A 57671-nucleotide genomic window follows, 5' to 3' on the forward strand; every position below is an offset into this window, starting at 1 on the left:
CAAATATCTGGTGACGTTGGCTAGAGGGTCACACCTGTTCCCATACCGAACACAGAAGTTAAGCCTCTAAACGCCGATGGTACTTGGGTGGTGACGCCCTGGGAGAGTAGGAAGTTGCCAGATCATATATTCCTAGGTAGCTCAACGGTGGAGCACCCGGCTGTTAACCGGTAGGTTGTGGGTTCGAATCCCACCCTGGGAGCCATAATACTGCCGGGGTGGCGGAACAGGCAGACGCACAGGACTTAAAATCCTGCGATCCTTAAAAGATCGTACCGGTTCGATTCCGGTTCCCGGCACCAACAGTATTGTAAAATACTATCGCGGGATGGAGCAGTATGGTAGCTCGTCGGGCTCATAACCCGGAGGTCGCTGGTTCAAATCCGGCTCCCGCAACCATAAATTAATACATGGCGGCGTAGCTCAGTTGGCTAGAGCATGCGGTTCATACCCGCAGTGTCAGCGGTTCAAATCCGTTCGCCGCTACCATGATTTCATTAAATAGTACAAGGCCCTATGGTCAAGCGGTTAAGACATCGCCCTTTCACGGCGGTATCCCGGGTTCGAATCCCGGTAGGGTCACCAATTTAACTATTAAATGTAGTTAGGATTAGGGCGCATAGCTCAGCTGGGAGAGCACCTGCCTTACAAGCAGGGGGTCATAGGTTCGAGCCCTATTGCGCCCACCAAATTCAACACTACGTGTTGAAAATTGCCGTAAGGCTTATGTGGCCTGGTAGTTCAGCTGGTTAGAATGCTAGCCTGTCACGCTAGAGGTCGAGGGTTCGAGTCCCTTCCAGGTCGCCAAATATGCTACCTACGGTAGCGAATTATAAATTACAAATTGTGAATTGTAAATTAAAAGATTAAAAACATGAAATTTTGCTATTAAATAATTCACAATTTGACATTTACAATTTAAAATTGCGCGTAAGCGCTTATGCTGGTGTAGCTCAATTGGCAGAGCAACTGACTTGTAATCAGTAGGTTGGGGGTTCAAGTCCTCTCACCAGCTCCATTGATGTATTTAAAGGAAAGATATGGAGGAGTTCCCGAGTTGGCTAAAGGGGACGGACTGTAAATCCGTTGGCTACGCCTTCACTGGTTCGAATCCAGTCTCCTCCACCATTTGCGGAAGTGGCTCAGTGGTAGAGCATCGCCTTGCCAAGGCGAGGGTCGCGGGTTCGAATCCCGTCTTCCGCTCCATTTTTCAATAAAAAGGGTAACTAAAGATTAAATATAAACATAATATGATAACAAATCAATAATTAGTAATTAGTATGCGGGTGTAGCTCAGTGGTAGAGCCCCAGCCTTCCAAGCTGGTTGCGAGGGTCCGATTCCCTTCACCCGCTCCAAGTCATATAAAAAAATGGCGGCATAGCCAAGTGGTAAGGCATAAGCAGAGAACCCAAATCTTTGATTTGGTGTGAATCGCTTAGTCGGGCCGTTGGCTTTAAGATAAACTTTTTTATTAAATAAGTTTAAATGGCGGCATAGCCAAGTGGTAAGGCAGAGGTCTGCAAAACCTTTATCCCCAGTTCAAATCTGGGTGCCGCCTCCATAATATAATATATTACATGTACCTATAGCTCAACTGGATAGAGTGCTTGACTACGAATCAAGAGGTTCAGGGTTCGAGTCCCTGTAGGTACACCAGAAAAACCTTGCTTATTTTGCAAGGTTTTTTTAAAATTAATACTTTTATTTGTTCATCTATTTTCCATCTATTATTACATTAGCTATAAATCATTTAATCAACCTCCATATTCATGTTAAATTATTATATAATATAATTAATTATTAATAAAGAAGAAGGAATTTACAAATATAATTAGAAGTATATATATGGGAGGTTGATATAGAAATGTTTAAATGTAAAGATTCTATAATAAAAATAGTCAAAGGAGATATAACAGTACAAAAAGTAGATGCAATAGTTAATGCTGCTAATAGTACACTTCTTGGAGGAGGAGGGGTAGATGGGGCTATACATAAAGCAGGTGGTCCTGAAATATTGGAGCAATGTAAAAGAATAGGGGGATGTCCTACAGGAGAAGCTAGAATTACTACGGCAGGTAAAATGGCTAGTAAATATGTTATACATACGGTAGGGCCAATATACAAAAACGGAAAAAATAGAGAAGGAGAACTTCTTTATAATGCCTATTATAATTCTTTAATCCTTGCCAGAGAATATAATCTAAAATCTATTGCTTTTCCATCGATTTCTACAGGTGCTTATGGGTATCCTATAAAAGAAGCAGCGGAAATAGCCATAGAAGCTGTTATTGATTTTATAGAAGATAATGATTTTGTAATAGATATAACATTTGTATTATTTAATGAATCAGATTATAATATTTACGAAAAAAAGCTATCAACTATACTTAACAAATAAACAATACGAATGTAATATTATGTAAAATGGAATTTTTTGTTGACTTTTCATCCTATTTAATATAATATTTTATTAGATTGCAAAAAAATTAAGGAAGTGTTGAAAATGCTTGGAGCTACTCATAAATTAATAGCTACTAATATTTATAAAAATGTTGAAGAAATTTATGGTATTAAATTAAATAGCGATGAACTACTTTGGGGCTCTGTAGCTCCTGATATATTGCCACAATTTAAACTTCATAGACACTATCAAAAAGAGAGTTTAAATTATGTAGTAAATGAAATAGTTAAATTGATTTTCATTAGTAGATATTGTGATTTAAGATCTAAGTGTGATCCAATTACAATGAAATATATTAGTAAAAAGATAGGGATAATATCTCATTATTTAAGCGATTTTGTGTGCCGCCCTCATTCTGAGAGATGGACGTTTACAAGAAATATGTTAAAACATATTTCATATGAGTCAAAACTTAATGAATATGCTAAGAACTATGAGTTTAAGAAGAATGTTATAATTATAGAAGATATTGATATTTTCCAAGAGAAAATTATAAATCTAAAAAGCTTAATAAAATCTTATATAGAAGAGGTTGTTGAACAATATTCAACAAATAATGGTTTTGAAAGTGATCTTGATTTTGCTAATTCATTTAGTTTAAAAATGACTTGTTTTATAATTGATACAGTAACTGCATATAGTGAAGCTAAGAGCAGGGAATTTGCATTTCAATTTTAAGTCTTCTTATAAATAAGAAGACTTTTCTATTAATTAAATATAATAATAGTATGTAGTAACTATAGGAGGCTGAATATGAATATTTTTAAAAAATACAAAAAGGTATTATTTTTAGTTCTAATTATAAGTCTAATATTAACAGCTTGTGATTTTGAAGCAGAAAATGTAGCAACTTCTAATAACAATATAAATGATGAAGATTTAATTGTACACTTTATAGATGTAGGTCAAGGGGATAGTATATTTATAAAGTTTCCTAATGGAGAAACTACTCTAATTGATGGTGGAACTAGAAAAAGCGGAGATTGTGTAGTTAAGTATTTAAAAGGGCTAGATATTGAAAAAATTGATTATCTGATAGCAACTCATCCCCATGAGGATCATATAGGAGGATTGCCAAAGGTAATAAAAAATTTTAAAATAGGTAAAGTTTATATGCCTAATAAAACTGCTAACACTTCTATATTTGAAGAATTGCTATTAGCAATTAAAGAAAGCGGATTAAATATAAATACTCCTAAGGGTGGAGATATAATATTTAATAATGATGATTTAAAATATGAAATTATAGCACCAAATGACGATGATTACTCAAAAACCAATGATTTTTCCATAGTAACAAAAATAACTTATAAAGAAAATTCATTTTTATTTACTGGAGATGCAGAGGAAAAATCTGAAACAGAAATGATTGAAAAAGGTTTTAATCTTTCTAGTGATGTACTCAAAATAGGGCATCATGGCGGAAGTACATCAACTACAGAAGAATTTTTAACCAACGTAAATCCAAAGTATGGTGTAATTAGTTTGGGTTCAGATAATACATATGGTCATCCTCATAGAGAAACTATCGATAAGCTTAAAAATCATAGGATTACTATACTAAGAACAGATGAATTAGGAAGTATTGTAATGATTTCAGATGGGAAAAACATTAAATTACTGAACAAAAATGAAGTAAATAATGATAATGAAGATGGTGAATATTTTATTGGAAATATAAATACAAAAGTATATCATAGTTCAAATTGTTCTCAATTGCCAAATGAAGAAAATCGTATTATTTTTAAAAGCAAAATGGAAGCTCAAAAAAATGGGTATAAACCACATGGTAGATGCGTTGAATAAGGAGGGAATGTTTTGAGAGGGGTTGTTGATAGAATAGAAGAAGAATATGTAGTTCTAGAAGTGGAAGGTGAAATGATTGATATAAAAATAGAACTCATGCCAGAGGGCATTAAGGAAGGAGATATAGTAAAATTAATAGATGGCAATTATATAATATTGTCAGAAGAAACAGCTAAACGAAAAAAGTCAATTGAAGATTTATTTAATGATTTAAAAGAAAACCATTGATTAAGGAATGAAAAAAGATTTTGATGTAAAAGAAGAGAATATATTTTTACTTTAAAAGAAATTTGTAGTAAAATGTAATCAAGCATCCATGAGAGGGGAATTACATTGAAAAGAAACGTATATGATTTTTATATTTTACTTGGTGTAGGAATAGGAATTATTGTAACTAGTCTTTTCTTCTTTTTAAAACCAAATGTAAAATATAAGGAGTATACTAATGAAGAAATAATTGAAAAAGCAACTGAACTAGGGATGGTAACTATTAAGGAGTCTTTAAATACTAACAGGAAGGAAAATATTGAGAAAGAAGAAACTCAAACAAAGACACAGAAGGAAATAAAATTTACTGTTAATTCAGGACAACCATTAGTAGAGATAGCAAATAATCTATTTAAAAGTGGAATAATAGAAGACAAAGAGGAGTTTATTCAATTTGTAAAAGATAATAATATGGATAAAAGATTATTACCTGGAGATTATGTGTTAAAAAGTAATTTAAGTTATACAACTATAATGAAGATTTTATCTAGTAAAAAATAGGGAAGCTTATGTAAGTTTCCCTATTTTTTATAGTCTATAAAAGGTTATTTTAGTTGTTAAATTTCTTCAGTTTGGAATCTTTTTTTTAAAAAACTTAAATTAATACAAGAAAAAATCTTTTTTTTACACAATATTTAAAAATAATGTAGTATAATGATATGTATCTATTTTTACTATGCTAGAAAATATTAAGGAGGATTAGGAAATGGCAACATCAATGGTTAGTTTATGTCATATGTATGAAGGTTTAAAATATAATTTTTTATTTCATAATGACATAGACTCTATACATATCCTCCTAAACTTGTATGATTTGGAAGAGAATATAACTAATATTTGTCCGAAATATATTTGTACTAAAGAGATTAAGAAAAGAATTAAAAGTTTATTAAGGTATAGAGATGATAGGGATTTAGTGGCTAGTAAGATTATATATTTAATACTTGAAGATATTGATCGTTTAGAACTATATTTTTATTTAGAAGGATATAAATATGGTTATTTTAATAATAAGTGGGTAAATGTATTAGAGGAAAAGACTTTGAATTATTATACAATAGAAGAAATGTATGAAAAAAAGTATTTGTTTCATTTTGATACTGAAAACAAGATTATAAGAGATTTAAAGTATAGATTTGAATTTGAACTTATTTCTAAAGAAGAGCAAAATAAATATATAGACAATGTAATTGTTTTGTTTTGTGAAAAGATTATTATGAATAAAATTAAGAATTTAAATAAATATTTAGATATACAATTAAAGATGGATTTTGATTTTAGTTTTATAAGAGAAGAACAAGCTTTTTTTGATGAAGATAGTTTAAATAAACTATATGAAATTCTTACCAAGTATTTATATAAAAACATGTTTAAAACATATAAAGATTCTAGTTGGTTAGGATTAAATGATAAAGTTTTAAAAAGATATTCTTAATGATAGAAGGAATTTTAAAAATTATATTGAATATTATAATTAATACATGAAAGGAGGCAATTTAATGTACGTAAAAAATCATATGTTACCAAAAGAAAAACTTACAGTTGTTTATGTTGAAGAAAGTATAGGGAGTGCATTAGAAAAAATTAATAAGGGTGATTTTTTATCCTTACCTGTATTTGAAGGTGAAATTTTCAAAGGGATATTGATGAAAGAAGCTATTTACAGGCATTATTTTGAAACGGGTTGTATGGATAAGAATCAATTTATGGAAGAAGTAAAGGTAAAGGATTTATATATAGATGAATTTAAGTCTATTTTAGAAAATGAGTTAATTGAAAATGCATCTTATTTATTAAATGAATTTGGAACACCGTTTTTACCAGTATTTAATACAAATAAAAAGTTTGTAGGTATATTAACGCATACTGCAATATTTAATGCATTCTCAGAAATCTTTGGATTTGGAAAAGGTACAAGGATCATGGTTAATTTATTTGACATACCTGGTCAAATATCAAAATTAACAGAAGTAATAAGAAAAGAGAACGTAAATATACTAAATTTAGCTGTAATGGATGCTAAAGTTCTTGATGTTTATAAGGTGGTAATAAGAGTAGATACAGATGATGTAGGAGATTTAGTAGATAAAATCGCTAAAGCAGGATTTAAAGTTGCTGGCATTGTAAAATAATATGTATAATTTTTAGAATTATGGCAAAAATATCCCTCTAGATAGTATTGGAGGGATATTTTATGAAAAAGTCTAACATAATTATAATTTTCATAAGTTGTTTGTTACTATTTTTAAGTAGTTTTTTCTATGGTTATTATTTTACAGGAAAGAATATGAACAAAAAGCTAAATGATAATACAGTATTAGATAATAGTTCGTCAGGAAATGATGGATTAGAAATAATAAAGGAAGAGGTTAGGATTTCACCAAATACTTGCATTGAAAAGGAAGTTTATTATAAAAAATGTAGACACACTATAAAACAGAATATTAAAGTTGATAATAATATAATAAATATGACTGAAAAGGAGTTTGAGGATTATACTAAAAAAAATCATCCTGAAATAAGGATTATCTCATTTTCAGTTGGGAAAATTGTTTTAAGAGAGAATAAGGATACACTATGTCCAAATCATTATATAATTGGTGAATCAGAAGGTAAAATAGCAGTATATAAAATAAATGATACTGGAGAAAAAATATTATTTAAAATACTTGAAGACTATCCATTGTCACTACTTAAAGAGATTGATCAAGAAAAATTAAAAGAGGGAATAGTTGTAGATACTGAAGAGGAGCTTTCAGACGTGCTAGAAAACTTTATTAGTTGAAAAAAAGGCTAAGTTACAATATATTAACTTAGCCTTTTTTATAATGTCTACCTTCGTCCAAAAGGTATCGATATTATTAATTCTTATATAGAAACCTTTGTTCTTTTGTGTTTAAATATGTTAAAATAGATGAGTAGACATATGAAAGGAGATTATTATGATTATTTTAGGGATTGATCCAGGTATTGCAATTGTAGGATATGGTATTATAGAATGTAATGGAAATAGTTTTAAAGCTTTAGAATATGGGGCAATAATTACTGAAGCTGGGACTCCTTTTCCAGATAGATTAAAAATAATCTATGAAGAGATGTCTTGCATTATTGAAGAATATAGTCCAGAAGATATGGCTATAGAAGAATTATTTTTTAATAAAAATGTTAAAACTGCAATTAAAGTTGGACAAGCAAGAGGTGTTGAGGTACTTGCAGCTGTTAACAAGGGAATAGATATATATGAATATACACCTTTACAAATTAAGCAAGGGGTTGTAGGTTATGGGAGAGCAGAAAAAGCTCAAGTGCAAGAAATGGTTAAAATGCTACTTAATTTAAAAGAAATACCAAAACCAGATGATGTTGCTGATGCTCTTGCTGTTGCTTTGTGTCATGGATATTCATTGAAATTTAAAGAAATGTTTAAAATGAAATAATAGGGGTGCTTTTGATGTATGAATATATTATAGGGAAAGTAGTAGATGTTTATGAAGATTGTTTGATTGTAGAAAACAATAATATTGGTTATAAAATTTATACTTCTAAATATTCGCTATCAAATTTAGATTTAAAAAAAGATGTAAAGATATATACATATCTTAATGTAAGGGAAGACGGTATATTTTTATTTGGATTTTCTTCAAAAGAAGAAATGGAAATGTTTGAACTATTACTATTAGTATCGAAAATTGGTCCAAAGACTGCTATAGGTGTACTTTCTACATTGAGCTACAATGATATTAAATTAGCTATTCTTAATAATGATGTAAAAGTTTTATGTAAAGCTCCTGGCATAGGTAAAAAAACAGCTAATCGTATTATACTTGAATTAAAAGATAGAATAGATGATAATATTGCTGTTGACAATAGTTTTAATTTTTTAGATGATAATTGTATAGAAGAAGCAATTAATGCTTTAATGGTATTAGGGTATACAAAGAAAGAAATTGATAGAGTTTTGTTTAAAATCGATACAGAAGACTTAGATACTGAAGAGATTATTAAGAGTGCGTTAAAAAGATTGTCTAAATAATATGGAAAGGTATGAGTATTATGAATAATACTGATAATAGAATTGTTGCAGGTTCACTTAAAGAGGAAGATATTGAAAATGATCTGACTTTAAGACCTAAATGGCTTAATGAATACATAGGCCAAGATAAAGTTAAGAAAAAACTTAATATATTTATTAAAGCAGCTAAGGAGAGGAATGAATCTCTTGATCATGTGCTATTATATGGTCCTCCAGGCCTTGGAAAGACGACTTTGGCTAATATCATAGCTAATGAAATGGGAGTTAATATTAGGGTAACTTCTGGTCCTGTTATAGAGAGGGCAGGTGATTTAGCTAGTTTGCTTACTAATTTAGAAGAAGGAGACGTATTATTTATAGATGAAATTCATAGGCTTAATAGAAGTGTAGAAGAAATTTTGTATCCAGCTATGGAGGATTACGTTTTAGATATTATAATTGGAAAAGGGCCTAGTGCTAGATCAGTTCGCCTTGATTTATCTAAATTCACTTTGATAGGTGCTACGACAAGGGCTGGACTTCTTACATCACCACTTAGAGATAGATTTGGTGTTATACTTAATCTTGATTTATATGATGAAAACAGTCTTACAAAGATAGTAGAAAGATCGGCGAATATATTAGATGTTGAGATTGATAGTTTAGGAGCTTTAGAGATAGCTAAAAGATCTAGGGGAACACCAAGGATTGCAAATAGACTATTAAAAAGAGTTAGAGATTATGCACAAGTTGTAGAAAATGGCATAATTACTTTTGAAGTTGCACAAAAAGCTCTTACAATGTTAGAAGTGGATGAATTAGGCTTAGACAATGTAGATAAAAAGATTGTTTTGACTATGATTGAAAACTTTGAGGGAGGTCCTGTAGGGCTTGATACTATATCTGCAACTACAGGTGAAGAAAAAACTACTATAGAAGATGTTTATGAACCATATTTACTTCAGATGGGTTTTATAAATAGAACGCCAAGGGGTAGAATAGCTACTAAAAGGGCTTATGAGCATTTTAATATTCCATATGATGAAGAATAGAGGGGATAGAATATGAATCAATTTGGTAAATTTTTCGTTTACATAGGAATAACATTGCTGATTTTTGGTGCACTATTGATAATTGGTGAAAAGTTTGGTTTAGGTAAACTTCCAGGAGATATTTTTATCCAGAAGGGTAATTTCACTTTCTTTTTTCCAATTGTTTCTTCTATAATAATTAGTTTGATATTGACTATTATATTGAATATTTTTAAAAGATAGAGGGGATAATAAATCATGAAAAAAAATATGATATTTTTAATAATGATAGTAGTAATTATAAATTTAACATATACATATTCATTTGCAGAAAATATGTATCTTGAAAATTTTATAAAGGTAAAATTACAAAAGCCAATTAAGTCTACTAATACAATAAATTTGCAAAGTGAATATGGTTTTACTATATATTCTTATGATACCTATTTTACAGAATTGGACAAACTTCAAGAACAAGAAATAATCATTACTTTAGGTGAAAATGATTTGTTAGATATAAAGGATAAAAACAATAATACCTTGTATTCTTTTGGTAATAGTGATAATATATATATTTCTTCTACAGATTACAATAATTCTGTATTAAAAATAGAAGAAGATAAATATAGAGATTTTTTTATGTTTAATAGAGTGGCTAATGGAATAGAAGTGATTAATTGTGTTTCTCTTAATCATTATCTATATGGGGTTGTTCCAATGGAGATGCCTTCTTCTTTTCCTATGGAGGCATTGAAAGCTCAAGCTATAGCTGCTAGAAATTTTGCTTTATCAAATATGAATAAGCATATCTTAAGTGGATATAATTTATGCGATTCTACTGATTGTCAAGTTTATGGAGGATATGATAGAGAAACTGACAATACTAACAGAGCTGTAGATGAGACTATAGGAATTGTTATTAAATATAATGGTGAAATTATTAATGCTACATATCATTCGAATAGTGGTGGATATACAGAGAATAGTGAAAATGTTTGGGGAGGTTCTGTTCCTTATTTAAAAGCTGTTAATGATGAATTTTCAAATGAAGCACCAAATACTGATTGGCAAATAGTATTGTCAAATGGTGATATAAAAACAAAACTAATGAAAATAGGTGTTAATATTGGAGAGATTTCATCTATTGTACCAGTAAATAAGACGGAGAGTGGCAGAGTGGATTCTCTTAAAATAATAGGTACTAATGGTGAACATATATTGGAGAAAAATAAAATTAGACAGGTTCTAGGATATAGTGATATAAAAAGTAATCTTTTTAATATAGAAGCTATTAATGGTAATAATAGTTTTGATGGTGTTGAAGATGTTTATGTAATTGATGGAAAGCTAGGTAAACCTATAAAGGTTAATATAAAAGATTTACATGTGATTAATGATGAGGAAAAGAGAATACAAAGTAGTAGGGGTAGCAATAGTAGAGTTTTAACTAATAACGGCATTGAAGAAATAAAACATGAAGTAAATATTACTGACAAGCAGTTCGTTATAAAAGGAAAGGGATTTGGTCATGGAGTAGGAATGAGCCAGTGGGGGGCACGAAAAATGGCTGAATTAGGATATAGTTACGAAGAAATTTTAAAACACTATTATAATGGTGTAGAACTTACAACAGAATATAGATAAGGGATGATGATATGAAAAAAGAAGACTTTAATTATTACTTACCTGAGGAGCTTATTGCACAACATCCAGTTGAAAATAGAGAAGAGTCTAGGTTAATGGTTATTGATAAAGATACAGGAGATATTGAAGATAAATATTTTAAAGATATAATATCTTATTTAGAACCTGGTGATTGTCTTGTATTAAATGATACTAGGGTAATTCCTGCTAGACTTTTTGGACATAGAGAAGGTAAGGATGAGAGTATAGAAATATTACTTCTTAGAAGAATAGATAAGACAAAATGGGAAACATTAGTAAGACCTGGGAAAAAGGTTAGACCAGGTGGCAAAAATATTATTTTTGGAGATGGAGAACTAAGTGCAAAAGTATTAGATATAAGTGAGGATGGAACAAGGATTATAGAATTTGAGTATGATGGTATTTTTGAAGAGATTTTAGATAAATTGGGAGAAATGCCATTACCACCATATATTAAAGAAAAACTTGAGGATAGGGAAAGGTACCAAACTGTTTATTCAAAGAATAATGGCTCTGCAGCAGCGCCTACTGCAGGATTACATTTTACTGAAGAGCTATTAAAACAGATTGAGATGAAAGGCGTTAATATAGCTTATATAACTTTGCATGTTGGCCTTGGTACATTTAGACCAGTTAAGGAAGAAGATATAGAAGATCATCATATGCACTCAGAGTATTTTGAAGTATCAGAAGAAGCTGCTATGGTTATAAACGATTCAAAGAAAAATGGTGGTAGAATAATATCTGTTGGTACTACTTCTACAAGAACATTAGAATCTATAGGAACTAGCGAAGGGTATATTGTACCTAAAAGTGGTTGGACTAATATTTTTATATATCCTGGTTATGAGTTTAAAGTAGTTGATTGTCTTATAACTAATTTTCATTTACCAGAATCAACTTTGATAATGTTAGTAAGTGCATTAGTAGGAAGAGAAAAAATACTTGAAGCTTACAATTTAGCTGTTAAGAAAAGATATAGGTTTTTTAGTTTTGGAGATGCAATGTTTATAAAGGGAGGAGGTAAGGAATGGCTATAAGTTTTGAATTAATCAAAGAATCAAGTGAGTGCAATGCAAGATTGGGAAAGTTACATACACCTCATGGAATAATAGAGACTCCAATATTTATGCCTGTAGGCACGAGAGCTACAGTTAAAGCTATGACGCCAGAAGAAGTAAAAGATTTGGGAGCTCAAATAATACTTGGTAACACCTATCATTTATATTTAAAGCCAGGTCATAAAATTGTTGAAGAAGCTGGAGGATTGCATAAGTTTATGAACTGGGATCTACCTATTCTTACAGACAGTGGTGGTTTTCAAGTATTTAGTTTAGGAAAGCTTAGAAAAATAGAAGAAGAAGGAGTAGAGTTTAGATCTCATATAGATGGATCAAAACATTTTATATCTCCTGAAAAATCAATAGAAATACAGAATTCACTGGGTTCAGATATTATGATGGCTTTTGATGAATGTACACCTTATCCTAGTAGCTATGAATACTCAAAAAAATCTATGGAAAGAACCACAAGATGGGCAAAAAGATGTAAGGATTATCATCAAAACTGGGATTCGCAAGGACTTTTTGGTATAGTACAAGGTGGTATGTATAAAGACTTAAGAGAACAAAGCGCAAAAGATATTACAGATTTAAATTTGCCAGGATATGCAATAGGTGGATTAAGTGTTGGGGAACCAAAGGAACTTATGGTAGATATACTTAATTTTACAACACCATTATTGCCTAAAAATAAACCTAGATATTTAATGGGGGTAGGATCTCCTGATTATCTATTTGAAGCTGTAATAAGTGGTGTAGATATGGCAGATTGTGTATTACCTACTAGGATTGCTAGAAATGGCACAGTACTAACAAGTCATGGAAAGCTAGTGATAAAAAATGCACAATACAAAAGAGATTTTGGCAAATTAGATCCTGAATGTGATTGCTATACTTGCACTAATTATTCTAGAGCTTACATTAGACATCTTTTTAATGTAAATGAAATTTTAGGAGCAAGACTTGCTACAATTCATAATTTACATTTTTTAATAAAACTTATGGAAAACATAAGAACAGCTATAAAAGAAGATAGATTATTACAATATAAAGAAGAGTTTTATAAAAAATATGGATATATTAATTAATAGTAGAAGGATTTTTGATTTTTATGTTGAATAATAATAATCAAAGGAGGGATAATTTTGCAAGGATTTCAAAGTATAATTATGTTAGTTGTCTTCTTTTTAATATTGTATTTCTTGACTATTAGGCCACAACAAAAGAGAGAAAAGCAAATTAGAGAGATGAGAGATTCACTAAATGTTGGTGATGAGATTATAACTATTGGCGGTATCTTTGGTAAGGTAATTAAGGTAAAAGAAGATATGGTTTCAATAGAAGTAGGATCTGATAAGACTAGATTCGACATTACAAAGTGGGCAGTTGGTAGTGTTATTAATAAAAAAGAATTAAATAAAGAAGATAACAAAAAAGATTCAAATCAAGATAAAAATGAAGAAAAATAATTTTAAAAAAACTTCCTGTTTAATGGAAGTTTTTTTGTTGTCAATTTAAGTGTAATATATTTGAATCTTCGAAAATAAACATTCTTTAGGGGGTGAAATAAATGAATAAAAAGAATTCGATGTATGCATTATTTACATTGAAAGGAATAGCTTTAGCTTACATTGTTACTTTTATTATGATGTTGATATTTTCATTATTATTAACATTTACCTCACTAAAGGAAAGTATGATTCCTATTTTAAATTCTATTGTCATGATAGGGAGTATTGTTATAGCCTCTATTTATTTAACTCTTAAAATAGGAGAAAAAGGTTGGCTTAATGGAATGATAATTGGAATTTTGTACTTTGTGATACTATTATTACTGAATAAATTTTTTATGAAAGATTCCAATTTTAGTATTTTTTCATTTACTAAACTGTTGGTATCAATTGTAACTGGTATCATAGGAGGGATGATTGGAATAAATTTAAAATAAAACTTTAATTGTAAATAATTTTATGATATAATCAGAAAAGTACCAACGCTAGTAAAGGAGGTTTATAGGATATGAAACACATAAGAACTTTAGGTGGAAGAAACTTAAAAGAAACTATTGCAAAAGGTGGATGCGGAGAATGCCAAACTTCCTGCCAATCAGCTTGTAAGACATCTTGTACTGTTGGTAATCAAAAGTGCGAGAACAAATAGTTTTTTTAAAAAGGTGGTGGTTAAATCCACTGCTTTTTAATTTATTTTTCTTTTTAATCAAATAGGAGGAGTCATATGCTAAAAAGCGAAAAAATTCACAAGTTTTATCTTAATGATAAATATATAGTATTAGATATAAATAGTGGTTCTGTACATTTAGTAGATGAGCTAGTATTTAGTATTATTGATTATTATGAAGACCATAGTTTAAGTGAAATTATTAACATACTAAAGGATAAATATAAGGAAGAAGATATTTTAGAAGCATATAATGAAATAAAAAAATTATGTGATGAAGGTATGCTTTTTTCTGAAGGAGTACAATTAAAAGAATTTGATTACAATCCACAAAATATTGTTAAAGCATTGTGTCTTCATGTAGCTCATGATTGTAACTTACGTTGTAAATATTGTTTTGCATCTCAAGGAGATTTTAAGGGAGAAAGACTTTTAATGCCATTAGAAGTTGGTAAAAAGGCTTTGGATTTTATTGCTAAATCATCAGGTAATAGAAGAAATTTAGAGGTTGATTTTTTTGGCGGAGAACCACTTATGAATTTTGAAGTGGTAAAGCAGTTAGTAGCTTATGGTAGAGAATTAGAACCTATTTATAATAAGAGATTTAGGTTTACCATTACTACTAATGGTGTTTTGCTTGATGAAGATAAAATGGATTTTATTAATGAAAACATGGATAATATAGTACTAAGTCTTGATGGAAGGAAAGAAATAAATGACAGAATGAGAGGAACCATTTCTGGAGAAGGTAGTTATGATATAATTGTTCCTAAGTTTGTTGAAATGGTAAAACGAAGAGGAGATAAGGATTACTTTGTTAGAGGGACTTTTACAAAGCATAATTTAGATTTTGCTGATGATATTTTAGAATATTATAGATTAGGATTTAAGAAAGTTTCTATGGAACCTGTAGTTACTGATCCAAAGGAAGAGTATGCTTTAAGGGAAGAAGATTTAGACACTATTATAAAGGAATACGAAAAGTTATCTAAAGAATACATTAGAATCAAAAAAATGGACAAGGACTTTACATTCTTTCATTTTATGATAGATTTAAAGCAAGGTCCTTGTATGATAAAGAGAGCATCAGGTTGTGGAGCTGGATCTGAGTATATGGCTGTAACTCCTGAAGGTGATTTATATCCATGTCATCAATTTGTAGGAGAAGAAAAGTTTAAATTAGGAAATGTCTTTGATGGTGTTTTAAATACTGCAATCAGAGATGAGTTTAAGAAAACTAATGTTTTCACAAAAGATGATTGTAGTAATTGTTGGGCTAGATATTATTGCAGTGGTGGTTGCCATGCAAATGCTTATTATTCAAACAATGATATAACAAAGCCATATAAGCTTGGTTGTGAAATGGAAAAGAAGAGAATAGAATGTGCAATTTCTATATTAGCTAACTTATAATTTGAGAATTATGGCAAATAATGCATTAATCCATTATTAAGATTGACTATATTATGGGATATATATATAATTATATAGTATTACTAAATAGAGGGAGGAAGAGGAATGAAGCTTAAGAGTACTATTATTTTTTTAATAATTGTTTCTTTAGTAGTATTTGGCTCCTATACAGCTATAAATGGAGTTAATATTGGTAAAACTCACATTCCTAATGCAAGAGAAGCAATAGATTTAGGATTGGATTTAGCTGGTGGGGTTTATGTTATACTTGAAGCACAAACTGATTTAAAGGGTGCAGAATTACAAAGGGTTATGGAACAGACAAAAGCGGTAATTAGCGAAAGAGTAGATGGACTTGGTGTTGCAGAACCTAATATAGTCATTGAGGGAAATGATAGAATTAGAATTGAACTTGCTGGTGTAAAAGATGTACAAGAAGCTGTTGATATGATAGGTAAAACTGCGCAACTTAAGTTTATGGATCCAGAAGGAAAAGAAGTTATAACAGGAAAGAACATCAAGAATGCTGAAGTTCAAATTCAAAGTACTGAAAAAGGGGATAAGCCTGTAGTAGCTCTAGAGTTTGATAAAGAAGGATCTAAAAACTTCGCAGAAGCTACAAAGAGATTAGTAGATAAAACAAATTTAGAAGATAAAATCATCTATATTATATTAGATGATAGCGTTATATCATCTCCAGTTGTAGAAGCTGTAATTGATGATGGAAAAGGAGTAATAACAGGTAATTTTACAGTTGAAGAGGCAACTAGATTAGCTACTTTAATAAGGGCTGGTTCACTACCTGTAGAAATGAAAGAAATTCAATCTCAAGTTATAGGGCCAACTCTTGGTTTAGAAGCACTTGATAAAAGTATCTATGCTGCATTTATAGCTCTTATGATTATTTTCGCATATATGATTATTTACTATAGAGTACCTGGTATTGTAGCTGATATAGCATTGACAATTTATATTATGTTAGTATTATTAGGCATGAAGTCTTTAGGTGTAAAACTTACATTGCCTGGAATATGTGGACTTATATTGTCAATTGGTATGGCAGTAGATGCGAATGTACTCATATTTGAAAGAATAAAGGAAGAATTGAAGGTTGGCAAAAGTATAAAAGCTTCAATAAACTCTGGATTTAAGAGAGCATTGACATCAGTTCTAGACTCAAATATAACTACATTGATTGCTGGAGGAGTATTATATGCTTTTGGAACTGGTCCAATAAAGGGCTTTGGAGTTACATTAGTACTTGGTATTATTGCTTCAATGATTACAGCTGTGTTTATTACTAAACAGTTGCTAAAACTTACAACTAATATGATCGATTCTAAAAATACTAAGCTATATGGTGCATAGAAGAGGGGTGAGATGAGTGAAAGTTATTGAAAATAGGAAGATATTCTTTGGCATTTCTTTAGCTATTATAATATTAGGTATAATAATGACAGGTGTTAACGGTCTTCAAAAGGGAATTGATTTTGAAGGTGGCACGTTGATACAAATAAATATTGGTAAACAAATATCTGTAGATGAAGTTAGAGAAATTACTGATGATTTTGATAAAGAAGCACATATTATTCACTCTGGAGATGAAAAAGAGGAAATAATTATTAAAAGTAAAATGGATTTGAATAATGATGAGATAAATAATATCTTTGAAAAGTTTAAAGAAAAATATAATTTAAAAGATGAAGATTTAGTTCAATCTCAAAAATTTGGTCCTACTATGGGATCAGAGATTAGAAAAAAAGCACTGTTATCTGCAGGAATAGCTGTGGTTGCTATGCTAGTATATATCACTTTGAGATTTGAGTTTAAATTTGCATTGTCAGCAATTATTGCACTTATTCATGACGTGCTTATAACACTTTCTGTATATGCGATATTTAAAGTACCAATAAATAGTTCGTTTATAGCTGCTATATTGACTATACTTGGATATTCAATAAATGATACCATCGTAATATTTGATAGAATTAGAGAAAATGCTAAAAGTTCAAGAAAAGTTTCTCATGATGGTGAATATTATTCTAGTCTTATAAATGATAGTATAAGACAATCAATAGCAAGAACTATAAATACTTCATTGACTACTTTGGTAACTATTGTTTTATTATATGTATTAGGTGTTGAAGATATTAAGGTACTAGCATTTCCGTTGATAATTGGTGTAATTTCTGGAACATATTCTTCTTTATTTATTGCTAGTCCAATATGGTATTTATTAAAGAGTAGTGGCAAAGATGCAAATTATAAACCAAGAAAAGCTTAAAAACTGCCGTAAGGCAGTTTTTTTTGCTAGTTATAATATAATTTAAATAAAGGCTTTCATTTTTGATAAATAATATGTAAAATAATATATAATTATGTAACTAAGGAGGTTTTTTATATGCAATTTGGATTTATATTATCATTAGTGTTTGCTACTATTGTAGCTGTATTTGCACTTAAAAATGCAGACAAAGTATTAATTGACTTTATCTTTAACGAAGTATATATATCTCAAGCACTAGTTATATTTTTATCAGCAATATTAGGCGCTGTAATAGTAGCAATACTAGGCAGTATAAAAGTAATAAAATTAAAAAAACAGATAAAGGAACTAAATAAAACAAATGAATTTTTGAAAAATGAAAACGATAACTTCAAAATTCTCCTTGCTGAAAGAGAAAATGATATAATGGATGTTAATGTTGAAGACAAAAATGAAAATGATGAAGAATTATCTTAGAATTTTGAGGTGATTAAATGATAAAGTTCCAAAAAACATACAAACTTTATAACGAAGACTATTCCCAAATTGAAAAATTGACAAATACATTGAAAATATCTTCTCTTACTGCTAAAGTTTTAATTAATAGAGGGTTTAATACTGTTGAAAAGGCAAGAGATTTTTTGCATACAGATTTAGATAATTTACATGATCCATTTTTGCTAAAGGATATTGACAAAGCAGTAGATAGAATTATAAATGCTATTAATAAGGATGAAGTAATATGTATTTATGGAGATTATGATGCTGATGGTGTTACTAGTACATCTTTACTATCTATTATTTTTAACAAATTGAAATTAAAGTATTTTCATTATATTCCTAATAGATTAGAAGAAGGATATGGTCTAAATATAGATGCAGTAGATTATATAGCTAAACGAAAAGCAAATTTACTTATTACTGTTGATTGTGGTATTACAAGTTTTGATGAGGTAGAATATTTAAATAATAAGGGAATTGATGTTATCATAACAGATCATCATCAATGTAAAGAAAAACTCCCTAGTGCTTTAGCTGTAGTGAATCCAAATAGAGAAGATGACGAATATCCATTTAATAATTTGGCTGGTGTTGGGGTGGCTTTTAAATTAATAGAAGCTTTACTTATGAAATTAGATATACCTATTAATTACGAAGAAATATTACCTATTGTAGCATTAGGTACTGTTGCAGATGTCATGCCATTAGTAGGAGAAAATAGGATAATAGTTAAAAATGGACTTTTGTATATGGAGAGATCAAAAAACTTTGGAATTAAAGCTCTATTAGAAGTTACTAATCTTAAAGATAAGAAATTATCAGCTTATCATATGGGATTTGTATTAGGGCCAAGATTAAATGCAGCAGGGAGGCTTGGAGATCCTTCAATTGGAGTTTCGTTGTTTACATCTGATAATTATGATGAGGCTATTAAGCTTGCGGAAAAATTAGATGAAGAAAATAAAACTAGGCAAGATTTAGAAGAAGAGATTTTAAAAGATATAGATGAATTAATAGAAAAAACTGTAGACTTGGATAAGGATAAAGTTATAGTGCTGGCTTCTGATAAATGGCATTCTGGGATTATTGGAATTTGTGCTTCAAAAGTAACAGATAAGTATTTTAAACCAACTATACTTTTTTCAATAGAAGGTGATTTGGCAAGAGGTTCTGCTAGAAGTATACCCACTTTTGATATATATGATGGGTTATCTAAATGTAGCGATATGTTTGAAAAATTTGGTGGACATAGACAAGCTGCTGGTATTCTAATTAAGACAGAAAAAATAGATGAATTTAGAGAGAGTATAAATAATATTGCAGAAGAGTTTTTAGATGAGGAAGATTTTATTCAAGAGGTAGTAGTTGATTGTGAGGTTGAAGCTAAAGATGTAACAATTAAGACTATTAAAGAAATAAATGAACTTGAACCATTTGGAATCGATAATCCTTCACCGAAGTTTATATTTACTGATGGACATATTAAAAATATTCGACAAATTGGAAAAGACAATAAGCATCTAAAAGTACAATTAAATAAAGATGATAAAATAATAGATGGTATTGGTTTTAGCATGGGGGAATATGGAAATATATTAAATAGTGGAGATTTAGTTGATATTATTGTAAACTTAGATATAAATGAATACATGGGAAATGTTAATCCTCAGTTTATCATTAAAGAAATAACTAGTGCTAAGTACAGTGACCCTATTCTAGGGCGTGATTATTATTATGCATTAAAGAAGTTTTTAAATAGTACAGATATGAAATGTAGTAGCAAAAATATAGAGTGCAGTTTTTCAAATATTGAAAACAGATTAAGTTATACAGTGGATAGATTAAATAAAAGTAAAGGATTATTAGTTTTAGTTTTTAATTATTTAAATGCAAATACTTTAATTAGCAATGCAACTTTGCAAGGCAGGGAGTTTTTAAGAAAGACTTCTTTTTCATATAACTGTTGTGATAACAATAAAGAAAACAATGTAGTAATCTTACCCTTAATGTCAGAGATTGATGTATCTAGTTATGATGAAATTATTTTTTATGATTTGAGCTATGATGAAAGTTTTATGGGTATACTTATGGACAAGAAAGATAACGCTAATATTGAGTTTTTATTTAACAAAAATGATATTGAATTAAATAAAAAAGTATTGTCTAATTTATTGCCAACCAAAAATGAAATGAGATTAATATATAAGACTATTTTTTCAAATAAGTTTGAAGTTTTAAAAATAGAACCAGATATGTATTTAAACTCAATCAATAATAAATTAGATAAATATATTACAAAACCTAAGTTGGATTTAACTTTTGAAATGTTTAAGGAATTAAAACTTATAGATTATATTTATCAAGATGATTATTTTTATATTAAAATTCTAAATAGATCAAATGAAAAGATTGACATATTGAATAATTCTAAATTAAGATACTTGTATGATTTAAATAAATACTAATTTTATAATAGAAAATTATATAGTTAAAATAGATTTGGATAGTGGGTGATGATATGTTAGAAAATCTGATTTTAAGAATTGAACAATATAATTCACATGCAGATATGAAACAATTAGTTAAAGCCTATAATTTTGCTGAAACAGCTCATGACGGTCAATATAGAAACTCAGGAGAAAGGTTTTTTATACATCCATATAATGTAGCTATGATTCTTGCGGATTTGAATATGGATACTGATACGATTATAGCAGGATTGCTTCATGATGTAATTGAGGATACTGATGTAACCCATGAGAGATTAGAGGAAGAATTTGGTGAAGATGTAGCAAATTTAGTTGAAGGTGTTACTAAGCTAAAGAAATTAAAATATAAGACAAAGCAAGAAAATCAGGCAGAAAATTTAAGAAAGATGGTAGTAGCTATGGCAAAAGATATTAGAGTTATTATCATTAAACTCGCAGATAGATTGCATAATATGAGGACTTTAGAATATATGAGTGAAGAAAAGAAAAAAGAAAAGGCATTGGAGACTATTGAAATATATGCTCCATTAGCTCATAGACTAGGTATTTCTAAGATCAAATGGGAACTTGAAGACCTATCATTAAGATATTTAGATCCAGAAGGATATTATGACTTGGTTGATAAGGTATCTAAGAGAAGAAAAGATAGAGAAGCATATATTCAGATGATTATAGAAACTCTTAGCAAAAAACTAAATGAGATGGAAATATCTCATGAAATAAATGGGCGACCTAAGAATTTTTATAGTATATATAGAAAAATGGTGTATCAAAATAAAAGTTTTGAACAAATATTTGATTTAACTGCAATAAGAATAATTGTAGATAATGTAAAGGATTGCTATGGAGCATTGGGAATAGTTCATACAATGTGGAAGCCTATTCCAGGCAGGTTTAAAGACTATATAGCTATGCCTAAGCCTAATATGTATCAGTCTATTCATACTACAGTGATAGGGCCTCAGGGAGAGCCTTTTGAAGTTCAAATCAGAACTTGGGATATGCATAGAACAGCTGAATATGGGATTGCTGCCCATTGGAAATATAAAGAAGGAACTGTTAAAGCTGATAATTTTGATGAAAAACTTACTTGGTTAAGGCAACTTTTAGAATGGCAAAAAGAAATGAAAGATCCAAAGGAATTTATGGAATCATTGAAAATTGACTTTTTTACTGATGAAGTGTTTGTATTTACTCCAAAAGGAGATGTTATAAATCTTCCTAATGGGTCAACACCAATAGATTTTGCTTATAGGGTTCATACTGCTGTTGGAAACAATTGTGTAGGTGCAAAGGTTGATGGTAGAATAGTTCCTATTGATTATAAATTAAAAAATGGAAATATTGTTGACGTTATTACTTCAGCTAGTAATACTGGACCTAGTAGGGATTGGTTAAAGATTGTAAAGAGTAGTCAGGCTAAGTCAAAAATTAGACAATGGTTTAAAAAAGAAGATAGAGATTTCAATATTATCAAAGGAAAAGATATGCTGGAAAAAGAAGTAAAAAGGCAAGGGTTTAAGTTAACTGAAATGTTGAAAGATGATTGGCTAAAATCTATTGCCAATAAATTGAGTATTAATAATGTAGATGATTTATATGCTGCTATTGGTTATGGCAGTATTACATTAACTCAAGTTATGCAAAGGCTTAAGGATTATCATAAAGATTATTATGAAAATAAGGATGACAAAAAGATATTAGAAACAAAAACTCAATCTACTTCATCTAAAAGAGAAAATAGCCTTACTCAAGGTGTAAGTATCAAGGGAGTAGATAATATTAAAGTACGATTTTCAAAATGTTGTAATCCTGTTCCTGGTGATGATATAATCGGATATATAACTAGAGGTAGAGGGGTTTCTATACACAGGAAGGATTGCCCTAATATTGAAGGTTTAGGAAATCACGAAAGATATATAGATATAGAATGGGATACAGACAAAAAAGCATCTTATCAGGCAGAAATTCAGATTAAAGCAACTGATAGACCTGGACTTTTAACTGATATAACTCAAAAAATAACTGATGCTGATTTAGCTGTTATTTCTTTAAATGCTAGAACCAATAAAGAAAAATTAGTTATTATGAATATTACTCTTGAAATTAAGAATGTAGAACAACTTAGGGAATTATTAAAGAAAATAAAAAGAGTTAGAGGAGTTATTGATGCATATAGAGTGACAACTTAGAAAGGATGACTTATATGAGGGCTGTAGTGCAAAGAGTTAATCATTCAAATGTAGAAGTAGATGGAAAAATTATTGGAGAAATAGATGACGGATTACTAGTATTTTTAGGTATAGGCAATGAAGATGATGAAGTTGATTTAAATTATTTGGTAGAAAAGGTTATAGGATTAAGGATATTTGAAGACGATAAGGGTAAAATGAATCTATCATTGTTAGATGTAAAAGGTGAGCTTTTAGTAGTTTCACAATTTACACTTTATGGCGATGTTAGAAAAGGCAAAAGGCCAAATTTCACTTCTTCTGCTTCCGCTGAAATTGCAGAAAAGATGTACATGGATTTTATTAAAAAATGTAGGGAATACGATATAAAAGTAGAAGAAGGAAAATTTGGTGCTAATATGAAGGTTAATATTGAAAATGGTGGTCCAGTTACAATACTTTTAGATAGTAAAAAAACGTTCTAGGAGGGATTAATTTGATAGTTGAAAGATTACCTGTAGGTGTTTATGCTGCCAATTGTTATATTGTATATTGCAAAGATACTAAGGAAGCTTTAGTAATTGATCCAGGTGGAGAAGGAGAAGAAATATTAAAGAGAATAAACGATTTGAAAATTGATGTTAAGTATATAATTTTAACTCATGGTCATGGAGATCATATAGGCGGTGTGTTGGAAGTAAAAAATGGAACCAATGCTCCAGTATTGATCCATAGTGAAGATGAGGATTATTTAAAAGATTCAGTTAAAAACTTATCAAGTATGATGTCTATGAATAAAGTAGAAATTTCCCCAGATAAACTTCTTAAAGATGGAGATAAGCTAAAGCTAGGAGAGTATGATATAGATATTATACATACTCCTGGTCATACCCCAGGGGGGATTAGCATCAAAATAGGCAATAATTTGTTTACAGGAGATACTCTTTTTGCTGGTTCTATTGGGAGAACTGATTTTGAAGGTGGTTCGTATGAGGCAATAATCAGTTCTATTAAGGATAAACTTGTTAAATATCCTGATGAAACAGAAGTTTTTCCAGGACATGGACCTTCATCAACCATTGGTAGAGAGAAAAAGTACAATCCTTTTATAATTAATTAAGAATAGTTAGTCACCTATCTGGGAAACTTAAAGATAAGCTTTTTAGGAGGTGGACTAATGAAAGGAAGAGGTTTGTTTTCTAAAAGGAATAATGAGCCTATAGACTTACATGAGATTGATGACTTAATCGAAAGAGGTCTTGATAATGATGAAATAGCTAAAGAATTAGGTATTCCAAAAGTACATGTAGATAGAATGATACAGGATATAGATAAAGACTTTTAAGGAGAATTATTATGGTGTGGGTTTATTTAGATGGACATAGCTATAATTACGAGGTTTATGGTTTAGTAAGAGCTTTTTTTAATGAAGACGTAGAATTTATTGAAAGTGAAGAAGAACACCCTTATAAAGGTATTCTCATTAAAAATAACTTAATTGAAAATGGCTCTGATCTTTGTAGTGCGACAAGTGTACTAGTTGATGGAGATATTGTAAGTAAATATAAGGTAAATTCTATAAAAAGCATAGATTTAAAAATTAATAGTATAGAGAAGAAAATTAAAACGGGAATAAAGCAATCTTTATATGGCGCACTTTCTAAGATTGTAAAAATGAAAGCTCCTTGGGGTATATTAACAGGAGTAAGACCAGTAAAGATAGTTAATGAATTGATGGATGATGGATTTGATAACACTACTATATATGATATTCTTATAAATGAATACAAGCTATATTCAGAAAAAGCAAAATTAATTATTGATATAGCAAATACACAGAGAAGTTTTATTTATCCAATGGACAAAGATAAATTTAGTCTTTATGTAAGTGTTCCATTTTGTCCTACCAGATGCATTTATTGTTCTTTTCCATCAAACCCTATTGAGTTAGTTAGAAATCTTGTTGATGACTATACAGATAGTGTAGTATATGAATTGAACAATATTAAGAAAGTACTCCAAAACAAAAAGATACATACTGTTTACATAGGTGGTGGCACTCCAACATCTATTCCTACAAGAAATTTAGAAAAAATAATTAAAACTATATACGAATTATTTGGGAGAGAAAATATAAGCGAAATAACTGTTGAAGCAGGAAGACCAGATACTATTAATGTAGATATGTTAAAAATGCTTAAGGACAATCAAATAGATAGAATAAGTATAAATCCTCAAACAATGAACGAAAAAACATTAAAGACAATAGGCAGATTTCACACAAAGAAAGATATAATAGATTCATTTAAATTGGCTAGAAATATGGGTTTTGATTTAATTAATATGGATTTAATTGTTGGACTACCTGGAGAAGGAACTGATGAAATAAGGTATACATTAGAAGAAATCTCAAATTTAGAGCCAGAAAATTTAACTGTTCATACATTAGCTATAAAAAGAGGTTCTAAGTTTGTTGATCATGTTAGTGAATATTCTCTAGGAGACCAAGATACAATAAATAATTGCCTTAAGTTATGTAAAACATATGCTGAACATTTAAAATTAAGCCCTTATTATCTATATAGACAAAAGCAAATGCTTGGAAACTTTGAAAATGTTGGTTATGCGATTAAAGGAAAGGAATGTGTTTATAATATTCTTATTATGGAGGAGAAGGAAACAATTATAGCAGTAGGTGCTGGTGGAGTATCCAAGATATTTTACCCTTCAGAGAATAGAATTGAAAGAGTACCTAATGTAAAAGGATTACATGATTATCTCAATAGAACAGCTGAAATGGTTGAAAGAAAGAAATATTACATTGACAGTATCTAATATATAGCATATAATGATTAAAAACATATTTTATACGGGGAAGTACTAGTAGTTAAATCTCTTTCCTATAGAGAGTCGGTGTTGGTGGAAATCCGATGGAAATATTTAATGAAGACAACTTCAATTGATGAATATGATTTTAAATTCATCGATTAAAGACGTTAGAATTTTAAGTGAGGTATATACCTAATTAGGGTGGCACCGCGAGAAAAGCTTCTCGTCCCTGAATATCAGGAACGAGGGGCTTTATTTATGATAAGGAGGTTATTAAATGGGAGAAAATATGGGAAACCTTAGAAGAACTCATATGTGTGGAAATTTAAGAGAATCAAATATTGGAGAAGAAGTAGTTTTAATGGGGTGGGTCCAAAAACAAAGAAATTTGGGTTCACTTATATTTGCAGATTTAAGGGATACAACTGGAATATCTCAAATTGTTTTTGATGATACTATTTCAAAAGAATTATTTGAACTTGCAGAATTACTTAGAAGTGAATATGTTATAGCTGTTAGGGGAGTTGTAAGAAGGAGGGAATCAGTTAACAAAGATATTCCTACAGGAGAGGTAGAAATATTAGCAGAAGAGTTGAAAATTCTTGATGAAGCTGAAACGCCACCAATCTATATAAAAGATAATGATGAAGTTTCAGAGTCAATGAGATTAAAATACAGGTATCTAGATTTAAGGAAGCCTTCTATGCAAAAAAATCTTAAAACAAGACATAAGGCTGCTAAAATCATAAGAGATTTTCTTGACGAAAATAATTTTATTGAAATCGAAACACCAATGCTAACTAAACCTACTCCAGAAGGAGCTAGAGACTATTTGGTACCAAGTAGAGTAAATCCAGGACAATTTTATGCATTACCTCAATCACCACAACTTATGAAACAACTTTTGATGGTTTCAGGTATGGATAGATACTATCAGATAGTAAGATGCTTTAGAGATGAAGATTTAAGGGCAAATAGACAACCTGAATTTACTCAAGTAGACATGGAAATGTCTTTTGTAGATGTAGATGATGTAATTGAGTTAAATGAAAGATTAATATATAAACTGTTTAAAGAAATGAAAGGTATTGAAATTAAATTACCTATAAATAGAATGACATATAATGAAGCCATGAATAGATTTGGTTCAGATAAACCAGATTTGAGATTTGGATTCGAAATTGTTGATATAAGTGATATAGTAGCTAATTCTAGCTTTAAAGTTTTTAGTGGCACTATAGAAAACAAAGGTCAGGTTAGAGGGATAAATATTAATGGATATGAAGATAAGTTTTCTAGAAAGGATATTTCTAAATTAGAGGACTTTGTAAAGACTTTTGGTGCTAAGGGATTGGCGTGGATAAAAATTACTAATGAAGGAATATCATCTCCAATAGCTAAGTTTTTAAGTGAAGAAGAACTTGATGGAATCATTGAAAGAATGAGTGGAAAAGAAGGGGACTTATTATTATTTGTTGCAGATAAACCTTCTGTAGTATTTGATAGCTTAGGAAATTTAAGAGTTGAAGTTGCTAAAAGGCTTGATATAATTGATAAAAATGCTCTTAAATTAGTTTGGATAACTGAGTTCCCATTATTTGAATATGATGAAGAAGAAGGTAGATATGTAGCTAAGCACCATCCATTTACTCATCCAATGGAAGAAGATATTCATCTACTTGAGACAGAACCTGAAAAAGTTAGAGCAAAGGCTTATGATATAGTTATTAATGGAGATGAAATGGGTGGAGGAAGTATCAGGATTAATAACAAGGATCTTCAAGAAAGAATGTTTAAAGCACTTGGATTTACTATGGAAGAAGCTTGGGATAAGTTTGGATTTTTACTAAATGCTTTTAAATATGGAACACCACCTCATGGAGGATTGGCTTATGGATTTGATAGACTTATAATGCTATTAACAGGAATGGATAATATAAGAGATGTTATTGCATTTCCAAAGACTCAAAGTGCAACATGTCTGTTGACTGAAGCACCTACAAATGTTAGATCAGAACAGTTAAAAGAAGCACATATAAAATTAGATTTAGAAAAATAATATTCCAGGGCATTTGCCCTGGATAATATAAAATGTAGGTGATAATTTTGGGAAAACAATTTGATAGAACTGAATTGTTATTAGGTATTGATGCAATGGATAAATTAAAGGATTCCACTGTTTGTATTTTTGGAATAGGTGGAGTGGGTTCATTTGTAGCTGAGGGATTAGTTCGTTCCGGGATAGGGCATATTGTTTTGGTAGATTATGATATAATAGACATTACTAATATTAATAGACAAATTCATGCTAATTTTAATACAGTTGGTAGACAAAAAACAGAAGTGATGAAAGAAAGAATACTTTCAATTAATCCCAAAATCAGTGTAGATATATTTAATATTTGTTTAAATAAGAGCAATATTGATGAGTTAGTGAATAAGGAATATAGCTATGTAGTAGATGCTATTGATATGGTTACATCTAAGTTAGAACTAATACAAAAGTGTAAATCACTCAATATTCCTATCATAAGCAGCATGGGGACTGGAAATAAGTTATCTCCTACTATGCTTAAAGTAGGAGATATTTTTGATACAAAAGTTTGTCCACTTGCTAAAGTTATGAGAAGAGAATTAAGGAAAAGAGGTATAAAAAATTTAAAAGTTGTATGGTCTGAAGAAGAACCCATAAAAACAAATTTAGTAAATGAAGTTACTGGTAAGTCTATACCAGGAAGTATATCTACTGTACCGTCTGTTGCAGGTTTAATTATAGCTTCTGAGGTTATAAAAGATTTGATTATTTAGGAGGTAAGAAATGGAACAAGTTGGCTTAGTAACAAATATTTATGGTGACAAGGCTGAAATTGAAGTTAAGAGAGTATCAGCTTGTGGCCATAGTTGTGATAGTTGTTCTGGAGAATGTAATATTCCACCTATAAAAATTAAAATCCCCAATACCTTAAATGTAAAAGAGGGGGATTATGTAGAGATACAGGGAAAAACAAAAGGTTTTATTAAATCTACCATGATCTTGTATATGATTCCATTTTTAATGTTATTATTTGGAATGTTTTTAGGTATATATGTTTTTAAAACATTAGGAAATAAGAATTATGAGAATTATGGATTTTTAACTGGGCTAATTTTTTTAAGTTTTTCATATATAATACTAAAAAAAATTGATAAAAAAGTATCTAATGATGAGAATTTGAATTTTGAAATGATTAGGAAACTATAGTTTTAAGGGGGTTTTAGAATTGAAGTCAAAAAAAAATGATAAAGATTCAATTATGAATAGATTGAAAAGAATTGAAGGACAAGTAAAAGGTATACAAAAGATGGTAGACGAAGGAAAATGCTGTGGGGACATACTTATTCAGATAGCTGCAGCTAGGGCAGCTCTGAATAAAGTAGGAGGAATAATACTTCAAGATCATATGAAAGATTGTCTAAAAGAATCATTAAAAGATGATACGGATGAAACAGCATTAGATGATTTAATAGACATTATGATCAAGTATACAAAATAGATATTATTTGCTTTTGAATCTTTTAATAGAATTACTCAATGTTGAAGAAAGTATTATGCCAATGGCAATAGCTGCAGCTATAAAAATTGTTTCAGTTCCGGTTTTTATAGCATCATAAAATCTTTTTTTGATTAATGCCAACATGGTATAATACATACCTGCCCCTGGAACCAGCGTTATTATACCTGGTATTATAAATATTGTGGCAGGTTTTTTAAAACGTTTTGCTAGTATTTCGCCAAGTATTCCAACAGTTAGTGCTCCAAAGAACATTCCTGTTACTGATGAATTGGTAAAATCAGTCATAATCAAATTGACTACCCAACCCAGTCCTCCTAATATACCTGTTTTTATTAGTGAATCTCTAGGAGTCCTAAATAGTACTGAAAATCCTAGAGTTCCGCAAAAAGAAAAAATAAATGCTTTTATAAATTCCATCTAAACCAGTCCTTTAAAATATATATTTAATACAAAACCTGCACCAAAAGCTATAGCAGAAGCTATTACGAAAGCTTCCATTCCTCGTGATAATCCTGATACAAATTCACCAGACATAGTATCTCTTATTGCATTTGTTATAGATACTCCTGGAACTAATGGCATAAGTGAACCTATTATTATTTTGTCCATATTTTGACCCATACCTATCTTTATAAAAAATATAGATAATATTGAAGCAATGGCAGCACCACAAAAATTACTGATAAAAAAAGTAATATTGTATTTACCTAATATTGTTGTGCATATTATAACAATAGCACTAATTAGAAAGCTTGAAACAAAATCAAGACTAGAACCACCAAACAATATAGAGAAAAAGGCTGCAGAAAGGCTACCATAGATTACTATTTCAGCTTGGCTATAACTTTGTATCATATTTATTTTTATTAATTCAGACATTCCTTGTTTTGTAGTCATATTAGAGTTAACAAATTTTCTTGAAAAATTATTTATTAAGTCAACTTTATTCAAATCAATTTTTATTGATTTTATTCTTTGAATATTTGTGATAAGCTCTCCTTGACATTCTAAGGAAGCAAATATACCTGTTGGTGTAACAAAGGCATCAACAGCTTGGATATATTTTCTCGATTTGCATATCCTAACTATAGTATCTTCTACACGATAAGTTTCTGCTCCATTTTGAAGCATTATACTACCTGCTCTAGTTGCTAATAATAAAAGATCTTTTGCTTCTTTTTTTTTAAGTTTTTCTTCAGGGGTCAAATATATCACCTCAATTATAGGATTTTTACTGGCAAAGTTCATATTTAACTTGTATAATTTAAATATGAAAAATAATTATTCAATAAAGATACATATTACATTATAATATTAAATGCATAATTTTCAAGTACATAATAGTTTAGTTAGAGATTTCACATTAATTTTAAATAAAGTTAGTGTGAAATTTCTCTTGATAAAGAGAAATTATAGCTTTTAACTCTCATTTAGTATATGATATGATAGTTATGCTTTAGATTTATCTCTAATCTATTTACATAAACAATTTACTATAATAAAATATAATTAATAAAATATGAAAGGAAATATTATGGAATTAAAAACAATAGATAAAGGTAAGAATATAATAGAGAATGTTAAAAAGAATAGTATAGCAGAAGAACTTGGCATAGTACCAGGAGATGTACTTGTTTCTATAAATGATTGTGAAGTTAAGGATATTATAGATTACAAATTTTTAATATCAGATGATTATGTAGTAGTAAGTATAGAAAAGGAAAATGGAGATATATGGGAATTCGAGATAGAAAAAGAATATGACGAAGACTTGGGAATATTTTTTACAAATCCACTTATAGATAAGGCAAAAAGTTGTAGAAATAAATGTATGTTTTGTTTTATAGACCAACTCCCAAAGGGAATGAGAAAAACATTATACTTTAAAGATGACGATTCTAGATTGTCTTTTCTTCAGGGAAATTTTATTACCCTTACTAATTTAAATGATGAAGATATAGAAAGAATTGTAAAATATAGGATTAGTCCTATAAATATATCTGTTCATACTACAAATCCAGAACTTAGAATAAAGATGTTAAATAATAAGAATGCAGGAAAGCTCTTTGGTATTTTAAAGAAATTTAGTGAAGCTAAGATAGAAATGAATTGTCAAATAGTGTTGGTTCCAGGAGTTAATGATGGTAGTGAATTAGATAGAACTTTAGAAGATTTGTCAAGTTTATACCCAAGTATAAATAGCGTTGCTGTAGTACCAGTAGGTATTACAAAGTATAGAGAAGGTCTTCATCATATTGAACCTTTTGATAGTCAAGGTTCCTTAAAATTAATAAAACAGTTAAAAGAAAAGCAAAATCATTTTATTTCAAAATTAGGAACTAGATTTGTTTTTCCATCTGATGAATTTTTTTGCGTAGCAGGTATAGAAGTTCCTATTTATGATCAATATGAAGGATTTCCTCAAATAGAAAACGGAGTAGGACTTATGAGGCTTTTTTTCTACGAAGTTGATCAAGCATTAAAAAAGATAAAAGTTGATGTAAGTAACAATAAAAAATATATTCTAGCAACTGGAACATTAGCAGCAAATTATATGGAAAACATTTGTAAAATGGTTATGGATAAAATTAAAGGATTAAATATAGTAGTAGTTCCAATAAAGAATAATTTTTTTGGAGATACAATTACAGTATCTGGACTAGTTACTGGAGGAGATTTAATAGATCAACTTAAAGATTATAAGGAGTTTGATGGAATAATAATACCAGAATCAATGCTTAGAAGTGGGGAAGATGTTTTTTTAGATGACTATACTCTAAGTGATATTGAAAAAATATTAGATACAAGAATTATTACTTCTAAAGTTTCAGGAAGTCATTTTGTAAATATATTTAAAAAGGATGTGAAATAATATGAAGCCAGTTGTTTGTATTGTAGGTAGACCAAATGTTGGAAAATCTACATTATTTAATAGAATTGTAGGACAGAGAATTTCTATTATAGAAGATGCTCCAGGTGTGACGAGGGATAGAATATATGCAGAAGCTGAATGGTTGAATAAGTATTTTATTCTTATAGATACTGGTGGTATTGAACCTTTTAGTGAAGATACTATACTTTCACAGATTAGAAGACAGGCTGAAATGGCCATAGAAACAGCAGATGTTATAATGTTTGTTGTTGATGGGTTAGCAGGTATTACTAGTTCAGATATGGAAATAGCTAATATGCTTAGGAAGTCAGGTAAAAATGTTGTATTAGTATGCAACAAAATAGATACACCTAAAACACCTCATGATATATATGAGTTTTATGAATTAGGTCTTGGAGATCCTATAGCTGTATCAGCAGGACAGAGTCTTGGATTGGGTGATTTATTAGATAAAGTAGTTGAGAAATTTCCATCTGAAAAGGAAACAGAATACGATGAAGATGTTATAAAAGTAGCTGTAATTGGGAAGCCAAATGCTGGAAAGTCATCTCTTGTTAATAATATTTTAGGGGAAGAAAGAGTAATTGTTAGTAATATTCCTGGTACAACTAGAGATGCGATTGATACTTATTTTGAGCGTGGGGATGAAAAGTATGTATTTATAGATACAGCTGGAATTAGGAGAAAGAGAAATGTATCAGAAAATGTTGAAAGATATAGTGTCATAAGGTCTTATACAGCTATAGAGAGAGCTGATATATGTATTTTAATGATTGATGCAACTGAAGGAGTTAGTGAACAGGATGCTAGAATAGCTGGTCTTGCTCATGAACAAGGTAAAGGCTTGATTATTGCAATAAACAAATGGGATCTAGTAGAAAAGTCAAATAAGACATATTTAGAATTTGAGAAGAAAACAAGAAATATATTATCTTTTATCACCTATGCACCAATTATTTTTGTTTCTGCAAAAACAGGGAAGAGGGTTCACAAAATATTTGACTTAATAAAAGAAGTTTATAAGAACTACACATTTAGAGCTAAAACAGGGATACTTAATGATATAATAAATGAAGCAGTGATTTTAAATCCACCACCTACAGATAAAGGCAGGAGACTTAAAATATATTATGGAACTCAAGTTGGTATAAAACCACCTAAGTTTGTCATATTTATAAATGACAAGGAACTATTACATTTTTCTTATACAAGGTATTTAGAAAACCAGTTCCGTGAAAATTTTGGATTTGAAGGGACTCCAATTCGAATCGAATTTAATGAAAAGGGGGATTAACTTGAATAAGGTATTGATCATTTGTATTGTATCCTATTTAATTGGGAATTTTTCTTCTGCTTTTATATTGGGAAAAGTATTTAAGAACAAGGATGTTAGGAATTATGGTAGTGGGAATGCAGGAGCAACAAATGCGCTAAGAGTATTTGGACTTAAATTAGGACTTGCATCTTTTGTTCTAGATATTTTAAAAGGAATTATAGCAGTTAATATAGGTAATTATTTTTTAGGATATGATGGAGCTCTTATAGCAGGTATATTTGTTGTTATTGGACATAATTGGCCACTACTTCTTAAGTTTAAAGGAGGAAAGGGTATTGCTACATCTTTAGGTGTTATGTTATATTTGCATTTACCAACAGCACTTGTATGTATCGCAATTGGTTTTTTTGTAATATATAAAACTAGATATGTTTCTTTAGGTTCGATAACAGCAACAGTTTTGGTACCTTTTCTAGGATGTGTTTTAAAAAGACCTTTTGATAAAAACTTCTTAATATGTACTATTGTTTTGGCAAGTATGGCTATATTTAGGCATAGAAGTAATATAGTTAGGCTGTTAAGAGGTGAAGAATCTAAATTAGGCCAAAGAGTAAACTGAAGATTACTTAGGAGGAGATTTATGTGATGGATAAAATTGGAATGATAGGAGGAGGTAGCTGGGGAACAGCTTTAGCCATTCTTCTTTCCAAAAAAGGGTACAATGTAGATTTGTGGTTAAGAAATCAGAAGCAAATAGACGAAATAAGACTTACTAGAGAAAATGTAAAGTATTTGCCAGGAGTTATTATACCTACAAATGTAAACGTTACAAATGATTTAGAAAAAACCATATCAAATAAAGATGTAATTGTTATATCAGTACCTTCTCATGGTGTTAGGGAAGTATTGACAGAGGGGAAGAAATACATAAAACCAAATCAATTAATTGTCAATGTTGCTAAAGGAATTGAAAACGAGAGTCTTATGACAGTTTCACAAATTGTCAAGGAAGTTTTACCGGAAAATAAGTATGCGATGCTTTCTGGACCTTCCCATGCTGAAGAAGTAGCTAGAGATTTGCCTACAACTGTTGTTGTAGCTTCAAGTGATAGACAAGTTGCTGAGTATACACAAGACACATTTATGGCTCCAAAATTTAGAGTATACACAAATCCTGATGTCATAGGTGTAGAATTAGGAGGGGCACTTAAGAATGTAATAGCTTTAGGAGCAGGAATTTCTGATGGATTGGGATATGGGGACAATACAAAAGCCGCTCTCATGACTAGGGGTAGTATAGAGATGGCTAGATTAGGTGTAAAAATGGGGGGAAACTATGAAACATTTGCAGGACTTGCAGGTATTGGAGATTTAATCGTTACTTGTACAAGTATGCATAGTAGAAATAGAAGAGCAGGAATCCTTATTGGTCAAGGAGAAACCTTGGAAAATGCAATTTCTAAAGTTGGTATGGTCGTAGAAGGTATAAGAACAACTAAGTCGGCTTATGAATTATCACAAAAATATGAAGTTGTTATGCCAATTACACAAGAGATATATCAAGTACTATATTCAGCTAAGGATGTCAAAAATTCAGTAGTAAATCTTATGCTTAGGGATAGAAAACATGAAATGGAAGATATTTCCCAAAATTTAGATATTAATTGGTAAAAAGACATACATTTTCGTATGTCTTTTTATTAAATAAAAAGCAAACAACAGATAGGTTGTTTGCTTTTTTAGTCATAATATCACTACTTAAACATATATATATAATGTTAAATGAGTAATTAATATATGAATATATTAGAGAAGGAGGGAAGAAAGTGGAAAAATTTGACATATACAAAGATGTGGCAGAGAGGACTGATGGGGATATTTATGTAGGAGTTGTAGGACCAGTAAGAACAGGAAAGTCTACCTTTATTAAGCGGTTTATGGAGCTTCTAGTATTACCTAATATTGAAAACAAGTATAAAAAGGAAAGAGCCAAAGATGAGTTACCGCTAAGTGGATCAGGAAAAACTATCATGACTACCGAGCCAAAGTTTGTTCCCAATGAGGCTGTAGAATTGATACTTAAAGATAATGTTAAATTTAAAGTTAGGATGGTGGACTGTGTAGGTTACTTAGTAAAAGGTGCACTTGGTCATGAAGAGGGAAATATTCCAAGAATGGTTACAACGCCCTGGTATGAAAAAGAAATACCATTTGAAGAGGCTGCAGAAATCGGAACACGAAAAGTTATAACCGATCATTCTACTATTGGCATAGTTGTAACAACCGATGGTTCAATTACTGACATAGACAGATCTAATTATATAAAGGCAGAAGAAAGAGTAATAAATGAACTTAAAGAGTTAGAAAAACCTTTTATTATATTATTAAATTCAAAACATCCAAACTTAGATAGTACAATAGCATTGAGGGAAAGCTTAGAAGATAAGTATAATGTTTCAGTAGTAGCATTAGATTGTTTAAATATGGGGATAGATGATCTAGAAAAGATATTTGAAAAAATACTATTTGAATTCCCAGTTAAAGAAATAAACATAAACTTACCAGGATGGATGGAAGGATTAAGTAGAAAGCATAAAATAAAAAATAACATACTTGAACATTTAAAGGAATCAACTAATACCCTTCAAAAGTTAAGTGAAGTGGATTCATCAATTAATAGTTTAAAAGAATTGGAACCCATTAAAGATACGGTAATACGAGAAATAAAATTGGGTGAAGGTATTGCAAATGTAGATATAATATTGGAAGAGGATTTATTTTATAATGTATTAAAAGAGTTAACTGGCTATGTAATTGAAGGTGAGTATCAACTACTAGGTCTAATTTCAAAATTATCTAAAGGGAAAAATGAATATGACAAGATTTCTAAGGCACTAAATGAAGCAAAAGAAGTAGGATATGGGTTAGTAAGTCCAAGCTTAGAAGAATTAGAGCTAGCAGAACCTGAAATATACAGGCAGGGAAATAGATTTGGTGTGAAATTGAAAGCAAAAGCTCCTTCTCTTCATTTCATGCGTTGCGATATAACAACTGAAGTCTCTCCTCTCATAGGAACAGAAAAACAAAGTGAAGAGTTAGTTAAGTATTTCTTAGATGAATTTGAAGGAGATCCATCAAAGATATGGGAATCAAACTTATTTGGGAAATCGTTATATGATTTGGTAAACGAACAATTACAAGGAAAAGTGAATATGATGCCAGAAGATGCTAGACAAAAAATGAGAAAGACTCTAGAGAGAATAATTAACGATGGCAGTGGCGGTTTAATTTGTATAATAATTTAAAAGAGGGTAGATTTTCTACCCTCTTTTAATATGGTCGGAATGACTGGATTTGAACCAGCGGCCCCTTGACCCCCAGTCAAGTGCGCTACCAAACTGCGCTACATCCCGATTCTATTATTATATTTACTTAGATTATTATATATTATTGAAAACACTTTGTAAAGTGGCTTTAAGTAATTAAAGGGTTATGATATACTAAATAGTAAGTATCACTAAATTTAACATGGGGGTATTTATTTGATTGTATATTTTAAATATTTTATTATAATGATTTTCATTACTAGTGTAATCGGATATATATTTACAGTATTTAGAGAAAAAATATATTTAAAGAATCATATGATAGTTATAAATAAAAAATCTGTAACGCAGGAACACTTAAACGAAGCAGATTTAAAGGAGTTTGTTTTTGATGGAAACAGAGTGAAGTCTGGAGATGAAGTAAAAGTTGTTCTTAGAGATAAAAAGAAGCTAGAAGGTATTATTATTGGAGCAAAGAGGAAGGAAAAAGCTATTATATTAGTTACTCATGCTGATGAAGTAAAAAAACTTAAAATTGATAACATTATTAAGTTCAAAATAATAAGTAAGTATGGTAAGTTTTTTAAAAAAAGTGTACTTTAATTGAAGGAATTTTAATATTTACAGAGAATAAGTTATAGATAACTATTAAATTGATAAGGATGGTAAATATGTCTAAGGAAGAAAGAGATAAAAAGAGACAAAAGAAAAGAAAACTAAGAGCTTTTTTCATATCTTTTGTCTTAATCTACTTACTTTTTAGAAGTGTCCCTGTGCTCTATGCTTCAAATATTAAGACTACTCTTGTAGAAAAAGGTTCTATAGAAGAGTCTATAGACTTAAAAGCTGTGATTATTAGAAATGAAAGATTATATAAATCTGATGGGGAAGGTAAGATAAACATATTAAAAGACGAAGGAGAAAGAGTAAAAGTAGGGGCTAAGATAGCAGAAGTAACATTAGACAGTGATCAATCTGCCTTAAAAACTAAACTTAATGAAGTTAACGAAAAGATTGATTCTATTGAAAAAATTAATAAAGAAAACAAAATAAACGACGATACCAAGAAAGCTATTCAAAACACAGAAGAATTATTAGAAAAGATACAACAAAAAGTTGCTGAGGGAGATTATGATGAAGTCAATTCTTTAAAAGAACAACTATATGCTTCAATGGGCAAACAAGCTGTTGTTTCAGGTGATGATACTTTAGCAAATCAATCTTTAGAGCAATTAAATATAGAAAAAGAAAGATTGATTAAAGAGATTAAAAACAATACCATTAATTATTTTTCCCAAGAAGCAGGTATTGTCAGTTTTAAAATTGATGGATTAGAAGAAGTTTTTAATGGTAAAAATATAAATGAATATTCTATTGATGATATGAAAAAAGCAGAAGAAAAGATACGTAAGATTGAAAAAGGGGACAAAGTAGGTGTAGGAGATACCATTTTTAAAATAATGGATAATTATAATTGGTACATAATGGCTGCAACTGATGAAGCAAAAAAATTAGATGGTTTAGAAAAAGGAAATTTTGTTACTTTTGTTATTAACAATAATGATAAGCCGATTAGAGGAAGATTAGTTAAAGTGCAATCTAACAAAGGACAAGCTTTTATTGTTGTAAAGTTTGATAAATTTTTCCATGATTATTATGATTTGAGAAATGTAGATGTTAAAATTATAAAATCAAGTAATGAAGGATTAAAAATACCTTTAAAAGCTATATCTGAAAAAGAAGGAATAAGTGGTGTTTACATCAAAGATACAAGTGGAATAATTAAATTTAGGCCAATTAAAATATTAGGGCAAAACGATGATTTTGCAATAGTTTCTAAAGGTGATAGTAATAGTTATATAGATGCAAAAGGAAGTGATAAAAAAGTAAGGACAGTTAAACTATTTGATGAAATCCTTTTAAGTGGTGGAAAAGTTAAAGAAGGACAAATAGTAGATTGACAACGGAGGTGTTTAAAATAGTTATTAAAGAAAATCTTTCTAGAATACAAGAAAATATTGAAAAAGCATTGATAAGATCTGGCAGGATGAAAGATGAGGTAACCTTAATTGCTGTAACTAAAACTGTAGAAGCAGATGTTATGAATGAAGCTATTAGTTTAGGAATTGACAATATTGGAGAGAATAAAGTACAAGAGATAAATAGAAAATATGATAGCATAGATAAAAATGTAAATTGGCATATGATTGGACATCTTCAAAGCAATAAAGTTAAATATATTATAGACAAGGTTAGCTTAATACATTCATTAGACAGACTTTCATTGGCAAAGGAAATTGATAAGAGAGCAAAATCAGATAATTTAATTAAAGATGTACTTATACAAGTAAATGTGGCAGAAGAAGAAAGTAAATATGGATTAAAAGTAGAAAAGGTAATGCCATTTATTGAATCTGTTTTAGAGTTTGAAAATATCAGGATAAAAGGACTAATGACTATGGCTCCTTTTGCTAAAGATCCAGAAGAAGTTAGATTTGTTTTCAGAGACCTAAGGAAATTAGGTCTTGAAATAGAAAAAAGACATTATGAAAATGTAGAAATGAAGTATTTTTCAATGGGTATGACTAATGATTATGAAGTAGCCATTGAAGAAGGAGCAAACATGTTAAGAATTGGAACAGCATTATTTGGTAAAAGAATATATTAGGGGGGAATGTTATGTCAGCTTTTTTAAACAAGTTTAAGTATTTTATGGGTCTTGAAGATTATGAAGAAGACTACGAAGAAGAGTATGAAGAGGATTATGAAGATGAAGAGGATTTAGATGTACCTAAATCAGTAAGATTAAACAATAAAGTTGTAAGTATTCATAACAATATGAATATGAAACTAGTGGTACATGAACCATTAAATTATGAAGATGCACCAAAGATAATTGATGACTTGAAAATGAGAAAAACAGTTGTAATCAACCTAGAAAACTTGGAATTAGAAACAAAAAAACAAATATTTGATTTTGTTAGTGGTGGTATTTATGCTATTGAAGGAAATATTCATAAAGTAACAAAAGATATTTTTGTTTTAGCTCCAAACAATGTTGAAATTGATGGAAGACTTAAAGATGATATTAAGAGTAAAGGTTTGTTTTCTTGGTAAAATATGAAATATAAGAGGGTAGTTGAATGACAGTTTTATTTACAGCTTTAAATATTCTATTTAATTTAATAGAATTATTTATACTAGTTAGAATTATATTATCTTATATACCAATTAATATGAATAATTTTTTTGGCAAGTTTATTTATAGCATGACAGAACCAATTTTAAGTCCTTGTAGAGAACTATTATATAAATTAGGCTTAGATATAGGTCTTATAGATTTTTCACCACTTCTTGCCGTGTTATTTTTGAGGGTAGCAAGGTATATAATTATTAGCATAATTTTTTAATGATGGTGATTATATGTTTTATGATAAAGAAAAGTACATTGCACATATAAAAGATGCTGAACAGGTATTAAATATGAGGAGAATTTTAGATAAAATAGAGATAGTTTATAATACACATCAGATACAAAGTACAAACTTTTTAAACCCCTATGAATGTAGACTTGCCAAATCAATATTAAACAGATTTGATCAAGTTTCATATGTAGAAGATGGTGGTTTTACCAAAGCTGAAAGAAAAGTAATTGTAATTTATCCTGAGTACAAATCTTTTTATTTAGAAGACTGCCCTATCACTCCGATATCTATTACTGGGAATATAAATGGACTTAAACATAGTGATTTTTTGGGGTCTATATTAAGTTTAGGTATAACAAGAGAAAAAGTTGGGGATATTTTAATACATGAGGATAATGTTCAAGTAATAACAGATAATGGCATATCAGATTTTATAGTTTTGAATTTAAATAAGGTTAAAAACAGTAATGTTAAAGTTAAAACTATTAATAGAGATGATCTAAGAGAAGGAAAAGTTGATTTTAAAGAAATTACCTTTACTCTTCCTTCTCTTAGATTAGATAGTATTATAAGTAAGGTTTATAATATATCGAGGAATGATAGTATAAATATTATCAAAAATAGAAGAGTAAAGGTGAATTGGGAGCCAATAGAAAAGGCTCATTTTGAAGTAGAAGAAGGAGATATTATATCTGTGAGAGGATATGGAAGATTTAAACTTTATTCAATTTTACATAGAACAAAAAAAGATAGAATAAAGGTTATGACTAGAATACTTTTATAAATGGAGTGAAAGAAATGCTTACACCATTAGATATTCAAAACAAAGAATTTAATAAGTCCTTTAGAGGATACAAAGAAACAGATGTTGATAGTTTTTTAGATGAAATCATCGTAGATTATGAAAATCTTTATAAAGAAAATATTGAATTAAAAGACAAGATTAGTATTTTAACAGATCAATTAAAACAGTACAATAATTTAGAAGATACACTTAAAAATACTTTAGTTATAGCTCAGGGAACAGCAGAGGAAGTAACTAATACAGCAAAACAAAAATCAGAATTAATAATAATGGAAGCTGAAAGTAAAGCAAGAAGAATAATTGAAGATGCTCATGATGAGGTTATTAATATTCAAAAAGAATATGAAAATTTGAGAAAAGAGATCTATGTTTTTAAGACTAAGTTTAAATCATTAATAGAGGGCCAGCTTACTTCACTTGAGAGTTATTATGAAGAAATTGAGAAGGCATCTACAAATGATTTAATAGATGAAGTTATTGTTGATGAAAATACAGATGATGTAGATGACTTAGGGGCATAGCCTCTTTTTTTTTGCTCCTTGACAGAAGCAACAAAATATAATAAATATTATATGTGGTATTAATATTTTGGAGGAAGGTAAATGACAAAGAACATAAAATTAGATAATGATACGACTATTGGAAATAAGGACTTTAATATAATGGCAGGTCCATGCGCAGTAGAAAGTGAAGAACAAATGGATAGAATAGGGAAATTCTTAAGTTCTATTGGTATAAAGATTTTAAGGGGTGGTGCTTTTAAGCCTCGAACTAATCCAAATACTTTTCAAGGTTTAGAGTATGATGGACTTAAAATATTGAAAGCCATAAAAGAAAAATATGGGCTTTTAGTAGTTTCTGAGATTATGGACCCAAGAGATGTGGAATTAGGATGTGAATATATAGATATAATTCAGATAGGTTCTAGAAATATGCAGAACTTTGCTCTGTTAAAAGAAGTTGGTAGTGTTAAAAAACCTGTACTTTTAAAAAGAGGTATGAGTGCAACTATTGAAGAATGGCTTATGGCTGCTGAGTATATTAGACTTGAAGGAAATGAAGATATTATACTTTGTGAAAGAGGAATAAGAACTTTTTCGGACTATACAAGAAATACATTAGATTTAGTAAGTGTACCAATAATTAAGAACTTATCAGAATATCCAATAATTATAGATCCAAGTCATGGGACAGGTAGGCGTGAACTTATAATACCTGCAACAAAGGCAGCATTAGCTATTGGGGCAGATGGGATAATCGTTGAAGTCCATCCAGAACCATCAAAAGCTCTTTCTGATGGTGATCAATCTTTAGATTTTGATGGTTTTAAGGTATTAGTAGATGAAATTGAAAAATTAAAAGTCCATTTTTATTAGAATGTAAACTAAAACTCTTATATCCATATTATGTATTAAGAATATAGATATAGGAGGTTTTTTTATGGACAAAATAAAGTATGATGATTATTTGTTATTATTTTTCTTAATACTTTTGTGGATATGGGAGGCTAAACTGTCACGAGATAGTGCATTATTGTTTTTATTATTATTGTCATTTTATATATTTTAAGGCATTAAAAGCATAGCATTAATAAGATATAAATGGGAATATTATCACTGAGGGGAGTCATGTGAGAAAAGAAAAAGATATTAATAAAAAAATTGATGAAATAGCATTAGCTTTAGAAAAAACTAAAATAACTGAATATGTTGATTTAATAAACAATAGAAAAAGACTATTATATGTAAATTTTGTTCAAGGATTAGCAAGAGGATTTGGTATGGCCATAGGTTTTACATTGTTAGGAGCTCTATTTTTATATTTGATGCAACAAATAATAAAATTAAACTTGCCACTTATTGGAGATTTTATAACTGAAATAGTAAAAATAGTACAGGAAAACCTATAGTTTGGAGGTAACTATGGATAGAGATAAACTTCTATATTTTAAAGACAAATTAATAGAAGAAAAAAAGAAAGTTGAAAATATATTAAAAAAGATGAAAGAAAATAAATTTGGTTCTATGGAGGAATACGCAAGTGAATTGTCTTCTTATGATAATCATCCAGGGGATTTAGGAACAGAAATGTTTATGATGGAACATGATATGGGTCTTAAGAATAAAAACAACGATACTCTATATGAAATAGAAACTTCTCTAAGACGTATTGAAGAAGGAAATTATGGTATCTGTGAAATATGTGGTAGTGAAATTTCAGAGGAAAGATTGAATTTGGTACCATATATTAAAACTTGTATGGAATGTGCTAATAAAAAAATTCCTATAGAAAAAAAGATGAGTTGGAGACCGGAGGAAGAAGATGTTTTAATGCCTTTTGGTAAAAGTCATATGGGGGAGCTTATGAATGCTGGGGTTCAGTATGATAAGGAAGATGCTTATCAAGAGGTAGCAAAGTATAATAGGGTAGAGAGAGATCCATCTAGTTCCACTGGAGACATGCAAAATGTATTTGATGATACAGAAGATGGAGTAGTCGAAGATGTAGAAAGTATTTCTGAAGAATATTATAAAGATACCCTCTAGTTAGCTAGTTTAGTAAAACTAGCTATTTTTGTTGTAATAAATACAGTAATGGATTAGAATATTATATATAATTAGTATTAGAGGAGGAAATTGACTTGTTGTATGCAATGTTTTTTCTTATTGTTTTATTGGATCAATTTACAAAATACTTAGCAGTTAAACATTTAAAATTTAATGAACCTATTGTTTTGATTAAAGATTTTCTAAAACTGAATTACGTAGAAAATTATGGTGCCGCATTCGGTGTAATGCAGAATAAGAAGTATTTCTTTATAATCACAACTTTGATTGTCATTATCACAATAATAGTGTTTTTAAAGAAAAACTTTTATCATTTAAGTAAGCTGATGAAGGTTTCATTAGTAATGCTTTTAGCAGGTGCAATAGGAAATCTAATTGATAGAATTCGTTTATCATATGTTGTAGATTTTATATCCGTTAGATTCAGTAATGGGTATGAGTTTCCTGTGTTTAATATAGCTGATTGTTTTATTGTTATATCAACTATTTTAATAGTAATAATGATTTTATTTGAGAAATATGAAGTTTAATGGAGGAAATAATGAAAATTGTTAATATATATGTTGGTGAAGAGGACAGTGGAAGAATTGATGCATTTTTGGCTAAAGAGTTAGATGAATTGTCGAGAACTTATATTCAAAAACTTATTAAAGACAAATTTGTAGAGGTTAATGGCAAGACTGTAAAATCAAGATATCTAATAAAAGAAGGAGATTATATAACAGTTAAACTATCTAAGCCTAAGGAAATTGAAATAATTCCAGAAAATATACCCATAGATATAGTTTATGAAGATGAGGATATTGCAGTCATAAATAAACCTAAGGGGATGGTTGTTCATCCAGCTCCAGGCAATTATTCAAAAACACTTGTCAATGCACTTTTATTTCACATGGATAGCCTTTCTTCTGTAAATGGAATCATAAGGCCTGGAATAGTACATAGGATTGACAAGGATACTTCTGGTTTGTTAGTAATTGCAAAAAATGATTTTGCACACCTTGTATTAGCAGAACAGTTAAAGGAGCATAATATTAGTAGGGTATATACAGCATTAGTTCATGGAAATTTAAATGTAGATAAGGGGACGATAAATGCTCCCATTGGTAGAAATCCAAAGGATAGAAAGAAAATGGCTGTTACAAATATAAATAGCAAAGAAGCCATTACTAATTATGAATTAATGGAGAGCTTTAATAACTATTCATTGATTAAGGCAAAGTTAGAAACTGGTAGGACTCATCAAATAAGAGTCCATATGGCACATATTAATCATCCTGTAGTGGGAGATCCTGTTTATTCAAATATAAAAACTAAATTTAATACAAATGGTCAATTACTTCATGCAAAAAAATTAGGCCTAATTCATCCGAGAAGTAAAGAGTACATGGAATTTGAATGTGATTTGCCTACTTGTTTTAACAATGTAATAAACATATTGAGAAAAAGGATAGGGGGATAATTCATGACTACTAAGGCAACAATTTTAGATAAAAAGGCTATTGAAAGAGCTACTACTAGAATAGCAAATGAGATACTTGAGAGAAATAGAGGTACTGAAAATTTAGTATTAGTAGGTATAAAAACAAGAGGTGTACCTTTTGCTAAAAGACTTTCAACTAAGATAAATGAAATTGAAGGTGTTAAAATTCCTGTACTTACTTTAGATATAGCATTATATAGAGATGATTTGACAGAAAAATATGAGAGTCCTGTTGTAATTAATGATGATTTTGAAGTTAATATTAATGATAAAATAGTTGTATTAGTTGATGATGTTATATTTACAGGAAGAACTGTACGAGCAGCATTAGATGCATTAATTGATAAAGGTAGGCCAAGGAAAGTACAACTTGCTGTATTAATAGATAGAGGTCATAGGGAGTTACCTATTAGGGCAGATTATGTTGGCAAAAATGTACCTACTTCTAGAAGTGAAATTGTTAGTGTTAACTTCCATGAAATCGACAGTATAGATCAGGTTGTAATAAAAGAAAAAGGTAGAAATTAATTTTCTACCTTTTTTATCTTATCAACTTCACTTTTAGAAGGATTTATGAAAAGTGTATTATTATTTTCATAGATTACCATACCTGGCTTAGCACCATTGGGCTTTTTTACATTTTTTTTGTAGGCATAGTCAACTGGAACATTTTGGGAACTCTTGGCTTTACTATAAAATGCAGCTAACAATGCCCCCTCATATAGTGTACTATCTGGAATTTCTTTATTTTCTGTTCTTATTATCACATGGCTTCCTGGAATATCTTTTGTATGAAGCCATAAATCATCTTTATTTGCAAATTTTAAAGTTAAATAATCATTTTGCACATTGTTTTTTCCAACATATATATTGAAGTTATCAGAAGATACAAAATGATGTGGCTTAGATACTTTAGATTTAGTTTTTTTCTTCTTTGCCTTATTTGAACCTTTAATATATCCTTCATTTATTAGTTCTTCTTTAATTTCATCTAATTCATATACTTCTGTACAATTGTCGATACTTATTAAAACATTTTCTAAATATTCTATTTCAGATTCATTTTGAAGAATTTGATCTTTTAACAATTTTTCAGCATTTTTTAGCTTAGCATATTTTTTATAATTCTTTTGAGCATTTTCTGATGGGGATAGCTTTGGATCTAATGTAACTGTTATTTTTTCCATATTTTCTGTATAGAAATTCTCTAGTTCAATACTACTCATTCCCTTTGAAATTTTGTATATATTTGAGGATATTAAATCACCATAGATTTTATAATGCTCTCTATTTTCTGCTTCTGCTAATTCCTCTTTTTGCTTAATTAGTTTTTTCAATGATCTATCAAGTTTTACTTGAATAGATTTTTTCATAGATAGAGATTTTTGACCTATTCTATCGATTAAATCCTTATTGTAATAGTATTTATCTAAAATATAGCTTATAGAAGGATTTTGTTCAACAGTCATATCTCCATATTGTGTTAATGCCAATGAATGAAAAGCGAGTATTTCATCTCTGTCCATATGGTATACAATATTAGGATTATATTTGTTAAGGGATATATCGTTCATTAAATTCTTAAAAGCATTATAGACTTTTTCTTTATCATTATCATCTAAATACTCTAAGGTTTTTCTTTCATCAATTGAACTTCTATAGCATATTTCTCTACTGATTAATGGACTTAATCCAATAAAGTTTGTATATAAAAATTTGAAAACGGGTATATTTCCATTGTTATTATTAATTTTTTCTATAAAAGTATTAAAGCTAATATCAATAGGATTAACTTTATTCCCTGAAGGAGGGAAGTTATATTTAAGACCTGGAAGAACTTGACGTACCCTGCTCATGTCAGCAGAAACCCTTTTTATAGAGTCTATTATTACATTAGAGGATTTATCAACTAATATAATATTACTATGTTTTCCCATTATCTCAATGATTAAATGCTTAGTACTCAATTCTCCCATTTCATCCATTGATTTTATATCTATACTTATAATTCTATCTAATTCATATTGATATATATCAGTAATTACACCACCTATCAAATGTTTTCTCATTAGCATACAAAACATAGGTGGAGAAGAGGGATTTTGTTTTGAGTATTCTGTTAGATATATTCTAGGGTTATTACTACTTGCAGAAATTAATAGCTTATAGTTTTTACCTAGTTTGCGAAGATGAATCAAAATCTCATCTTTTTCTTGCTGATAAATTTTATCTACTTTACTTTCACTTAGTATACATTTTAGTTCATAAGCTATATTTCTTGTTACGATTCCATCAAAAGACATTTAAACTCCTCCAATTCTCTTATTATGTTAAGTATAGCATTTAATTATCAATAAATAAATAGTTTATACAACAAGAAGAAGATATTAAACTTTTGTAATAGTCTATGGATTAATTAAAGTAATAGCACTATAATTTATATTTAATTACACAAATAATTAGCTTTTGTTGATGTTCATTAAAACATATGAAAGGGTGAGGAATATGATAAAGAGTATGACGGGTTTTGGCAGGGGAGAGTATAGTGATGGAGTACATACATTTACAGTTGAGATAAAAACTTTAAATCATAGATACAATGATATTATAATTAAATTACCTAAGTATATAAGCTATGTTGAAGAAAATACAAAAAAATTAATAAAGGAATATATAAATAGAGGTAGAGTTGAAGTATATATTGCTTTAGAGTATATTGATGATGGAAATACGGAAGTTAAAGTAAATACTTCATTAGCAAAGTCATATAAGATAGCTTTTGAGAGTATAGTTAATGAATTAGAATTAGATGAAAAAATCACATTAGAACACTTAATAAAGATGCCGGATATTATAAAAGCAGATAGAACAGAAGATGATGAAAATGAGATTTGGTTATGTCTTCAAACAGCTTTGAATGAAGCTCTTAACAATGTAGTTGAAATGAGAATAAGAGAAGGCGAAGAGCTTGTAAAGGATATTAGGCATAGAACTGTAAAAATAAAAGAATTGATAGATATAATAAAGGAGAGAGCACCTTTAGTTGTTGAAGAATATAGAATAAAACTAAAAGAAAGAGTTGAAGAACTTCTTCTTGAAGAGTATAAACTAGATGATTGCAAACTTGAAAACGAAGTTGTATTTTATGCTGATAGAAGTAATATAACTGAAGAAATAGTTAGGTTTAATAGTCATATTAAACAACTTAATGATTGCTTAGATAGCGAGGAATCAGTGGGTAGGAAACTTGATTTTCTTATTCAAGAGTTAAATAGAGAAGTAAATACTATTGGTTCTAAATCTAGTGATATTGAAATTGGAAATACTGTTGTAGAAATAAAGAGTGAACTTGAGAAGATTAGGGAGCAAATTCAAAACATAGAATAAAGGAGGTTAAGATATGAATATTAAGCTTATTAATATTGGATTTGGCAATATAGTTTCAGCAAATAGGATAATTGCTATTGTAAGTCCTGAGTCAGCTCCTATTAAGAGAATGATTCAAGAAGCTAGAGATAGGGGAATGCTAATCGATGCAACTTATGGACGAAGAACAAGAGCTGTTATCATTACAGATAGTGATCATATTATACTCTCAGCTGTACAACCAGAGACTGTTGCTCATAGATTGAATAACAAAGATACAATAGATATTGAAGGAAACAAAAAGGAGGAATAGACATGGAAGAAGGCTTATTATTAGTGGTTTCAGGACCTTCTGGCTGTGGAAAAGGTACTATATATAAAGAACTTCTTAAGAGAAATGGAAAAATTAATATATCAATTTCTGCAACAACTAGAGAAGCTCGAGAAGGGGAAATTGATGGTGTAGATTATTTTTTTATAAATGAAGAAAAGTTTGAATCAATGATTAAAAATAATGAATTTTTGGAATATGCACATGTACATACAAATTATTATGGTACTCCAAAAAGTTTTGTTTTTGATAAAATAGAAAAAGGAAATGATGTACTTCTAGAAATTGATGTACAAGGAGCAATGCAGATAAAAGAAATATATCCAAAAGCAATATTTATTTTTATTCTTCCACCTTCTATGGAAGAACTAAAAAACAGAATTATAAAGAGGGGTACTGAAAGCTTAGAAAATATCGAGATAAGATTAAATAATGCCAACAAAGAATTAGAATATATAAATGAGTATGATTATGTTGTAGTTAATGATGAAGTAATAAAAGCGGTAAATAAAGTAGAATCTATCATTCAAGCAGAAAAATGCAAGACAGAAAGACAAATAAAAAATATTAATAATATATTATAAGGAGGTATTTGGGATGTTACATCCTTCTATTGGAGAAATAACAAAAAAAGCAGACAGTAGGTATACTTTAGTTATGCTTACTTCTAAAAGAGCGAGACAAATAGTAGATGGTTCTAAACCTTATATAGATACTGATTCAACTAAACCTGTTAGTATAGCAATTGCGGAAATATTAGAAGACAAAATTTCATATAGAAGACCTGAGATAAAAGGATTAAAGTAGGTGATAAAATGTTAGACGGCAAAAATGTACTAGTAGGTGTAACAGGTGGAATAGCAGCATATAAAGTTGCTGATGTGGTAAGTAAGCTTAAAAAATTAAATGCAAATGTTAAAGTTATAATGACTAAAGCTGCAACTGAATTTGTTGCACCTTTGACATTTCAAACACTTTCCCAAAACTTTGTTTATGTAGATATGTTTTCTGAACCAAAGACTTGGGAAGTTGAACATATTTCATTAGCTCAAAGTTCTGATATAGTATTGATTGCACCTGCAACTGCTAATATTATTGGTAAAGTAGCTAATGGAATTGCAGATGATATGCTTACAACAGTAATAATGGCTACTAATGCAAAAGTTGTTTTTGCACCTGCTATGAATACAAACATGTATTTAAATCCTATTGTGGTTGAAAATATCAATAAATTAAAGAACTTGAATTATGAATTTATTAATCCTAGTGAAGGTCGTTTGGCTTGTGGAGATTATGGAACAGGGAAAATGGCTGAACCTATAGATATTGTTAAATATATTGAAAGCAGATTGGTTAAAGATGATTTGAAAGGCAAAAAGATTATAGTTACTGCTGGTCCAACTATGGAACCACTAGATCCTGTCAGGTATATGACAAATTTCTCAAGTGGAAAGATGGGCTACTCACTAGCAGAAGAAGCTAGAAATAGAGGTGCAGAAGTAGTTTTAGTTACAGGACCAACAAATCTTAATATTCCAAGTGGTATAAAAGCCATAAGAGTTAATACTACTATGGAGATGTTAAATGCTGTAGAAGAGGAATTTGATGATTGTCATGTACTGATTAAGTCTGCAGCACCTCTTGATTATAGACCTCTAGTTGTTAGTAAATCAAAGATAAAAAAAGATGAGGATACATTAGAATTAAAATTTGTTAAAAATCCAGATATAGCTATGTATTTTGGTAAGAAAAAGGCTGAAAAGATTTTAGTTGGATTTGCAGCTGAAACAGATAATATCATAGAACATGCTAAGGGAAAGTTAAAGAGAAAGAACTTTGACTTTATAGTGGTAAATGATGTATCTAGAGAAGGTGCTGGATTTAAAACTGATACCAATATAGCAAGTATTATAGATAAAAGTGGTGACATTATGGAATATCCACTTATGAGTAAAAAAGAATTAGCAAATGTTATTTTAGATAAAGTAGCAAAATTGTTAAATTAAAAGCTAGATTAATTAACTTCTAGCTTTTAATTTTTAATATGAAGAGGATTGATAGTATGAATTTACTTACTGCCAAAGTCATCATAGATAACAAAGCTTCAAATACAGACAAACCTTATACTTATCTTATTAGAAAAGAAATGGAAGATGATATAAGGGAAGGCATGAGGGTAATAGTACCATTTGGTTTGGGAAATAGGATGATAAAAGGTATTGTTATAAAAATAGAATATGATAATGTAGATATTAATAGGCTAAAATATATAGAGGAAGTATTAGATGATAAACCTATAGTATCAAAAGAAATGATAGAATTATGTTTATGGATGAGGAATTACTATCTATCATCTTACATGGATGCACTTCGTGTAGCTATGCCGCCAGGTGATTTTAAAAGATTAAATACTTATATATATATTGGCAATAAATATACAACAGATAAAAATAGTGATTTATCTTCATTAGAAGTTGATATTATGCATTTACTTATGAAAAGAGAAAGAGTGAGTTATGAAGAGTTGAAGAGTAATATAAATAGTGGAAGACTCTTTAAAACTATTAGGCAATTAGAAGAAAAAGGATTTGTTGAAACAACTTTAGAAGTAGAGACAAAGATAAATAAAAAATATGAGAAGTATGTGTATTTAAATAATAGAAAAATTAAAATTGAAGAATTGTTGTCAGATTTAGATAATAGGGCAATAAAGCAAAAAGAAATACTTAAGTACCTTTATGAAGTAAAAGAAATTTCTATGAAGAACCTTTTAAAAGCTACTAATACATCTTCAGGAGTGGTAAAAGCACTACAGAAAAAGGGAAAGCTAACTATTGTTGAAAAAGAGGTGCTGAGAGATCCTATACCTAGTCAAATTTTAAAATATGACAAACATCATTTGACTGTTTTACAAAAGCAATGTTTAGATACTATATTAACTGATATAAAGAATAAAAAATATGATACATTTTTAATTCATGGAGTTACAGGTAGTGGAAAGACGGAAATTTATCTACAGCTAATAGAGGAATACTTGAAAAATGGAAAAGATGTAATAGTATTAGTTCCTGAAATATCTCTTACACCACAAACGGTAGAAAGGTTCGTTGGAAGATTTGGAGGAAATGTAGCAGTACTCCATAGTAGACTTTCTTATGGTGAAAGATTTGATGAGTGGAGAAGGATAAGGGAAGGAAAGGTACAAATAGTAGTTGGTGCAAGATCTGCAATTTTTGCTCCTTTTAAAAATTTGGGATTGATAGTAATAGATGAAGAACATGAAAATAGCTATAAGTCTAGTATGAATCCTAAATATGATGTGATTCAAGTTGCAGATAGAAGATGTAAAATTGAAGGCGCTACATTGGTGATGGGAACGGCTACTCCCTCGATTGAAACCTATTATAGAGCTGTAAATGGTGAAATTGGTTTGATTACCTTAGCTGAAAGAGTAAATAATAAAGCTTTACCTGAAATGAGTATAATAGATATGAGGGAAGAATTAGATAAAGGTAATAAATCAATATTTAGTAATGAGTTATTTAATGCAATAGGAAAGAACCTAAAAAACAAAAAGCAAACTATGTTGTTTTTAAATAGAAGAGGGTATTCAACTTTTGTATCTTGTAGGAAATGTGGTTATGTTGTAAAGTGTAAAAATTGTGATGTAACTATGACTTATCACTTAAAAGAAAACAGACTTAAATGTCACTATTGTGGGTTATCAATAAAAGCTCCAACAATATGTCCAGATTGTAAAAGTAAATATATAAAATATTTTGGCATTGGGACGCAAAAAATAGAAGAAGAAATAAAAAAATATTTTCCACAAGCTAAAGTGGCTAGAATGGATTTAGATACTACAAGTAAAAAGAATAGCCATTTAAAAATATTTAATAGTATGAAAAAAGGAGAAATTGATATCCTAATTGGCACACAAATGATAACAAAGGGTTTAGATTTTCCATTTGTAACTTTGGTTGGTATTATAGCTGCTGATACAAGCTTAAATTTACCTGATTTTAGATCCTCAGAAAGAACTTATCAGCTACTGACACAGGTAGCAGGAAGAGCTGGTAGAGGAGATTTTGAGGGAAAAGTGATTGTACAAACATATAATCCAAACCATTTTAGTATTGACCTTGCCAAGGATTATGATTATATTGAGTTTTATAATAGAGAGATTAAAATAAGAAAAGAATTTGATTATCCTCCTTTTAAGAGTATCATTACTATAATTACATATGGTACTGAAGAAAAAAAAGTGGAATTATATTCGAAAGATATATATAATAGTATTTTGAAGGAGTTAAAAAAAGTAGATAAAAGTAAGTTGATATATGATATATTTGGACCTAATCCAGCTCCTTTAGAGAAACTTAATAATAATTATAGATGGCAAGTTATTATTAAAGCAGATAATAAAAACATGGATATGTTAAAAGAAGTGGTTAAGTGGGTATGTATTAATAATAGTCAAAAGAAACAATTTAGTAATTTAAAATATAGTATAGATATTAATCCAAATTCAATATTGTAGGGGGAATGAAATATGGCAATCAGACAACTTAGGTATTCAGAAGACCCTATTTTAAGAAAAAAATCTAGGGAAATAACTGATATAAATGATAGAATAATAACATTATTGGATGATATGGCAGAAACTATGTATGAAAGCGAAGGTGTTGGTTTAGCTGCACCACAAGTTGGAGTTTTAAGAAGAGTTGTAGTTATAGATGTTGGAGATGGACTTTTAAAGCTTATTAACCCAGAGATAATAGAAACTAATGGGGCAAGCATAGACTATGAAGGGTGTTTAAGCGTTCCTGGTGTTTCTGGAAAAGTAGAAAGACCTGAGAAAGTAAAGATTAAGTATTTAGATTTAGATGGAAATGAAAAAGAACTAGAAGGAACTGGTCTTTTAGCAAGGGCTATGTGTCATGAGATTGATCATTTGAATGGAATACTTTTTATAGATAAAACTATAGAAGAAGAGTAGGAGTGTGCATATGAAGATTATTTATATGGGTACGCCTGATTTTGCAGTTTTCCCATTGCAAAAACTATTTGAAGAAAATAACAATATACCACTTGTTGTTTCTCAGGAGGATAAACCAAAAGGTAGAGGTAAAAAGTTATTACCAACACCTGTGAAAGAAAAGGCTTTAGAATTAGGTTTAGAAGTTTTTCAGCCAAAAGACATAAATAGTGAGGAAAGTATTAAAAAGATAAGGGATATACAACCTGATTTTATAGTAGTGGCTGCTTATGGACAAATTCTTAAAGAGGAAATACTTTCTATACCTAAATATGGTTGTATCAATATTCATGCATCTCTTTTACCAAGATATAGAGGTGCTGCACCTATAAACTGGGTTATAATAAATGGTGAAAGTGAAACTGGTATAACAATTATGAAGATGGGTAAAGGATTGGATACAGGAGATATATTGCTTAAAGAGAGCATACCAATAACAGAAGAAGACGATTCAATAACTATTCATGATAAATTATCAAACTTGGGAGGAAATCTAATAGTTAAAGCTTTAAAAGGAGTAAAAGAAGGGTATATTAACCCTGTAGAGCAAGATCACTCAAAGGCAAATTATGCCCCTATGATTTACAAGAAGATGGGAAGGATTGATTGGAGTAAGTCAGGTGAAGAGATTGTAAATTTTATTCGTGGATTAAAGCCATGGCCTTTTGCATATACTTTTTATAATGATTTAAATATAAAAATTCATAAGGCTAGGGTTACCGATAAGTTTAAAGATGGTGTAAATGGGCAAATTGTAAAGGTAACTGAAGAAGGTGTATTTGTTAATACAAAAGATTCATGTGTTGTAATTGAAGAATTACAATTCCCAGGAAAAAGAAAAATGCTAGTTAGTGAGTTCATCAAGGGTAATAATTTAGAAGTAGGAATAGTTTTAGAATAGGAGGGATCGTATGTATGGTTACTATTATGATCCAGGAATGATTATTCTCCTTCCAGCGATACTTTTATCACTATATGCTCAAGCAAAAGTAAATAGTGCATTTAGTAAATATCTTAGGGTACCCAGTTATTCTGGTTATACTGGAAGAGAAGTTGCTAGAATGATTTTAGATAGAAATGGGCTTTATAATGTGAGAGTAGAACCTATTGATGGCCAACTTACAGATCATTATGATCCTAGAACAAATGTTATAAGACTATCATCGAATGTATATAATGGTACTTCTATTGCAGCGTTAAGTGTTGCAGCTCATGAAACAGGTCATGCTATACAGCATGGTGAAGGCTATTTTCCACTGATTGTAAGAAACAATATTGCACCTGTAGCAAATATTGGAGCACGTTTTGTTTGGGTTTTGATACTTCTAGGATTTTTAATGAGTAGTTCTACATTGGTAAATGCAGGTATAATATTATATCTTGCTGTAGTATTGTTTCAAGTAGTAACTTTACCTGTAGAATTTAATGCAAGTAGAAGAGCATTAGTGCAATTAGAATCGGGATTTATAAGTTCTAATGAAATGGGACCTGCAAAAGAAGTATTAAAGGCAGCTGCACTGACATATGTTGCAGCGACATTAGTTGCTATTGGTCAGCTTATAAGATTGATATTATCTTCTAATAGAAGAAGAGACTAAAGAGGTGATTTCACCTCTTATTTTTTGTTTTTTTGTATATAATAATATTTGAGGTGATACTATGAGTATTGGAGCAAGAGATACGGCTCTTAAGATATTGATGGAAGTAAATCAAGATGGAGCTTATTCAAATATAGCTATAAAGAGAAATTTAAAAGGTGAGTTGGGAAAGCTTGATGAAAGCTTAGTTAGAGAAATAGTTTATGGTGTATTAGAAAATAGATTATATTTAGATTATATAATAGGAAAGTTTTCTAAAATAAAATTAAATAAAATGGAACCAGTAATATTGGAAATATTAAGGATAGGGATATATCAAATAAGATTTATGGAAAAGATACCAGATAGAGCAGCAGTTAATGAGTCTGTGAAATTGGCAAGGAAGCATTCCAATCCTGGTTCGGTGAAATTTGTAAATGGAATACTTAGAAATATCTCTAGAAAAAAAGAAAGTATAATAGATATAGATGAAAAAAATAAAATTGATTACTTATCTATTAAGTACTCACATCCTAAATGGTTAGTTAAAAGATGGATAGGAGAATATGGAGAGGAATTTACTGAAAAACTATGTATAGAAAACAATAACAAACCAAAATTAAATATAAGAGTGAATACTACTAAAACAACTAGAGTTGAATTAAAGAGTATACTTGAATCTAATGGTTTTGTAGTAAGTGAAACAAAATACTCTCTTGATGGTCTTATAGTTGACAATCCTTATAGAATTACTGATATGAAAGAGTATTTAGAGGGGTTATTTACTATACAAGATCAGAGTAGTATGCTAGTTGCACAAATTATGAATCCTAGTAAGGGAAGCTTTGTTATTGATCTATGTAGTGCCCCAGGAGGTAAAACTACTCATATCTCAGAAAAAATGAATAATGATGGTAGAATATTGGCAAGGGATATTTATGAACATAAACTAAAACTAGTCAAAGAAAATTATGAGAGATTAGGTAGTACTATTATAAAAACTGAAGTATTTGATGCTACTGTATTTGATGAGAATTTAGTTGAGAGTGCAGATTATGTATTAATTGATGCGCCATGTACTGGTTTAGGTATGATAAGAAGAAGGCCAGAGATAAAATGGAATCGTGTTGAAAAAGATATAAAAAGCATAACTGAAATTCAAAAGACTATTTTAAAAAATGGTAGTAGATATTTAAAACCTGGTGGAGTTTTAGTATATAGTACATGTACTATAGAGAAAGATGAAAATATAAACTTAATAACTGGTTTTGTGAAGGAAAATAAAAATTTTGAATTCTGTGGATTTGACCACTTACTTAGTTCAAACTATTCAATGAATACTTCAAAAGATGGTTATATTGAATTATACCCTCATATCCACCAAATGGATGGTTTTTTCATTGCTAAACTTACTAAGAAAAATAGATAATCTGTTATACCTTATGGTATAATATAGTATTAGAAAAAGCTAGGAGTGATTGATTGGAAAAGATAGATTTAAAATCCTTATCCATAGATGAATTAAAGGGATTATTTAAAAATATAGGTGAAAAAGAATATAGAGGGGTTCAAACATTTAGTTTTATTCATGGCAACATGATAACTAAAATATCTGATATAACTGTATTGTCGAAAACTTTAAGGGACAAGCTAGAAAAAAACTACTATATAAGTAATCTAGATATTGTAGAGAGATATGACTCAAAAGTAGATAATACAAAAAAATACTTATTTTTATTAGAAGATGGTAATATAATTGAAAGTGTAGTTATGGAATACAATTATGGTACTACAGCTTGTATTTCAACGCAAGTTGGTTGTAGAATGGGATGTGCATTTTGTGCATCCACTAAGGAAGGTCTTGTTAGAAGTTTGACAC

The 57671-nt window shown here is 29.5% G+C and carries 65 protein-coding genes, 14 tRNA genes, 1 rRNA gene and 1 other annotated feature (1 of these 81 running past the window's edge); of the genes, 76 read left to right on the top strand and 4 right to left on the bottom strand.

All coding sequences use genetic code 11. From position 1 onward, the window contains the following. Positions 1-6 precede the first annotated feature (6 nt). The 46 genes from rrf (at position 7) to BQ9840_RS01290 (ending at position 29684) form a co-directional block, all read left to right on the top strand. A 5S ribosomal RNA gene (gene rrf, locus BQ9840_RS01070) occupies positions 7-123 on the top strand. Positions 124-130: 7 nt separating this feature from the next. After that, a tRNA-Asn gene (locus BQ9840_RS01075) sits at positions 131-205 on the top strand. 7 nt (positions 206-212) lie between these two features. Further along, positions 213-302, top strand: a tRNA-Leu gene (locus tag BQ9840_RS01080). Positions 303-322: 20 nt separating this feature from the next. Further along, positions 323-399 (top strand) — tRNA-Met (locus tag BQ9840_RS01085). Positions 400-412: 13 nt separating this feature from the next. Then, positions 413-489: transfer RNA gene (locus BQ9840_RS01090), tRNA-Met, on the top strand. 21 nt (positions 490-510) lie between these two features. After that, positions 511-585 (top strand) — tRNA-Glu (locus BQ9840_RS01095). A 28-nt stretch (positions 586-613) separates the two neighbouring features. Then, positions 614-689: transfer RNA gene (locus BQ9840_RS01100), tRNA-Val, on the top strand. Between the two features lie 41 nt (positions 690-730). Further along, a tRNA-Asp gene (locus tag BQ9840_RS01105) sits at positions 731-807 on the top strand. 135 nt (positions 808-942) lie between these two features. Further along, positions 943-1018 (top strand) — tRNA-Thr (locus BQ9840_RS01110). A gap of 24 nt (positions 1019-1042) precedes the next feature. Next, positions 1043-1128: transfer RNA gene (locus BQ9840_RS01115), tRNA-Tyr, on the top strand. A 3-nt stretch (positions 1129-1131) separates the two neighbouring features. Further along, positions 1132-1206: transfer RNA gene (locus BQ9840_RS01120), tRNA-Gly, on the top strand. A 76-nt stretch (positions 1207-1282) separates the two neighbouring features. Further along, a tRNA-Gly gene (locus tag BQ9840_RS01125) sits at positions 1283-1356 on the top strand. Between the two features lie 132 nt (positions 1357-1488). Continuing rightward, a tRNA-Cys gene (locus BQ9840_RS01130) sits at positions 1489-1562 on the top strand. Positions 1563-1580: 18 nt separating this feature from the next. Beyond that, positions 1581-1657, top strand: a tRNA-Arg gene (locus tag BQ9840_RS01135). Positions 1658-1865: 208 nt separating this feature from the next. Beyond that, positions 1866-2399: an O-acetyl-ADP-ribose deacetylase gene (locus BQ9840_RS01140; RefSeq protein ID WP_077367240.1), complete on the top strand. Its 534-nt coding sequence runs from the start codon at positions 1866-1868 to the stop codon at positions 2397-2399. A gap of 105 nt (positions 2400-2504) precedes the next feature. Then, positions 2505-3140, top strand: coding sequence for a zinc dependent phospholipase C family protein (locus BQ9840_RS01145; protein ID WP_077367242.1), 636 nt, complete (start codon positions 2505-2507; stop codon positions 3138-3140). A 75-nt stretch (positions 3141-3215) separates the two neighbouring features. Beyond that, complete coding sequence (locus tag BQ9840_RS01150) at positions 3216-4268, top strand: ComEC/Rec2 family competence protein (RefSeq protein ID WP_077367244.1); 1053 nt, start codon at positions 3216-3218, stop codon at positions 4266-4268. A 12-nt stretch (positions 4269-4280) separates the two neighbouring features. After that, positions 4281-4496, top strand: a complete 216-nt coding sequence (locus tag BQ9840_RS01155) for a DUF3006 domain-containing protein (protein WP_077367246.1) — start codon at positions 4281-4283, stop codon at positions 4494-4496. Between the two features lie 105 nt (positions 4497-4601). Further along, entirely contained in the window at positions 4602-5036 is a 435-nt protein-coding gene (locus tag BQ9840_RS01160) for a hypothetical protein (protein ID WP_077367248.1), read from the top strand. A 205-nt stretch (positions 5037-5241) separates the two neighbouring features. Beyond that, entirely contained in the window at positions 5242-5970 is a 729-nt protein-coding gene (locus BQ9840_RS01165) for a hypothetical protein (protein WP_077367250.1), read from the top strand. A gap of 64 nt (positions 5971-6034) precedes the next feature. Continuing rightward, on the top strand, positions 6035-6667 hold the full coding sequence (locus tag BQ9840_RS01170) for a CBS domain-containing protein (RefSeq protein WP_077367252.1): 633 nt from the start codon (positions 6035-6037) through the stop codon (positions 6665-6667). 62 nt (positions 6668-6729) lie between these two features. Beyond that, a complete protein-coding gene (locus tag BQ9840_RS01175) occupies positions 6730-7320 on the top strand; it encodes a BofC C-terminal domain-containing protein (RefSeq protein WP_077367254.1) in 591 nt (196 codons plus the stop codon). 157 nt (positions 7321-7477) lie between these two features. Next, positions 7478-7972, top strand: coding sequence for a crossover junction endodeoxyribonuclease RuvC (ruvC, locus tag BQ9840_RS01180; RefSeq protein WP_077367256.1), 495 nt, complete (start codon positions 7478-7480; stop codon positions 7970-7972). Between the two features lie 14 nt (positions 7973-7986). Then, complete coding sequence (ruvA, locus tag BQ9840_RS01185; protein WP_077367258.1) at positions 7987-8568, top strand: Holliday junction branch migration protein RuvA; 582 nt, start codon at positions 7987-7989, stop codon at positions 8566-8568. A gap of 20 nt (positions 8569-8588) precedes the next feature. Beyond that, positions 8589-9599, top strand: a complete 1011-nt coding sequence (ruvB, locus tag BQ9840_RS01190; RefSeq protein WP_077367260.1) for a Holliday junction branch migration DNA helicase RuvB — start codon at positions 8589-8591, stop codon at positions 9597-9599. A 12-nt stretch (positions 9600-9611) separates the two neighbouring features. Then, entirely contained in the window at positions 9612-9821 is a 210-nt protein-coding gene (locus tag BQ9840_RS01195) for a DUF2905 domain-containing protein (protein WP_077367262.1), read from the top strand. A 15-nt stretch (positions 9822-9836) separates the two neighbouring features. After that, positions 9837-11222 carry a SpoIID/LytB domain-containing protein gene (locus BQ9840_RS01200; RefSeq protein WP_077367264.1) on the top strand — a complete coding sequence of 462 codons (1386 nt, stop codon included), beginning with the start codon at positions 9837-9839 and terminating at the stop codon, positions 11220-11222. Positions 11223-11233: 11 nt separating this feature from the next. Then, positions 11234-12283, top strand: coding sequence for a tRNA preQ1(34) S-adenosylmethionine ribosyltransferase-isomerase QueA (gene queA, locus BQ9840_RS01205; RefSeq protein WP_077367266.1), 1050 nt, complete (start codon positions 11234-11236; stop codon positions 12281-12283). Next, positions 12274-13392, top strand: coding sequence for a tRNA guanosine(34) transglycosylase Tgt (gene tgt, locus BQ9840_RS01210; RefSeq protein WP_077367268.1), 1119 nt, complete (start codon positions 12274-12276; stop codon positions 13390-13392). Before queA ends, tgt begins: the two co-directional genes overlap by 10 nt. Before the next feature lie 57 nt (positions 13393-13449). Further along, positions 13450-13773, top strand: a complete 324-nt coding sequence (gene yajC / locus BQ9840_RS01215; protein ID WP_234978588.1) for a preprotein translocase subunit YajC — start codon at positions 13450-13452, stop codon at positions 13771-13773. A 101-nt stretch (positions 13774-13874) separates the two neighbouring features. Then, on the top strand, positions 13875-14252 hold the full coding sequence (locus BQ9840_RS01220) for a TIGR04086 family membrane protein (protein WP_077367270.1): 378 nt from the start codon (positions 13875-13877) through the stop codon (positions 14250-14252). 71 nt (positions 14253-14323) lie between these two features. Continuing rightward, complete coding sequence (gene scfA / locus BQ9840_RS01225) at positions 14324-14464, top strand: six-cysteine ranthipeptide SCIFF (protein WP_077367272.1); 141 nt, start codon at positions 14324-14326, stop codon at positions 14462-14464. 75 nt (positions 14465-14539) lie between these two features. Then, entirely contained in the window at positions 14540-15895 is a 1356-nt protein-coding gene (gene scfB / locus BQ9840_RS01230; protein WP_077367274.1) for a thioether cross-link-forming SCIFF peptide maturase, read from the top strand. 105 nt (positions 15896-16000) lie between these two features. Next, positions 16001-17263 (top strand): protein translocase subunit SecD, encoded by a 1263-nt coding sequence (secD, locus tag BQ9840_RS01235; protein ID WP_077367276.1) that lies wholly within the window; start codon positions 16001-16003, stop codon positions 17261-17263. Between the two features lie 16 nt (positions 17264-17279). After that, the gene (gene secF / locus BQ9840_RS01240) at positions 17280-18179 is read left to right on the top strand and encodes a protein translocase subunit SecF (protein ID WP_077367278.1); all 900 of its coding nucleotides are present in this window, start codon (positions 17280-17282) and stop codon (positions 18177-18179) included. Positions 18180-18296: 117 nt separating this feature from the next. Beyond that, positions 18297-18638: a LapA family protein gene (locus BQ9840_RS01245; RefSeq protein WP_077367280.1), complete on the top strand. Its 342-nt coding sequence runs from the start codon at positions 18297-18299 to the stop codon at positions 18636-18638. A gap of 17 nt (positions 18639-18655) precedes the next feature. Next, positions 18656-21127: a single-stranded-DNA-specific exonuclease RecJ gene (gene recJ, locus BQ9840_RS01250; RefSeq protein ID WP_077367282.1), complete on the top strand. Its 2472-nt coding sequence runs from the start codon at positions 18656-18658 to the stop codon at positions 21125-21127. A 53-nt stretch (positions 21128-21180) separates the two neighbouring features. Next, positions 21181-23343 (top strand): RelA/SpoT family protein, encoded by a 2163-nt coding sequence (locus tag BQ9840_RS01255; protein ID WP_077367284.1) that lies wholly within the window; start codon positions 21181-21183, stop codon positions 23341-23343. Between the two features lie 14 nt (positions 23344-23357). Continuing rightward, positions 23358-23807, top strand: a complete 450-nt coding sequence (gene dtd / locus BQ9840_RS01260; RefSeq protein WP_077367286.1) for a D-aminoacyl-tRNA deacylase — start codon at positions 23358-23360, stop codon at positions 23805-23807. Positions 23808-23818: 11 nt separating this feature from the next. Beyond that, entirely contained in the window at positions 23819-24442 is a 624-nt protein-coding gene (locus tag BQ9840_RS01265) for an MBL fold metallo-hydrolase (RefSeq protein ID WP_077367288.1), read from the top strand. 57 nt (positions 24443-24499) lie between these two features. Continuing rightward, positions 24500-24667 carry a hypothetical protein gene (locus BQ9840_RS12470; protein ID WP_159436054.1) on the top strand — a complete coding sequence of 56 codons (168 nt, stop codon included), beginning with the start codon at positions 24500-24502 and terminating at the stop codon, positions 24665-24667. Between the two features lie 11 nt (positions 24668-24678). Next, positions 24679-26157 (top strand): coproporphyrinogen dehydrogenase HemZ, encoded by a 1479-nt coding sequence (hemZ, locus tag BQ9840_RS01270; RefSeq protein ID WP_077367290.1) that lies wholly within the window; start codon positions 24679-24681, stop codon positions 26155-26157. 26 nt (positions 26158-26183) lie between these two features. Next, positions 26184-26385 (top strand) — a binding site (T-box leader). A gap of 43 nt (positions 26386-26428) precedes the next feature. Next, a complete protein-coding gene (gene aspS, locus BQ9840_RS01275; protein WP_077367292.1) occupies positions 26429-28210 on the top strand; it encodes an aspartate--tRNA ligase in 1782 nt (593 codons plus the stop codon). A gap of 47 nt (positions 28211-28257) precedes the next feature. Then, positions 28258-28959: a tRNA threonylcarbamoyladenosine dehydratase gene (locus tag BQ9840_RS01280; protein ID WP_097677450.1), complete on the top strand. Its 702-nt coding sequence runs from the start codon at positions 28258-28260 to the stop codon at positions 28957-28959. Positions 28960-28969: 10 nt separating this feature from the next. Beyond that, on the top strand, positions 28970-29392 hold the full coding sequence (locus BQ9840_RS01285) for a SoxR reducing system RseC family protein (RefSeq protein WP_077367294.1): 423 nt from the start codon (positions 28970-28972) through the stop codon (positions 29390-29392). Between the two features lie 19 nt (positions 29393-29411). Then, a complete protein-coding gene (locus BQ9840_RS01290) occupies positions 29412-29684 on the top strand; it encodes a metal-sensitive transcriptional regulator (RefSeq protein ID WP_234978589.1) in 273 nt (90 codons plus the stop codon). A 3-nt stretch (positions 29685-29687) separates the two neighbouring features. Here BQ9840_RS01290 and BQ9840_RS01295 read toward each other — a convergent pair whose 3' ends face one another. After that, positions 29688-30122, bottom strand: coding sequence for a threonine/serine exporter family protein (locus tag BQ9840_RS01295; protein ID WP_077367296.1), 435 nt, complete (start codon positions 30120-30122; stop codon positions 29688-29690). Continuing rightward, entirely contained in the window at positions 30123-30953 is an 831-nt protein-coding gene (locus tag BQ9840_RS01300) for a threonine/serine ThrE exporter family protein (protein ID WP_077367298.1), read from the bottom strand. It lies immediately after the preceding gene. 271 nt (positions 30954-31224) lie between these two features. Here BQ9840_RS01300 and BQ9840_RS01305 point away from each other — a divergent pair, with 271 nt between their 5' ends. The 5 genes from BQ9840_RS01305 (at position 31225) to spoIVA (ending at position 37179) form a co-directional block, all read left to right on the top strand. Beyond that, the gene (locus BQ9840_RS01305) at positions 31225-32577 is read left to right on the top strand and encodes a DUF512 domain-containing protein (RefSeq protein WP_234978590.1); all 1353 of its coding nucleotides are present in this window, start codon (positions 31225-31227) and stop codon (positions 32575-32577) included. A gap of 1 nt (position 32578) precedes the next feature. Then, positions 32579-33892 carry a ribosome biogenesis GTPase Der gene (der, locus tag BQ9840_RS01310; RefSeq protein WP_077367302.1) on the top strand — a complete coding sequence of 438 codons (1314 nt, stop codon included), beginning with the start codon at positions 32579-32581 and terminating at the stop codon, positions 33890-33892. A 1-nt stretch (position 33893) separates the two neighbouring features. Beyond that, positions 33894-34493 carry a glycerol-3-phosphate 1-O-acyltransferase PlsY gene (plsY, locus tag BQ9840_RS01315; RefSeq protein ID WP_234978591.1) on the top strand — a complete coding sequence of 200 codons (600 nt, stop codon included), beginning with the start codon at positions 33894-33896 and terminating at the stop codon, positions 34491-34493. A 26-nt stretch (positions 34494-34519) separates the two neighbouring features. Then, positions 34520-35545 carry an NAD(P)H-dependent glycerol-3-phosphate dehydrogenase gene (locus BQ9840_RS01320; RefSeq protein WP_077370061.1) on the top strand — a complete coding sequence of 342 codons (1026 nt, stop codon included), beginning with the start codon at positions 34520-34522 and terminating at the stop codon, positions 35543-35545. A 155-nt stretch (positions 35546-35700) separates the two neighbouring features. After that, positions 35701-37179 carry a stage IV sporulation protein A gene (spoIVA, locus tag BQ9840_RS01325; RefSeq protein WP_077367306.1) on the top strand — a complete coding sequence of 493 codons (1479 nt, stop codon included), beginning with the start codon at positions 35701-35703 and terminating at the stop codon, positions 37177-37179. A 31-nt stretch (positions 37180-37210) separates the two neighbouring features. On the opposite strand, the gene BQ9840_RS01330 is transcribed toward spoIVA, so the two are convergent. Beyond that, positions 37211-37287 (bottom strand) — tRNA-Pro (locus BQ9840_RS01330). A 129-nt stretch (positions 37288-37416) separates the two neighbouring features. On the opposite strand from BQ9840_RS01330, the gene BQ9840_RS01335 reads away from it, so the two are divergent. The 14 genes from BQ9840_RS01335 (at position 37417) to pyrR (ending at position 46008) form a co-directional block, all read left to right on the top strand. Further along, complete coding sequence (locus BQ9840_RS01335; protein WP_077367308.1) at positions 37417-37803, top strand: hypothetical protein; 387 nt, start codon at positions 37417-37419, stop codon at positions 37801-37803. A gap of 68 nt (positions 37804-37871) precedes the next feature. Continuing rightward, a complete protein-coding gene (locus tag BQ9840_RS01340; protein ID WP_077367310.1) occupies positions 37872-39161 on the top strand; it encodes an HlyD family efflux transporter periplasmic adaptor subunit in 1290 nt (429 codons plus the stop codon). Positions 39162-39178: 17 nt separating this feature from the next. Continuing rightward, positions 39179-39868 carry a YggS family pyridoxal phosphate-dependent enzyme gene (locus BQ9840_RS01345; RefSeq protein ID WP_077370062.1) on the top strand — a complete coding sequence of 230 codons (690 nt, stop codon included), beginning with the start codon at positions 39179-39181 and terminating at the stop codon, positions 39866-39868. A gap of 11 nt (positions 39869-39879) precedes the next feature. After that, positions 39880-40317 carry a cell division protein SepF gene (locus BQ9840_RS01350; RefSeq protein WP_077367312.1) on the top strand — a complete coding sequence of 146 codons (438 nt, stop codon included), beginning with the start codon at positions 39880-39882 and terminating at the stop codon, positions 40315-40317. 26 nt (positions 40318-40343) lie between these two features. Next, positions 40344-40610, top strand: a complete 267-nt coding sequence (locus BQ9840_RS01355; RefSeq protein WP_077367314.1) for a YggT family protein — start codon at positions 40344-40346, stop codon at positions 40608-40610. 13 nt (positions 40611-40623) lie between these two features. Then, the gene (locus tag BQ9840_RS01360; protein WP_077367316.1) at positions 40624-41409 is read left to right on the top strand and encodes a YlmH family RNA-binding protein; all 786 of its coding nucleotides are present in this window, start codon (positions 40624-40626) and stop codon (positions 41407-41409) included. Between the two features lie 14 nt (positions 41410-41423). Next, positions 41424-41951, top strand: a complete 528-nt coding sequence (locus tag BQ9840_RS01365; RefSeq protein ID WP_077367318.1) for a DivIVA domain-containing protein — start codon at positions 41424-41426, stop codon at positions 41949-41951. A gap of 81 nt (positions 41952-42032) precedes the next feature. Beyond that, the gene (locus BQ9840_RS01370) at positions 42033-42806 is read left to right on the top strand and encodes a bifunctional 3-deoxy-7-phosphoheptulonate synthase/chorismate mutase (protein WP_077367319.1); all 774 of its coding nucleotides are present in this window, start codon (positions 42033-42035) and stop codon (positions 42804-42806) included. A 64-nt stretch (positions 42807-42870) separates the two neighbouring features. Beyond that, a complete protein-coding gene (locus BQ9840_RS12925; protein WP_255371019.1) occupies positions 42871-42999 on the top strand; it encodes a hypothetical protein in 129 nt (42 codons plus the stop codon). Between the two features lie 61 nt (positions 43000-43060). Next, positions 43061-43339, top strand: coding sequence for a DUF5665 domain-containing protein (locus tag BQ9840_RS01375; protein WP_077367321.1), 279 nt, complete (start codon positions 43061-43063; stop codon positions 43337-43339). Between the two features lie 13 nt (positions 43340-43352). Further along, complete coding sequence (locus BQ9840_RS01380) at positions 43353-43976, top strand: TraR/DksA C4-type zinc finger protein (protein ID WP_077367323.1); 624 nt, start codon at positions 43353-43355, stop codon at positions 43974-43976. Positions 43977-44071: 95 nt separating this feature from the next. After that, positions 44072-44527 (top strand): signal peptidase II, encoded by a 456-nt coding sequence (gene lspA, locus BQ9840_RS01385; protein ID WP_077367325.1) that lies wholly within the window; start codon positions 44072-44074, stop codon positions 44525-44527. Positions 44528-44538: 11 nt separating this feature from the next. Continuing rightward, complete coding sequence (locus tag BQ9840_RS01390) at positions 44539-45459, top strand: RluA family pseudouridine synthase (protein ID WP_077367327.1); 921 nt, start codon at positions 44539-44541, stop codon at positions 45457-45459. Positions 45460-45462: 3 nt separating this feature from the next. Beyond that, a complete protein-coding gene (gene pyrR / locus BQ9840_RS01395; protein ID WP_077367329.1) occupies positions 45463-46008 on the top strand; it encodes a bifunctional pyr operon transcriptional regulator/uracil phosphoribosyltransferase PyrR in 546 nt (181 codons plus the stop codon). Here pyrR and BQ9840_RS01400 read toward each other — a convergent pair. Next, positions 46005-47783, bottom strand: coding sequence for an Rqc2 family fibronectin-binding protein (locus tag BQ9840_RS01400; RefSeq protein ID WP_077367331.1), 1779 nt, complete (start codon positions 47781-47783; stop codon positions 46005-46007). The genes pyrR and BQ9840_RS01400 overlap by 4 nt on opposite strands. Before the next feature lie 202 nt (positions 47784-47985). On the opposite strand from BQ9840_RS01400, the gene BQ9840_RS01405 reads away from it, so the two are divergent. The 11 genes from BQ9840_RS01405 to rlmN all read left to right on the top strand — a co-directional run. Further along, positions 47986-48867, top strand: a complete 882-nt coding sequence (locus BQ9840_RS01405) for a YicC/YloC family endoribonuclease (RefSeq protein ID WP_077367333.1) — start codon at positions 47986-47988, stop codon at positions 48865-48867. A gap of 13 nt (positions 48868-48880) precedes the next feature. Then, positions 48881-49159, top strand: coding sequence for an extracellular matrix/biofilm regulator RemA (remA, locus tag BQ9840_RS01410; RefSeq protein ID WP_077367335.1), 279 nt, complete (start codon positions 48881-48883; stop codon positions 49157-49159). A 2-nt stretch (positions 49160-49161) separates the two neighbouring features. After that, a complete protein-coding gene (gene gmk / locus BQ9840_RS01415; protein ID WP_077367337.1) occupies positions 49162-49761 on the top strand; it encodes a guanylate kinase in 600 nt (199 codons plus the stop codon). A 13-nt stretch (positions 49762-49774) separates the two neighbouring features. Then, on the top strand, positions 49775-49984 hold the full coding sequence (rpoZ, locus tag BQ9840_RS01420) for a DNA-directed RNA polymerase subunit omega (RefSeq protein ID WP_077367339.1): 210 nt from the start codon (positions 49775-49777) through the stop codon (positions 49982-49984). 8 nt (positions 49985-49992) lie between these two features. Beyond that, positions 49993-51183 carry a bifunctional phosphopantothenoylcysteine decarboxylase/phosphopantothenate--cysteine ligase CoaBC gene (gene coaBC / locus BQ9840_RS01425; protein ID WP_077367341.1) on the top strand — a complete coding sequence of 397 codons (1191 nt, stop codon included), beginning with the start codon at positions 49993-49995 and terminating at the stop codon, positions 51181-51183. A 38-nt stretch (positions 51184-51221) separates the two neighbouring features. Continuing rightward, a complete protein-coding gene (priA, locus tag BQ9840_RS01430; protein ID WP_234978592.1) occupies positions 51222-53717 on the top strand; it encodes a primosomal protein N' in 2496 nt (831 codons plus the stop codon). Positions 53718-53729: 12 nt separating this feature from the next. Next, positions 53730-54176: a peptide deformylase gene (gene def, locus BQ9840_RS01435; protein WP_077367345.1), complete on the top strand. Its 447-nt coding sequence runs from the start codon at positions 53730-53732 to the stop codon at positions 54174-54176. 10 nt (positions 54177-54186) lie between these two features. After that, the gene (gene fmt / locus BQ9840_RS01440; RefSeq protein ID WP_077367347.1) at positions 54187-55116 is read left to right on the top strand and encodes a methionyl-tRNA formyltransferase; all 930 of its coding nucleotides are present in this window, start codon (positions 54187-54189) and stop codon (positions 55114-55116) included. A 10-nt stretch (positions 55117-55126) separates the two neighbouring features. After that, positions 55127-55813 (top strand): zinc metallopeptidase, encoded by a 687-nt coding sequence (locus tag BQ9840_RS01445; RefSeq protein ID WP_077367349.1) that lies wholly within the window; start codon positions 55127-55129, stop codon positions 55811-55813. A 61-nt stretch (positions 55814-55874) separates the two neighbouring features. Beyond that, positions 55875-57221, top strand: a complete 1347-nt coding sequence (rsmB, locus tag BQ9840_RS01450) for a 16S rRNA (cytosine(967)-C(5))-methyltransferase RsmB (protein ID WP_077367351.1) — start codon at positions 55875-55877, stop codon at positions 57219-57221. 53 nt (positions 57222-57274) lie between these two features. Next, positions 57275-57671 carry the 5' portion of a 23S rRNA (adenine(2503)-C(2))-methyltransferase RlmN gene (rlmN, locus tag BQ9840_RS01455; protein WP_077367353.1) on the top strand. 644 nt of this gene lie beyond the right edge of the window, so only the first 397 of its 1041 coding nucleotides appear in the window; it begins with the start codon at positions 57275-57277; its stop codon lies off the right edge, out of view.

The sequence above is a fragment of the Anaerosalibacter sp. Marseille-P3206 genome (assembly GCF_900155565.1).
Classification (GTDB): domain Bacteria; phylum Bacillota; class Clostridia; order Tissierellales; family Sporanaerobacteraceae; genus FUHM01.

Coding starts and splice junctions, on each gene's coding strand:
- BQ9840_RS01195 (WP_077367262.1), top strand. CDS start 9,612: ATGAATCAATTTGGTAAATTTTTCGTTTACATAGGAATAACATTGCTG.
- BQ9840_RS01165 (WP_077367250.1), top strand. CDS start 5,242: ATGGCAACATCAATGGTTAGTTTATGTCATATGTATGAAGGTTTAAAA.
- queA (WP_077367266.1), top strand. CDS start 11,234: ATGAAAAAAGAAGACTTTAATTATTACTTACCTGAGGAGCTTATTGCA.
- def (WP_077367345.1), top strand. CDS start 53,730: ATGGCAATCAGACAACTTAGGTATTCAGAAGACCCTATTTTAAGAAAA.
- gmk (WP_077367337.1), top strand. CDS start 49,162: ATGGAAGAAGGCTTATTATTAGTGGTTTCAGGACCTTCTGGCTGTGGA.
- BQ9840_RS01380 (WP_077367323.1), top strand. CDS start 43,353: ATGGATAGAGATAAACTTCTATATTTTAAAGACAAATTAATAGAAGAA.
- ruvC (WP_077367256.1), top strand. CDS start 7,478: ATGATTATTTTAGGGATTGATCCAGGTATTGCAATTGTAGGATATGGT.
- ruvA (WP_077367258.1), top strand. CDS start 7,987: ATGTATGAATATATTATAGGGAAAGTAGTAGATGTTTATGAAGATTGT.
- ruvB (WP_077367260.1), top strand. CDS start 8,589: ATGAATAATACTGATAATAGAATTGTTGCAGGTTCACTTAAAGAGGAA.
- pyrR (WP_077367329.1), top strand. CDS start 45,463: ATGACTACTAAGGCAACAATTTTAGATAAAAAGGCTATTGAAAGAGCT.
- BQ9840_RS01150 (WP_077367244.1), top strand. CDS start 3,216: ATGAATATTTTTAAAAAATACAAAAAGGTATTATTTTTAGTTCTAATT.
- recJ (WP_077367282.1), top strand. CDS start 18,656: ATGATAAAGTTCCAAAAAACATACAAACTTTATAACGAAGACTATTCC.
- BQ9840_RS01170 (WP_077367252.1), top strand. CDS start 6,035: ATGTACGTAAAAAATCATATGTTACCAAAAGAAAAACTTACAGTTGTT.
- BQ9840_RS01305 (WP_234978590.1), top strand. CDS start 31,225: ATGAAAGGAAATATTATGGAATTAAAAACAATAGATAAAGGTAAGAAT.
- BQ9840_RS01145 (WP_077367242.1), top strand. CDS start 2,505: ATGCTTGGAGCTACTCATAAATTAATAGCTACTAATATTTATAAAAAT.
- BQ9840_RS01360 (WP_077367316.1), top strand. CDS start 40,624: ATGTTTTATGATAAAGAAAAGTACATTGCACATATAAAAGATGCTGAA.
- BQ9840_RS01355 (WP_077367314.1), top strand. CDS start 40,344: ATGACAGTTTTATTTACAGCTTTAAATATTCTATTTAATTTAATAGAA.
- BQ9840_RS01140 (WP_077367240.1), top strand. CDS start 1,866: ATGTTTAAATGTAAAGATTCTATAATAAAAATAGTCAAAGGAGATATA.
- BQ9840_RS01320 (WP_077370061.1), top strand. CDS start 34,520: ATGGATAAAATTGGAATGATAGGAGGAGGTAGCTGGGGAACAGCTTTA.
- BQ9840_RS01285 (WP_077367294.1), top strand. CDS start 28,970: ATGGAACAAGTTGGCTTAGTAACAAATATTTATGGTGACAAGGCTGAA.
- scfB (WP_077367274.1), top strand. CDS start 14,540: ATGCTAAAAAGCGAAAAAATTCACAAGTTTTATCTTAATGATAAATAT.
- BQ9840_RS01350 (WP_077367312.1), top strand. CDS start 39,880: ATGTCAGCTTTTTTAAACAAGTTTAAGTATTTTATGGGTCTTGAAGAT.
- BQ9840_RS01370 (WP_077367319.1), top strand. CDS start 42,033: ATGACAAAGAACATAAAATTAGATAATGATACGACTATTGGAAATAAG.
- remA (WP_077367335.1), top strand. CDS start 48,881: ATGAATATTAAGCTTATTAATATTGGATTTGGCAATATAGTTTCAGCA.
- priA (WP_234978592.1), top strand. CDS start 51,222: ATGAAGAGGATTGATAGTATGAATTTACTTACTGCCAAAGTCATCATA.
- BQ9840_RS01405 (WP_077367333.1), top strand. CDS start 47,986: ATGATAAAGAGTATGACGGGTTTTGGCAGGGGAGAGTATAGTGATGGA.
- der (WP_077367302.1), top strand. CDS start 32,579: ATGAAGCCAGTTGTTTGTATTGTAGGTAGACCAAATGTTGGAAAATCT.
- rsmB (WP_077367351.1), top strand. CDS start 55,875: ATGAGTATTGGAGCAAGAGATACGGCTCTTAAGATATTGATGGAAGTA.
- aspS (WP_077367292.1), top strand. CDS start 26,429: ATGGGAGAAAATATGGGAAACCTTAGAAGAACTCATATGTGTGGAAAT.
- BQ9840_RS01295 (WP_077367296.1), bottom strand. CDS start 30,122: ATGGAATTTATAAAAGCATTTATTTTTTCTTTTTGCGGAACTCTAGGA.
- BQ9840_RS01255 (WP_077367284.1), top strand. CDS start 21,181: ATGTTAGAAAATCTGATTTTAAGAATTGAACAATATAATTCACATGCA.
- coaBC (WP_077367341.1), top strand. CDS start 49,993: ATGTTAGACGGCAAAAATGTACTAGTAGGTGTAACAGGTGGAATAGCA.
- hemZ (WP_077367290.1), top strand. CDS start 24,679: ATGGTGTGGGTTTATTTAGATGGACATAGCTATAATTACGAGGTTTAT.
- secD (WP_077367276.1), top strand. CDS start 16,001: ATGAAGCTTAAGAGTACTATTATTTTTTTAATAATTGTTTCTTTAGTA.
- tgt (WP_077367268.1), top strand. CDS start 12,274: ATGGCTATAAGTTTTGAATTAATCAAAGAATCAAGTGAGTGCAATGCA.
- BQ9840_RS01245 (WP_077367280.1), top strand. CDS start 18,297: ATGCAATTTGGATTTATATTATCATTAGTGTTTGCTACTATTGTAGCT.
- fmt (WP_077367347.1), top strand. CDS start 54,187: ATGAAGATTATTTATATGGGTACGCCTGATTTTGCAGTTTTCCCATTG.
- BQ9840_RS01390 (WP_077367327.1), top strand. CDS start 44,539: ATGAAAATTGTTAATATATATGTTGGTGAAGAGGACAGTGGAAGAATT.
- scfA (WP_077367272.1), top strand. CDS start 14,324: ATGAAACACATAAGAACTTTAGGTGGAAGAAACTTAAAAGAAACTATT.
- BQ9840_RS01200 (WP_077367264.1), top strand. CDS start 9,837: ATGAAAAAAAATATGATATTTTTAATAATGATAGTAGTAATTATAAAT.
- BQ9840_RS01445 (WP_077367349.1), top strand. CDS start 55,127: ATGTATGGTTACTATTATGATCCAGGAATGATTATTCTCCTTCCAGCG.
- BQ9840_RS01300 (WP_077367298.1), bottom strand. CDS start 30,953: ATGAACTTTGCCAGTAAAAATCCTATAATTGAGGTGATATATTTGACC.
- BQ9840_RS01365 (WP_077367318.1), top strand. CDS start 41,424: ATGCTTACACCATTAGATATTCAAAACAAAGAATTTAATAAGTCCTTT.
- BQ9840_RS12470 (WP_159436054.1), top strand. CDS start 24,500: ATGAAAGGAAGAGGTTTGTTTTCTAAAAGGAATAATGAGCCTATAGAC.
- BQ9840_RS01220 (WP_077367270.1), top strand. CDS start 13,875: ATGAATAAAAAGAATTCGATGTATGCATTATTTACATTGAAAGGAATA.
- BQ9840_RS12925 (WP_255371019.1), top strand. CDS start 42,871: ATGGACAAAATAAAGTATGATGATTATTTGTTATTATTTTTCTTAATA.
- BQ9840_RS01175 (WP_077367254.1), top strand. CDS start 6,730: ATGAAAAAGTCTAACATAATTATAATTTTCATAAGTTGTTTGTTACTA.
- BQ9840_RS01400 (WP_077367331.1), bottom strand. CDS start 47,783: ATGTCTTTTGATGGAATCGTAACAAGAAATATAGCTTATGAACTAAAA.
- BQ9840_RS01340 (WP_077367310.1), top strand. CDS start 37,872: ATGTCTAAGGAAGAAAGAGATAAAAAGAGACAAAAGAAAAGAAAACTA.
- dtd (WP_077367286.1), top strand. CDS start 23,358: ATGAGGGCTGTAGTGCAAAGAGTTAATCATTCAAATGTAGAAGTAGAT.
- rpoZ (WP_077367339.1), top strand. CDS start 49,775: ATGTTACATCCTTCTATTGGAGAAATAACAAAAAAAGCAGACAGTAGG.